Genomic DNA, 54,193 nt, shown 5'->3' with positions numbered 1-54,193 from the left:
GGTCCTGGGAGTTCACATCGCCGAGGTCGCTGCCGACGAGGCTGAATGCCGGAGACTGCTCGCCCTTGGCGGGCAGGTCGCCGACGGTCTTGACCGGAGATCCCTGAAATGCTGTGTTGGCCATGCTTGACTCTCTCCTTCTTCAAAGCTGACTGCTGTCACTCTCACTCTACGTGAGTTGCCGCCGAGGCGAACCCGATCAACATGGACCGGACGCTCGACCGACTTTCTGATCGTTGAGTCCCACCCGCTGCAGCCGGTCGCTCAACGGCGACGGCGGCGTGAGAAGTACACGAGAGCCGTACCGAGTGCGATGATCGCGGCGGCGATGCCGATGCTTGCGGCAAGCTCGAGACCGGTCCGTGGCAGGTCAGCGCCACCGCCTGCGCCGGCTGCCGAGTCGTCAGCTTCGCCGCCTTCAGCATTGCCGTCCGATGCACTGTTCGCCGAGTCGTCGTTCTCGGATGTTGCCTCTCCGGCGTTGTCCTCCCCGTCAGCGCTTCCGGAACTCCCGGAGCCCGAGCTGTCGGAGGTCGCACCGGCGTCGGACTCAGCACCATCGGATCCATTCGAATCCGCCTCGGCAGTGACTTCGCCGGAGCTGTCGGAATCCTCGCTGTCAGTGGAATCGTCATCATCTCCGCCGGGTGAACGGCTGCTGGTGACGACCTGCCAGTTCTCGTCGAAGAAGTCGGCAGGGTCGACGATCTGCTTTTCCTCGGCCCAGTCGATGAGGGCCTGGCGCACCTCGACCTGTTCGTTGTAGACCTCCTTGAGTCCGTCGACCGGATAGCCGCCTCCCCCGGACTGTCGGTAGTTGTTGATCGCGAGGATGAACCGGTCGGTGTCTCCGATTTCGCTGCCGTCGGCCTGTTTGAGGTTCTCGATCCTCTCCCCGATCGGTTTGGAGACATTGATGTCGTAGTCGATTCCGGCCAGAGCGTCATAGTTGTAGTCCGGGATCGGAGATTGAGAGACTTCGTCGATCGCGTTGGTGCCGTCGACCGGGTCGAATTCGGCGCCTTCTTCGGTCTGTTTGAAATAGCGTGCCGAGTATTCGAGGTAGTCGCGCAGCTGGGCACCGTTGATCTCGACTCCGGCAAGAGTGTTGTCGTAGACGTAGAGTCCGGCCACGTCTCGGATCGTGATGTCGCCGGCCGGGAACTCTGCGGTGCGGCTGAAGGGAGATGCCTGTGAGATCACGGGAAGATCGTCATAGTCCGTTCCTTTCAGTCCTTCTTCCACCGTCTCGGTCTGGACGTGAGAGATGAAGTCGAGGATCGCCGTATCCTCATAGTATGAGGTCTTCGCCGACAGCGTTTCGGTCACCGAGCCGATCTTCGTGTTCACGTAATCGATCGTGGTCCGGTGCTGCTCTTCGACGAGGTCTTTGATCTCCTGATCCTCAGCGACTTCGCCTTGGGTGGCGAGAGCGTCCGCGTGCGGCTCGGCCTCGCCCCAGTCGACGTGGTGGGTGTCGAGGTTGATCGGCAGTCCCACCTCTGAGACCGAACGGGCCCAGTAGTTCGGTTGGGTGATGAGCACCTGGCTGCCGTCGTCGCGGGTCACGACTTGGCTGGGTTCGTTCTGGTGAGTATGGCCGGCGACGAGGACATCGATTCCGGGAACCTGCGCCACTGAAGTGCTGACGTTCTCCTGCAGTCGGTCGGGATCCCAGTTCTGTCCTTTCGGATCTTTGCCGGAGTGGGAGAGCACGACGATGACGTCGGCGCCCTTCTGTTTCATCTCGGGGACATACTTCTGGGCTGTCTCGACGGGATCGTCGAAGTGCACCTTTCCGGACAAGTTGTTCTTGTCCCAGATTCGGCTGCCGGGAGTGGTCACGCCGAGGACGCCGACGGTGATCGTCTCACCATCGGCCTGTTTGTCGACCAGCGCGTACGGGTCCAGATGGGTTTGGCCGTCTGCGTCGTCGATGACATTGGCGCCGAGAAGCGGGAAGTCGACTTGGTCGCTGTAGGTGGCCAGCAGGTCGAGGCCGTAGTTGAATTCGTGGTTGCCGACGACCTGTGTGTCGTATCCCAGATGGTTGTAGGTCTTGGCCAGCGGGTGTGTTTGGCCGCTGGTCGTGATCGGCTCCTGTTTGGCGTAGTAGTAGGCCAACGGGTTGCCTTGGATGGTGTCGCCGTTGTCGACGAGGAGCACGGATTCTGCACCTTTGTCCTCCCGTACTCCCTTGATCAACGTCGAGGCTCGGGACATGCCCAGCTCCTCCCCTGCTGGGTAGGGCTTGTTCGCAAAGTAGTCCCAGTTGAGGACGTGGCCGTGAACATCCGTCGTCGCCAACAGAGTCAGCTCCCCGGTCTCGGCCACCTGCGAGTCGGTGGGCGCATGGGCACTGCCGAGGCCGGTCGCGGAGGCGGCCGCGGGTCCAGTGATGATCAGAGCGAGGGCGAGCGAGGACGAGGTCAGGGTGCGCAGGCGCATATGTCTCCAGAGAACTGGTCAACAAGGATGGCAGTGATTCAACTCTCTTACCCTAGTGGGCGCTGACCGGTTTCTGAATGGATCTTGAGAGAAGTTTGAACAAACTCTATTGCGCTCACGCCACAGAGGAATCAGCGCCGCCGGCCTCATCCTTCGATGATGCAGATTTCGCCTCGACGACGATGAGGATGACGACAACGGCCGCGCCGAGGACGGCGAGCAGAATCGGGCCGAGCACCGGGTCGACGGGAGCCAGCAGACCACCCGCCCCGTGCTCTTCGCCGTCGGCGCCCACCTCGGCAGATGACTGCCAGGGCCAGAGTGCGCGCAGGGACCCGAACATCAGTCCTGCCATGACGATGAGTGTCCACCACCGGTGATTGTGCAGGAAGTATTTGAGGAGATTGACGAAGACCGCCAGGCCGAGGACTGCGCCGAGAAGGAAGATTCCGAGATAACCGAAGTCACGTGAGTCCACGGCGCGAAGTGTGGTCGAGTACATGCCGACTGCCAGCAGGAAGAATGATCCGGACACTCCTGGCACCACAAGTGCGCAGATGGCGATCGAAGCGACGAAGAAGACAGCGATGAGTGGTGGGTTCTCCACGTCTGCCCCGCCGGCCAGACTCGTCATCAAGAATGCGAGAGCGGCAGCGACGATGAAGGCCAGAACGCCGAGGAGCGCCGGTTGCCGCGAGGAACGTGCCGGCAACATGCGCAACGGCACCGCAATGCTGGCGGCGACGAGGCCGAAGAACAGTCCGCGGGAGAGTTCGGGGTTGCCGGTGACGAAGGATTCCAGGACACCGGCGATGGTGAATACGGCCACGGCCATCCCCAACAGAACCGGGATGACGAGGAACCAGTCGGTGCGCCGCAGTTCTGCCAGTGCTCCGCTGACACGCTTGGGGCCGGTCACCAAGGTCTTCGCCGCGGCTACGACGTGCGCTGCGGAATCGATCAGTTGGTCGTAGACTCCGGTGACCAAGGCAATGGTTCCGCCGGAGACCCCGGGGACGAGTTCGGCGCTGCCGATGAGGAATCCGCGGATCAGGTCGAGCGGCAGGAGTGCTTTGGACCGTTTCGGCGCAGTGCCGGTTCCGGTCGATGGGATGTTCGTCATACCTCCCAGCCTATTTGATCCGCCCTCTGCACAGTGCCCACGACTCAGTCGCCGATCTCACCATCGATGTCCTCGCGCAAGATGTCCGCATGGCCCGCGTGCCGGGCATACTCCTCGATGAGATGGATGAGGATCCATCTGACGTTGAATTTCTCGCCGTCACGGTCTCCTCGTGCGGTCAGGGTGTCCAAGTCGGTCACCTCGGCGAGGATTTCGCGGGAGTTCCCACACGCCTGCTCGTGGGCGGCCAGGAGTTCATCTGCGGTCATCCCGGATGCGGACTCGAAGTCCCAATCGCGGTCGGTGTTCCAGTCGACACTCGACCAGCGCTCCCCCAGTTCTCTGCCCTGCAGCACTTCGACGAACCAGCTCTCTTCGACGAGGGTGAGGTGTCGCAGGATGCCTCCGATCGTCAGCGACGACGACGCCACGGTGTGGTTGAGCTGTTCCGGCGACAGTCCATCGACTTTGCGCCGGACCACCTGTCGGAAATAGTCGAGGAACTCTTCGAGCCCTCGTCGTTCGTTCGGGGAATTGCTCGGATCGGTCAACGGCAGGGTCATGCTGAGCCTCTCTGATCATGCAGACGGCCTGATGTTCGCACCAGGCGTGTGAAGCTCAGTCTAGTTTTCGCCGGCCGATGTCGAAGAGGTTTCCTTCGGGATCTTTCAGTGTCGTCCATTCGATCCCGTACTCGTCGAAGGACGCGAGCTTGTGCGCGCCCAAGGAGACTGCGCGGTCGACGTCCGCCGGATAATGCGGATCGTCGAGGTCGATGTGCAGCGGGTTCTTCCCCTCGGCGCGTTCGTCGACCTTGAGGAAGAGCATTCCCGGAGTCGGTGACTCGCTGTTGTGGACTCCCCCGATGCTCGCAACGAATTCGTTGGCACCGGGGTCGATATCGGCGCCGAGGAGGTCCGCCCAGAAGATCGATTGAGCTTCCACATCGAGGCAGTCGAAGGTGATGCTCAAAGATGCCAGCGACGCCATGAGCGCGGTCCTTTCGCAGTCGGATAGGTGTTGACCCGACTCTAGAGCACCCCACCGACATGGCACATCGAAGGCGTCATCATCGGTTATCCGCCGTCATCGACGCGTCAACCGCGGGGTTGGCGCGCCAACTGCCGCGACTGAGCGACGAGGCGACCGGCCGAGTCCCACAGTTCGCAGTCCTCTTCGAACATGCCGCCGGCAATGTTTCGAGTGGACAATCGTGCGCTGATCCATCCGGGAGCAGGCAGAGCGCGGACGTGTGCGGTCAGTTCCATCGTCGGCGCCCAGTTGAAGCGACCGAGGTCGAACATCACCGGCGGGAACGAGTCGAGGAACGTCAACAGGGACAGAGGATCCGGGTCACTCCCGTCGATGAACCGAATCCAGCCTTGCAGCACTCCGCGACCACTGGGTTTGCCGACTGCGAATCCGGCGGTGGCCGGATCCAGGCGCATATCGAACCGTTCGATCAGCGGTGCCGCTTTCTTGAATTCCTCGCTGGCTTCGGCAACACCGACGCATTCTTCCGGTGGGGGCAGGTGGGGCGGGGTGGCTGTCGTGCCGACATCGTCAGGAAGCTCGCCGAGGTTGCCCATCGTGGCCATCGCAGAGATCGTCGGTGCCCCGTTCTGGACGAGTTCGATGCCGTAGCTCGCTGTCGATCGGCCTTCGCGCAGCGTGCGCGTGGTGATGTCAACCGGCCCCTCTCTGCTGGGCCCGAGGTAGAAAGTCGAGATGACAAGAGGGTCCGGAGTGCTCGGGTTGACGGTGCGCAGGGCTTGTCCGGCGACTCCGAGGAGGTAGCCTCCGTTGACGGCACCGGCGACTTTCCAGCCGGCGTCGAGCTCGGCGGTGAAGTCGTGGTCACCGTGACGGGTGACTGCGATGGCGCGGGAGAATTCACTGACGGTCGATTGACTCATAACGCATACAGTACCAAGAGCTGAACGAACGTACAGCCAGATTCACTGCCGTCCGGGTTGCCGTTCATTGCCGTGCCGGTAGTTTCCTGTCGCCCGTGCCAATAGCTGCTGATCGCTCTCGTCGTCTCGGCCGAGCTTGGGGATGAGTGCGGCAGCCTTCTTCCCGCCGAGCTCCATGACGTTTCGGCCGCCTCGGCGGATGAGGAGAACTCCGGATTTGGTGACTTGGTAATCGAATGGATCACCTTCGAGGCTCATGACTGGACTCCTTCGTCTCGGGCGCACCTTGGCGCTTTCATCTCTGCGTTGAGTTGCCGTGAGCGCTCACCGATTAGTCTAAGCGCATGAGTGTGAAGCTGACCCGGGTCGATCCGCATGGCTGCGACGATGATCATCTTATTGATTTCTACACCACGGAAGAGTTCCCCTTTCACGCCAAGTTGTCCGTCTGGTCGACGGAAGAAGTGCGCGAACGGATCGCGGACGGCTACTTCATCAGTGAGGAGACCGAAACTTTCTGGCTCGTCCACAGCGAGCTGGGCCGGATCGGCATCGTCCGCCTCGAGGATCTTCACGACGAGACTCCGATGTTCGACCTCCGATTAGCTTCGCGATTTCGAGGTCGGGGCCTCGGCATTGAGGCGTTGACCGCCATTGCCGCTCATGTCTTCTCCACCACGCGAGCAGTTCGACTGGAGGGTCAGACACGCGAAGACAATCACGCCATGAGGTCGGTCTTCGACCGGGCAGGCTGGACGAAAGAAGCTCACTACCGCCGCTCGTGGCCAGTCACCGGTGGCGATCCGCTGGATTCGGTCGGCTATGCGATCCTGCGCGAGGAGTGGGAGACAGGCGTCGGGTTTGAATTGCACTGGCATGATCGCCGTCATTTCCGTGATCAGACTCGATCCGGGATCACGTACTCGTCGAATACCCTGCCTTCGCGCAGTGAGCTGCTCAAGCTCTATGACTCGGTCGGATGGTCTGCCTATACAAGCGATCCGGAACGGCTGGTCCGCAGCGTGCTCAACTCTGCGCACGTCGTCTGTGCTCGCCGGGCAGGAATGCTCGTGGGAATGGCCCGCGTGGTCAGTGACTTCGGAACACTTGTCTACCTCCAAGACGTCCTCGTCGATCCAGGAAAGCAGCGGCGCGGCATCGGGGGTGAACTCGTCGTTCGCGCCCTCGAACCTTTCGCCGATGTCCGGCAGACCGTCCTGCTCGCCGACGCCGATCCCGGACTGACTGTGTTCTACACGTCGCTCGGTTTCAGCGAGGCCGCCCCGTCGGCAGGAGCGACGGTCCGTGCTTTCGTCCGATGAGGTGAAAGTGCCCCTGGCCTTCCGGCCAGGGGCACTTTCTCTCAGTCAGTCAGCGAGTGACTGTCAGAGTGTGTTTCAGTTGTTCTTCTTGCGACGCATGGTCAGAACAACAGCGGCTCCACCGACGAGGAGCAGTCCGGCTCCGGCAGCCAGGCCGGTCAGCTCGGCACCGGTGCGAGGCAGATCAGAACCGCCGTCACCGTTTCCATCATCGTTGCCGTTGTCGTCACCATCGTCGCCGCCGCCGTTGCCGTCTTCGTCGGCAACGACCTGGAAGGAGCTGGTGAGGGCTTCTTCGTCTTCGGTGTCGTTGGCGCCGGTGACCTGGACGTCGTACTTACCGAGGTAGGCCTCGGGGTTCGAGGCGCTGGTGCCGTAGATCGAGAATCCGACGACTCCGTCAGCGTCAGCGGTCTCTTCGAGGGTGATGCCCTCGACGTTTTCAGGACCGCCAACAACTTCGAGGGTCACCTTCTCGCCCTCGTCGAAGCCTTCACCGGTGATCTGAACGCCCTTGTCTTCCTTCACGAAGTCCGAAGCTGCGATCTCCTTCGGCTCGACGGTCAGCTTGCGCTCGGCCTCAGCAGCCTGGACAGTCACCGTGAAGTTGGTGGCCTCCGAAGTCTGTCCGTTGGCGGTAACCGTGGCGGAGTACGCGTATTCGCCAGGCTCGGCAGGAGCCTCGGTGGAGAAGTTTCCGTCAGCATCGGTCTTGACCGTCACGCTGCCCTCAGCCGGTGCGGCCTGAGCCTGAGAGGAACCCGCCTGGGCATCGCCGGCGGCCTTCCAGGTCAGATTCACTTCAGCGTTCGGAGCGGCCTTGCCGGTGATCTTTCCGCCTTCGACGACCGTCTGGTCTCCAACCTTGGGAGCTTCAGGCTTCTCGTCACCGTCTGCGTCGGAATCGGCTTCGTCATCCTTGCCGTCGGCAGCGGCGGAGGTGTCTGCGTCGTCGCCGTCGGCAGAAGCGGAGGCGTCTGCATCCTTACCGTCAGCGTCAGCCCCGGCATTCGAATCGGCGCCGTCGGCGTCAGCACCGCCGTCGGAGTCATCCGATGCCTTGACAGTCACTGTGAAGGTGGCGGCTTCTGAAGTCTGACCGTCGACAGTAGCAACGGCCTTCGCATCGTAGTCACCTTCTGCTTCGGGACCCTCGAGAGTGAAGTTTCCGCTGTCATCGGCCTTCGCAGTGGCTTCGCCTTCCGCAGCACCGGTCCAAGTGACCTTCACGTCAGCACCGGCCGCAGCCTTGCCAGTGATCGCGCCCTTGGGCTCGATGGTCTGGTCCTCGACCGTCGGCGCGGCAGGAGCCTCAGGCTCTTCGTTCGGGTCGTCGAAGGAAATCGTCTGTCCGGACTTTTCGAGCGAGTAGTCGAGGTCGGCTACCCAACTGAAGTCGATCTCTTGGCCGTTCTCGTCCTCTGCAGGACCGCCACCGGAGATGACGCCGACTGCGGTGTCTCCCTGGAAGACGCCGCCACCGGAATCGCCGGGTGCGGAGAACGGCTTGCCGGACGGCGCCTTGACTCCGAAACCGTGGACGAAGCGTCCGCTGACGTTGACGAAGTCGAACTGCTCGTTGTAGGCAGTCCATGTCTCGTTCTCAGTCAGTCCGGTGGTTCGGCCGGCCTTCTGAACGGTACCTTCGCTGTGAGCGCCGACCTTGGTGATATCGGTAGCGAGCTTCGCAGCCAGATCGTCATCGCCCGCGGTCGACCAGTCAGTCACACCAGTCTTGACGTTGTACTTCGAAGCATCGACATTGATGACCGCGAAGTCGATATCGTCGTCCTTGGGCTGTGCGTCCGAGCCCGGAGGAACCAGTTCTCCGCCGAACTTGTGGTAACCCCAGGTGCCGATGACACCGAGTCCCGTCTGCTTGAATCCTTCTCCGCCGACCGCAGGGGCAGTGGAAGGCTGTTCAGTCTCGTCGACCGTTGTGTCGCCTTCGAACTCCATGGTCTGCTCGTTGATGATCTTCGCGCAGTGACCGGCGGTGAGGACGATCGGCTTTCCATCGGCATCCCAGCCGGAGAATCCGGTCGAGCAGGCTCCGCCACTTTCTCCTGCATTGACAAGGTAGCCCGCGCCGCCGACCAGGTCATTTCCAGCGTAGGCCTTGAGCTCTTTGATTCCCTCAACGACCTTGACGTTTGCGTAATCTTCTTCGAGCTGCTTGGTCTTGTCGTCGGCCTTCTCGACGCCGATGGTCAGCTTGCCGTTCTTGGCGCCGTATGCGTTGACGCCGGACGCTTTGTCCAGAGTCTTCTGCACAGCCGCTTGGCTCTGCACGTTCAGCTTCTGCGGACCGTTGTCTGCGACGGCCGGAGAGGCTGCGAATGCGCCGCCCAGGCCGAGTGCTGTCGCTGCTGCCAGCGCCAGCGAACTCTGCACGAGTTTCTTCTGCATAAGTTGTTGTCTCTCTGTTCTGAGGGATCAATGTCACAAGTTGATGACCTAAGTCACGATAAGGTTACGGGTCGCACTCAGGAACTACCAAAAAAGTACGCCCGAAACTGTGAACTTAATGACCGAAACTTCATCAGATGTACAAAGCGACTTGCCGGTATCATCCACCAGACCCCCACAATGAATACACGACGCCCCCGGTCAGAAGACCGGGGGCATCGTCTGTGAGTGTTCAGCAGACCGTCAGACGGTCAGTCTCACTGCACTCAGTTGTTGTTCTTGCGACGCATCGTCAGAACGACTGCGGCGCCACCCACGAGGAGCAGTCCGGCTCCGGCAGCGAGGCCGGTCAGCTCGGCACCGGTGCGCGGCAGGTCAGAACCGCCGTCACCGTTTCCGTCATCGTCGTTTCCGTCGCCGGCTCCGCCGTCGGCGTCGCCGTCGTCGTTGTTGCCATCATCGTCGCCGCCGGATCCGCCACCGGAGCCGTCTTCGTCAGCGAGAACCTCGAAGGAACCGGTCAGGGCCGACTCATCCTCGGTGTCGTTGGCACCGATGACCTCGACGTCGTACTTGCCGAGGTAGGCCTCGGGGTTCGACGCACTGGTGCCGTAGATGGAGAATGCGGCAGCACCGTTTTCGTTCGCGGTCTCATCGAGGGTGATGCCCTCGACGCCTTCGGGTCCGTTGGCAACCTCGAGCGTCACCTTCTCGCCCTCGTCGAAGCCCTGGACCGTGATCGTCACGCCCTCGTCTTCTTTCACGAAGTCGGAAGCGGCGATCTGCTTGGGGTCGACGTTGATCTCACGCTCGACGGGAGCGGGAGTCTCGGACTCGTCTTTTTCAACGGTCACGTCGAACTCGGTCGGCTCAGACTTCTCTCCATCGACGATCGCAGTCGCAGTGAAGTGGTAGTCGCCTTCTGCCTTCGGTCCTTCGACGGAGAAGTTTCCGTCCTTGTCAGCCTTGACGGTTTCGGATCCGTCCTCAGCAGCCTGCGCCTTGGCCTTCTGATCGTCAGCAGCGGAAGCGGCTTCCCACTTCACCTCGACCTCAGCGCCGGCCTCGGCCTTGCCCTTGACCTCGCCGTTGGGCTCGATGGTCTGGTCTTCGGCCTTCGGAGCAGCAGGAGCCTCAGGGGTCTCCTCGCCGGGCTTCTCGAGATTGAAGTCCGTGCCGGACTCCTCGAGCGAGTGATCCAGGTCGGCGACCCAAGTGAACGAGGTGTTCGCATCGAGGTCGCCGCCGCCGGAGATGACACCCACAGCGGTGTTGCCCTGGTAGACGCCGCCGCCGGAGTCACCCGGCTGCGAGAAGGGCTTGTCGATCGGAGCGGTCACGCCGAATCCGTGGACCCAGCGGCCACCGACATTCTGGTAATCGAAGTCGTACGACTCGCGAGGCAGAACCTTGCCCTCAGTCTTGCCGGTGGTACGACCGGACTTGCTGATGGCACCTTCCTTGTGTGCGCCCACCTCGGTGATCTCAGTGGTCGACTTGGCCAGGTCGTCCGAATCGGCAGTCGTCCAGTCGGTGATGCCGTTCTTGACGTTGTAGTTCGACTCGTCGACATTGATCACGGCGAAGTCGATGTCAGACTCGCTGGGCTCGGGCCACTGGTTCTCATCGGCGCCTTCGAGCAGGTCGCCTCCGAAGTTGTGGAAGCCCCACTTGCCGATCACGCCGCTGCCCGAGGCCTGGAAGCCTTCTCCGCCGTTGGCCTGAGCAATCGAGGGCTTCTCGGTCTGGTCGACGGTGGTGTCGCCGTCGAACTCGTTGGTCTGCTCGTTGATGATCTTCGAGCAGTGTCCGGCGGTGAGGACGACGGGCTTGCCGTCGCCGTCCCAGCCGGAGAAGCCGGTCGAGCAGGCTCCGCCGCTCTCGCCGGCCTTGACGAGGTAGCCGGCACCGCCGACGAGGTCGTTCTTCGCGTAGGGCTTCAGTTCCTTGACGCCCTCGGTGACCTTGATGTTCTGGTACTTCTTTTCGAGCTTCTTGATCTCGTCGGTCTTCTTGGCAACGCCGATGCTGAGCTCGCCGCCGTCGGTGCCGTAGGCGTTGACGCCTTCGATGCCGGACAGTGCCTTCTGGACGTGAGCTTCACTCTGGAGGTCCAGCTTCTGCGGTGCGTTGTCAGCCATCGCCGGCGAGGCGACGAGCGCGCCGCTCAGGCCCAGCGCCGCGGCGGCGCTGATGGCCAGCGAACTCTGCACGAGTTTCTTCTGCATAAGGTTGATTCCCTTGATCGTTGTCGATGCTTCGATTGCCCGACCCCGTCAACAGGCTTCGCCGCGACTCGACGGTTCATGTTTCCGGTGTCAGATTTCCAACCGTGTGAAAGGTTACGGTTTGATCACGACGCAGTGCAAGAACCATCAGAGTCGCAGGTGAACACAACTTACAGAAGTCGGACTACACAAGCTGTCCTGTGTTCTTCCAGGGGCTTCAAAACCGGTGCCGTTATGATCAGGGACATGCCGAACCACACAACCCTTCGCACTCCGGCCCCTGCACGACCCGCTTCGAGGCTCGCGCTCGGACTTGCCGCACTTGCTCTCACTTTGCCCCTGGCAGCGTGCGACACCGGCGTCGACCCACGAAATCCCGATCCCTCCTCCCCCACTGAATCCAGCGAAACTGCGTCGCCCGGCGAAGAAGCCTCTGACCTCGATCCCACCGGCAAGTGGACCTCACCGGAGAAGGGCGACCCGTTCCTCGAATTCGCCGAAGACGGCTCACTCGAAGGCTCGGACGGTTGCAATGCGATCGTCACGAGCTGGAAGGTCAAAGGAGATGAGATCGCCATCGATTCCTTCATGACCACTCAGAAGGCCTGCGCCGGTGTCGACACCTGGCTGAGCAAGGCGTCGACAGCGACCATCGAAGGCGATGTCATGAAGGTCAAAGACAGCAACGGCAAAGTCATCGGCGGACTGGAGAAGGACGACAAATGACACAGGAACTCATCGGCCGCTGGACGGCTGAGACGAACGACCGGGCCTTCCTCGAGTTCGCCGAGGACGGCTCACTGCGCGGCAGCGACGGCGCCAACAACCTCGTGACCACTTGGTCGGCCGAACCAGAGGGCCTCATGATCAAGTCCTCGATGATGACGCTCAAGGCCGCTCCCGGAATGCTCACCTGGGTGCCCAAAGCCAGGAGAGTCGAACCCGACGGCGACCGTCTGCGGCTTTTCGACGCTGCGGACAATCACCTCGGCGACCTTCATCGTCAGCCGCCAGAACCCACGCATGAGCTCGGCGGTCGTTAGATGGCCGGGGGTCTGATCGCGCTCCTCGACGACGTCGCCGCACTCGTCAGACTCTCGGCGGCCAGCCTCGACGATGTCGCAGCGGGCGCATCGCGAGCCGGCGCGAAAGCCGCGGGAGTCGTCATCGACGATGCGGCGGTGACCCCGAAGTTCGTCGAGGGGGTGGACCCGAAACGCGAGTTTCCGATCATCCAGCGCATCGCTTTGGGATCGCTGTTCAACAAGCTCGTCATCATTCTCCCGATCATTCTCCTGCTCAGCCAGTTTCTGCCTTGGCTCCTCACCCCGCTGCTCATGATCGGCGGCACCTACCTCTGCTATGAGGGTGCCGAGAAGGTCTTCGAGAAGTTCGGCTGGATCGCCCACCACGCGAAAGAGTCCCCGGCCGCCGAACAGTCGACCGATGGCAAGGCGGCAGAGAAGAAGGTCGTGCGATCGGCCATCACCACCGATTTCGTCCTCAGCTGCGAGATCATGGTCATCGCCCTCAACGAGGTGGCCGCCGAGTCCCTGACCAGCCGTGCCGTCATCCTCGCCGTCGTCGGCGTTGCGATCACCGTCGGCGTCTATGGTGTCGTCGCGCTCATCGTGAAGATGGATGACATCGGCCTGCACATGGCGAAGAAGGACTCACCCGGGCAGCAGAAGTTCGGTCGGTTCCTCGTCGGGGCGATGCCGAAGCTGCTCGCTCTGCTCTCCGTCGTCGGCACCTTCGCCATGCTGTGGGTCGGAGGCCACATCATCCTCGTCGGCACCGATGAACTCGGCTTCCACGCCCTCTACGGCTTCGTCCACCACCTCGAAGAGCCGGTCGCTGCGATCGCAATCATCGGCGCCTTCCTGGGGTGGCTGGTCAACACGTTCTTCTCCCTCATCCTCGGTGCGATCTGGGGAGGGATCGTCGTCGCAGTGATCTTCGGCGCCAAGGCCGTGTTCACGGGGAAGAAGAACACGCAGAATCAGCGCTGAGCGAATGTCTTCTTCGGTGCTCCCGCCACGATCATCGGCGCACCGGTGACCGGATCGTCGATGACTGTGCAGTCGATGCCGAAGACCTCGTTGACGAGCTCCGAGGTGATGATCGTCTCCGGCGGCCCCTGAGCGACGATGGCACCGTTCTTCATCGCGATGATCTCGTCGGCGTACCGGCAGGCCTGGTTGAGGTCGTGGAGGACGGCGACCAGCGTATGTCCGTATTCGTGATTGAGCTGCGAGAACAGGTCGAGCAGCTCGATCTGGTAGGCGACGTCGAGGAAGGTCGTCGGTTCGTCGAGCAGCAGGAGGGATGTCTCCTGGGCGAGCACCATGGCCACCCAGACGCGCTGGCGCTGACCGCCGGAGAGCTCGTCGACGAGCCGTGAGGACAGCTCTTCGGTGTTCGTCGCCCGCAGTGCCAACAGCACAGCTGCTTCATCGGCGTCGGTCCACTGGCGCAGGAATGACTGATGCGGATGGCGCCCGCGGGAGACGAGATCGGCGACCGTGATCCCGTCCGGAGCGATGGACGACTGCGGGAGAAGACCCAACCGCTGGGCGATCTTCTTCGTCTTCATCTTCTCGATGTTGTTCCCGTCGAGAAGCACAGTGCCCTTCGCCGGCGGCAGCAGTCGCGCGAGGGCCCGCAGCAGGGTCGATTTGCCGCAGGCATTGGGGCCGACGATGATCGAGAACTTTCCGTCGGGAATGCTCACATCGAGATCGCTGACGATCTGGCGCTGATCATAGGCCAGATCGAGGCTCTCGGCGATCAGCGGGGAGGCTGCGCCTGCAGGGTTGGGAATGCTCATGATGCCTTCCGAGCTTCGTGGATGAGGAGCCAGATGAGGTAGATGCCGCCGATGCTCACGGTGATCACGCCGACGGGCAGCTGGATGTCGCCGAACGCATGCTGGGCGACGAGATCGGCGGCGATGAGGAGCAGCGCTCCGACAGCCGCCGACGTCAGCAGGCTGGTGCCTTGTGCCCGCGCGATTCGCCGTCCGATCTGCGGGGCGGCCAGTGCCACGAAGGCGATCGGGCCGGCGGCGGCGGTGACAACTGCGACGAGGGCGACGGCGATGACGATGAGCACGGCACGGATGGGCTCATTGCGCACACCCAATGCTTTCGCCGTATCATCGCCGAGTTCCAAGGTTCCGAGATCTCTGGAGAAGAGTCCGCAGGCCAGTCCGAGGACGATCACGGCCACAGCCGCAGGGGCGATCGTCGACCAGCTCATTCCGTTGAGGGTGCCGGCGCCCCAGGTGGCCGCGGCCATCGCGAGCTCGAGATCGGCACGCATGATCAGCCAGGTGTTGAAGGCGTTGAGCATCGCTGTCAGCGCGATTCCGACGATGATGAGCCTGAACCCCTGCACCCCGCCTTTCCAGGTGAGCAGGTAGACGACCACTGCGGTGAGCAGCCCGCCGATGATCGCACCTGCCGCAGTGGAGACGAAGCTCGTGCCGAAGACGATGATCGTGACGATGCCACCGGTGTAGGCCCCTGTGGAGAAGCCGATGATGTCCGGAGAGCCGAGTGGGTTGCGCGTCAGCGATTGGAACACGGCTCCGGAGACTCCGAGTCCGGCGCCCAGGACGATTCCGGCGATGATGCGCGGCGCCCGCCATTCTCCGACGACGGTGTTGACGATGCGCTTGTCTGCTGCGCCGAACAGCCCTTGGAAGACTTCGGACGGAGTCACCGAGAACTTGCCGAGCATGAGACCGGCGAAACCGCAGGCCAGAGCGAGAAGAGTGATGATTCCGGCGGTGATGACGACCCTCATGTCGATGCGGAATCCGAAGACGCGCAGCATGGGACGACCGAAATCGACCCTCTCCCCCGGCAGGGCGTTCGGATGCGCGGTGAGGGTGCGTTCGGGAACCGCGAGGTTGGTGGATCTCACAGACCGCTCGCTTTCTTCCGTCGGACAAGGGCGATGAGCACCGGAGCACCGACGAACGCGGTGACGACTCCGACTTGGAGTTCGCCGGGCTTCATCACGACTCTGCCGATGACGTCCGAGGCCAGGAGCAGAATGGGTGCCAGGACGAGTGAGTAGCCGAGGATCCAGCGCTGGTCGGGACCGACGATCCACCGCGCGATGTGCGGAATCATCAGACCGATGAATCCGATCGGCCCGGCCGCGGCCGTGGCCGCACCGGCCAGGAGGGTCACGGCGATGATGGAGAGCACTCGGGTGCGGTTGACCGAGGTGCCGAGACTAGCGGCCAAGTCATCACCGAGGGCCACGGCGTTGAGTGAGTGGGACAGCGCCAGAGCCAGCACGGTGCCGATGACGATGAACGGCAGGATCGCGGTGATCGTATCGAAATCACGGCCGGCGATCGCACCGACGTCCCAGGATCGGAACGCATCGAAGGCGCGGTCGTTGGTCAGCAGGATCGCTTTGGTCAGTCCGGTGAGGACCGCGGCGACGGCGACTCCGGCCAGGGTCAGGCGGATCGGATCGACCGTGCGGCTGCGGCCCGCGGACCCGATGACATAGACCCCGACGGTGGCGACGAGGGCACCGGCGAAGGCGAACCAGATGTATCCGGTGATCGAGGAGATCCCGAAGAACGCGACCCCGATCGTGATCGCCAGGGACGCTCCCGCATTGACGCCGAGGATGCCAGGATCGGCCAGCGGGTTGCGCGTGAGAGCTTGGATGAGTCCACCGGCCAGACCCAGCCCCATGCCGACGAGGATGCCGAGCACTGTGCGCGGTAGGCGCAGTTCGAGGACGACGAGCTGATCGTCGCTGCCGGTGGGGGCGAAGAAGGCTCCGAGGACCTCCGAGATCGGCATGTCCCTGGCGCCGATGGTCAGAGACGCTGCGATCACGAGAATCAGCGCGATGATCGCTGCGACCAGCCCCAGCACTCGCCTGATCCGCAGGCTGCCACCGGCCGGATGACTGGTGTCGGTATGCGGTTTCGCCTCGGCAGAGGTGGCGGAACCGGTCATCGAGGTGGTCCTTTGTGAGAAATGGCGGTCAGGTGACTAAGGGCAGGCTAACCACACTGTAACTCACCGGACCACCTCAGCCAAGCGAGAGAGGTCTCACTCGGCTGTGATCTTGCCGATCCTCTCGGACACCTGTCGCTGGATCCGGGAGAGCATTCCGCTCATTCCGCGCAGCCTCAGCGGGCTGACGACCTCCGACATCGACAGCCGCAGGGGCAGGTCGGCGGGAACCGACAGGATCGCCTCGGCGCTGGCTCCGTCGAGCCCTTCGTGCAGGATCCCGGCGAAGCCTCGTGTCGTCGGTGCTTCCGGAGGAGCGGAGAAGTGCAGGCGCACTTCAGCCTGCTCCCCCGCCTCGGGGTCGGCCACCTCGGTGACGAGGAAGATCGGAGACTGGCACTCGGGCACGGGCTCGAGCAGCTCCGGGTGGTCGGTGTACTTCTCCGGCAGGTCGGGCAGGTCCGTCGCGAACTCCAGCAGCACCTGGAGGCGGTCGTCGGCCGGGGTTTCGGCGAAGTCTGTGACGATCTCTGCCAGCGCCTCCGGCAGGTCGTCGGTCTTGGGTGTGTTCGTCTCCGCCATCAGCGTCCGGGCACCTCTCCGGGTTCGGTTCCGGTGACGATCGGCACGCCGACGACATTGCCCCATTCGGTCCAGGAGCCGTCGTAGTTGCGCACGTTGCCGTATCCGAGGAGGTGCTTGAGGACGAACCAGGTGTGGCTGGAGCGTTCGCCGATCCGGCAGTAGGCGATGACCTCATCGCTGGTGCCCAGTCCCGCCTGTTCGGTGTAGAGCTCCTTGAGTTCGGCTGCGGACTTGAAGGTGCCGTCTTCGTTGGCTGCCCTGCCCCACGGCATCGACTTCGCGCCGGGGATATGGCCGCCGCGCAGTGCGCCTTCCTCCGGGTAGGCGGGCATATGGGTGCGTTCGCCGGTGTATTCCTCCGGGCTGCGCACATCGATGAGCGGCACATCGCCGAGGCTGTTGCGAACCTCGGGCAGGAAGGCCCGGATGACGGAATCGTCGCGGTCGACGACAGGGTATTCGGTGGGTGCGGGCTGCGGCTTCTCCGTGGTCATCTCACGGCCTTCGGCCTGCCATTTCGCACGACCGCCGTCCATGAGCCGGACGTCTTCGTGACCGAAGAGAGTGAAGACCCACAGCGCGTAGGCCGCCCACCAGTTGGACTTGTCGCCGTAGACGACGATGGTGTCATCGCGGGAAATGCCTTTGGCGGACATGAGCGCGGCGAATCCCTCGCCGTCGACGTAGTCACGGGTGACGGGATCGTTGAGTTCCGTGTGCCAATCGACCTTGACCGCTCCCGGAATGTGTCCGGTTTCGTAGAGCAGCACGTCTTCATCGCTTTCGACGATGACGAGTCCGGGATCGCCTGCATGCTCGGCCACCCAGTCGGTGCTGACCAGTCGGGTTCCGTCCGCGTATTCGGCGAACTTTTGTGCGGGATCGGCCGGGATCGCAGTGCTCACGCATTCCTCCTGAGAATTTGAGTCCAATTGTGCTCGATGTGGCAACGTCGAGCGCGTTCAGCATATTCCTTTTCAAGGTCGGCTGAGGAATGCCGTCAGCGCTGAGACGAACTCCCGCGGTTTCTCCGAATGCACCCAGTGTCCCGAGCCTTTGACCGTGAGGAGTGTGGTGCGTGGGAACAGACTGCGCATCTGCGGCAGGTCGTCACGGTCGACGTAGTCCGATTTCTCACCGGCGACCCAGAGGACGCGATGGTCGAACACGGCGTCGCCCATGTCCGGGAAGTCCCCGATGACATCGAGGCTCGAGTGCAGCAGCGCCAGGTTGGGCTGCCAGGAATACCCCGTCGAGGTGGGGCGCAGGTTCTGCAGCAGGAATCCCCTGATCGCAGCCTCGGGGATCGGGTCCCGAAGTTCCTCATCAGCCTCGGTGCGTGATTCGATCCGGTCGAGATCGAGGGCGGCGAGGCTGGAGAGCAGGTGGTCGAAGACTCCGGTGGACCCGCCGGCGTTGGGGCCGATGTCGACGACGACGAGCCGGTCGACGAGATCCGGGTGTCGCAGGGCGAGCACCATCGCGACCTTTCCGCCCAGGGAATGTCCGACCAGGTGCACGGGCTGATCATCGGGGGCGACCGCCTCGGCGATATGGGCCGCCACGGCATCGGCGAGCTCGACGTAGTCGAAGGTCTCGGTCCATTCGGACTCGCCGTGGTTGGGCAGGTCGACCAGCAGGCTGGAGAAATCGGGCTCGATGTCCTTGGCGATGCGGGTGAAGTTCTTGCCTCGGCCGAACAGCCCGTGGAGGAAGACGACCAGGCGCCCGGATTCGCCGACGCGAGTGCTGTTGATGGTGGTCACGATCCCAGCCTAGCCCGTGACGGCACGTTCGAGGCTCTCCAGTGAGGCGTCGAGGAATTCGGCAGGGAACGAAGGGAAGCCGCCGAACTCCTCCCGGGTGGCGTCCGTCGTTGCGGACCAATCATAGGTCAGAGCCACCTCGGTGCCGGAATCGGTCTCGGTGAGGTCGTAGCGCCACCGCCACCCGCCGGGGACGACCCGTCCGGATTCGTCGGCTTGGCCTAGATCCCAGGCGATGGCGTGCGGAGGATCGAAGGCGGTGACGGTGTTGTCGATGCGGTAGGCCCCGCCCACGACGTCGAGATACATGTCCATGGAGAACACCTGACCGATTTCCGTGATGGGGGCGCCGTCGATGGCGCCGCGGACCCAGTCGCCGGGTTCGGTCTCATGGTGGCGTCGCGGATCGGACAGCAGTGTGAAGATCTGGTCGACGGAGGCGGGGATCGTGCGGGTACGGACGAGCCTGTCATTCGGCGTCTGCGGCTGTTCGCTCATATCTTCACACTAAGTATCCGACGTCGGCCGAACAAGACTTCAGTGAGTTCAGCCGACTTCGGCGACCGGCACACGCGGGTAGGGTGAGGTCATGCACTTCTCCGAATACGACACCCGACTTGCCGGTTACGCGGTCATCGTCAATGACGACGACGAAATCCTCCTCAGCTGGTTCAACGGCGGAAAGGACCGCCTGCACGCGATCTGGACGCTGCCCGGAGGCGGAATCGAGTTCGACGAAAGCATCGAAGCGGGCACACTCCGGGAGATCAAAGAGGAGACCGGGTTCGACGCCGAACTGGTCCGCCCCTTGACCACTCATTCCTTCACAGAGCCTCGCCGCAATCCGGCCTTCAGCGATTCGACGGATCGTCCCTTCAAAGGCGTACGGGTCGTCTACGAGGCGCGGATCATCGGCGGCACCTTGGGCACCCTCGAAGTCGATGGGACGACGGATCGGGCGGAATGGCTGCCGATCACTTCGCTGCCGAACGTCCGGCACGCCCGCATCATCGACATCGGCCTCGATGCGTGGCGTGCCGCCGTGTGAGTTCTGCGCAACGGCGCAGCGGCGTACTGTCGCCGGTCACTTCACCTTGTCGGCGATGAGATCCGGGAGCTTCTCCGCCGTGTACTGTGCCGAGAGGATCGAGTTGAGCGAGAATGCCTTGCGGATGTCGTCGTTCTCGTTGGTCAGAACGAGGTCGTGCCCGTCCTTGACGGCCGGGATCCGCTTGTAGGCGGCATCGCCGGTGACATCGGCGTCCTCGATGTAGATCGGGAATGTCAGAAGCAGGTCCGCGTCGAGCTGATCGAGGTTCTCCTCGGAGATCGGCACGGAGAAGCCCTCGGCCTTCATTCCGGCGATCGTCTCGGACTGCTTGAAGCCGAGCTGCTTCATGACCTGCACGCGACCTGATTCCTCGACGTAGGCGCCCCATCCCTCAGCGGTCTTCGCCGCCACGGTCACGGACTTGTCCTGGAACTCGGGATGAGCTTCGCGCGCATCCGCGTAGGACTTCTCGAGGTCGTCGAGCAGCTTCTTCCCGTCGTCGTCCTTGCCCAGCGCCTGGGAGACGAGTTCGACCTGCTGGTCCATCGTCGTCAGGTAGTTGTCGCCGCCTTCGGGAACTCCGACCGTCGGGGCGATCTCGGAGAGACGGTCGTAGCGCTCCTTCTCACCGGAGCTGTTCGTATCGAGGATGACGTCGGGCTCGAGCGCGGCGATGGCCTCGTAGTCGGGTTCCATCGTCGCGATGATCTCCGGCGCCTCATCATAGAGGTCCTCGGCCCACGGACCGACTCCCTTGCCGCCGAATTCGACCCAGTCGGAGGCACCGATGGGCTGGACTCCGAGTGCCAGGGCGGTCTCGGCATCGCCCCACCCGAGAGCCACGACTTTCTGCGGGTCGGCGGGCACCTCGACGGCACCGAACTTCGTGTCAACGGTGGGCCCGGAGGCCTCCTCGGCGGCACCTCCTCCGCCGCAGCCGGCGAGGACGAGGACGGAGGCGATCACGGGGGCGAGAATACGGCGCATGGAATCCTTCTTGAGTAGTTAGGCGAGCCTAGCTTAACTCATTTTCCGGATGTCGTGATCGTCCCCGCGCGGCCGCCTCGGCGAGGGACCGACCATCGAATCAGGAAGCCTTGATCTCGAGCCCCTCGACATCCATCTCATCGAGGGCGACCATGCGTGAGCGCCGACCGGTGACGATGCGGTGGATGAGCCACAGAAGCAGGAACGCCGGAAGCCCGGCATAGGCGCTGGCGACCTGGAGCAGCTGCCCGCCCACGACGGCCTGCACATTCTGGCCGATGATGACGACGATGAGCATGATCAGCGCGACGATCGGGCCGATCGGGAACAGCGGCGCCCGGTACGGCAGGTCCGCGACGGCATGGCCCTGTCGCACATAGGCCCTGCGGAACCGGAAGTGGCACCAGGCGATGCCGACCCAGACGATGAAGCCGGAGAGCCCGGAGACGTTGATCAGCCAGGTATAGGCCCCACCGTCACCCATGATCTCGGTGAGGAATCCGAAGAGTCCGATCATGGCGGTGGCCAGCAGTGCCATGACGGGCACTCCGCGTTCGTTGAGGCGGGCGAACAGCCTCGGCGCGGTCCCCTCTTTCGCCATGGCGTAGAGCATGCGGGTGGAGGCATAGAGGCCGGAGTTGCCGGCGGAGAGGATCGCGGTGAGGATGACGGCATTCATCATTCCGGCGGCCACGGCGATGCCGGCGCGTTCGAAGACGAGAGTGAACGGTGAGGCCGTGATGTCCTCATTGTTCGCCGAGGCCAGCAGGGAGGGGTCGGTATAGGGCAGGAGGAAGCCGATGACGGCGATGGCGCCGATGTAGAAGAGCATGATGCGCCAGAACACGGTGCGGATGGCGCGCGGCATGTCCTTGCGCGGGTTCTCCGACTCCCCCGCGGTGACGCCGACGAGTTCCGTGCCCTGGAAGGAGAACCCGGCGATCATGAAGACGCTGATGACCGACATCCACCCGCCGACGAACGGAGCCTCACCCCTCGTCCAGTTGCTCATCCCGGGTGCGGTTCCGCCGAGGATGCCGGCGATCATGAGCACACCGAGGACGAGGAAGGCGAGCACGGCGGTGACCTTGATGGCCGCGAACCAGAATTCGCCTTCGCCGAAGGCCTTCGCGGACAGGAAGTTCAGTCCGGCCAGCAGGACGAGGAAGACCGCCGCCCAGATCCACGACGGCACGTCGGGGAACCAGAAGGACATGATGACGCCGGCGGCGACGAGTTCGGCGGCCAGGGTGATCGCCCAGTTGAACCAGTAGTTCCAGCCCATGGCGAAGCCGAATGAGGGACTGACGTATTTGGTGCCGTAGGTGTGGAACGATCCGGCCACGGGCAGGTGGGTCGACATCTCACCGAGGGACTGCATGACGAAGAGGACCATGATGCCGATCGCGGCGTAGGCCAGCAGGGCACCGCCGGGGCCGGCCTGTGAGATCGTGCCGCCGGAGCCGAGGAAGAGCCCGGTGCCGATGGCACCGCCGATGGCGATCATCTGCAGGTGGCGAGACTTCAGTCCCCGTCGGAGTCGGCGTTCGTCATTCGCCGAGGCGGCTGGCATTCCCATGGTCATCCTCGTTCGTGGTTCGGCAGGTCCGCGCACGAGGACCCTGGCCATTCCTACCACAACCGGGGTCGCCCCCGGCCGCTGCAGGCGCCGGGTGGGAGGAGGGTCACATCCGCCGAGGCGGGGATTCGAGCAGCTGCAGTATCGGCTTGAGCGCCGACCGGATGCTGATGACGCGGAACGCCTGGTCGCGGACGAACGCGAAGAGTCGGGACCGGCCGAACATCAGCCGGGCCAGAGACCGCGAGTTATCATGAGCGGCCTCGACACGTGGCCGCTGGCGAGTCTCGAAGCGTTCGAGTGCGGCGGCTGCACTCGTCCCAGTCGCCAGGGAGGAGAGTTCGTCAGCGAGCACCCCGGCCGATTCCATCGCCATTCCGGCACCGATCCCGGCAGTCGGAAGGAACCCTGCGGCCGCATCGCCGAGCAGAACCGTGCGACCATGCCTCCACTTCTGCGCCCGGGAATCCCGCAGCGGCCAGTAGAACGGTGCTTCAGCTTCCTCGACCGCGGTGAGGCAGGCGTCGATCCGCGGAGTCAGTACCGACAGCCGCCTGCGAACCTCCGCTGCGAATCGCCGGGGGCCGAGCGGCTGCCGGGCATCGGGACAACCGAGGAAGACTCCGACAGCTCCCTTGACCGGGTACATGCCGAGGAAGAATCCATCACTCCAGATCTCATCGACGGCACTCTGATCGCCATCGGCCGCGGCCCAGCAGACCCATCCGCCCCAGGTCGTGTCCACTGACGACACCGGGGAGGTCTCACCGGAGACGGCAGCGGCAGTCGTGCCTGATTCACTCGCGGCGGTTGCGACGGGCCCACCGGTCACGAGCCGGCGGGAGCGGGAATTCATTCCGTCGGCGATGACGACGGCATCGAATTCGAGTACTTCCTCCTGACCCAGGCTCCGCGTCCGTCCTCCATGGTGCTGTCCGGATTGGCCCACCTGGGCGAGAGCCACAGTGGCGCCGTCGTCGGACAGTCCGGTCACCGTGGTGCCGAAGGCGATCGGACAGTCGCCGTCGGTGAGCACGTCGAGCAGTGCGGAGCGGGAGATTCCGCGATAGTCGCCGTAGTCGGCCAGAAGATCACCGAGGTGGTCCTGTCGGAGGACTTTCCCGGTACGCGCGTGGGCGATATAGCGATCGATGCCGACGCTGGCTTCGAGGTAGGCCTCCCGACACTCGAGTTCGTCGATGACGGGATCGACCATGGGCATGAGGGCGAGCATGTATCCGGCCCGGTTGTCACCGATCATCCGACCGGAATCGGGCGACCGGTCGATGAGGATCGGGTGCATCCCGCGGCCCCGAAGGAGCTGAGCCAGGGCAATTCCGGCGATTCCGGCTCCGACGATGAGAATACGCGGCTCTTCCAGGCTCACGTGCTTCAGCTGGTCGTCGACCGTTGCCGCGATGATCATGCGTGGACTCCTTCGTCGGGCCGATTCGCCGACCCCCTTGTGGACCAACTGGTCCATAAACAGTAACACCGGGTGGACCGCATGGTCCACAAGCGTGTCGAGCATTGCTACACTGACGTCGTGTCCGAGACTGCGTTGGCGCGTATGCGCCCCGAGAAGCGCGCCGCGCTCATCGATGCCGCCGCGCGAGAATTCGCTTCGCGGACGTTCGAGGAGGCGTCGCTCAATCGCATCATCTCCACCTGCGGGATGAGCAAGAGTTCCATCTACCATGTCGTCGACTCGAAGGACGACCTCTTCGCCCTCGTCGTCACCGAGCTCGCTGCAACCGCACGGGGGTTCTGGACGCCGCCTGATCCGGGAAGCTTTTCAGACGGGTTCTGGGACCGTGCACGCTCGGTCTGGGACGACATTGCGCGAACATGGCCGGACTGTCCGGAGCTCATGCTCCTGTGGCACATCGTCTACGCGAATTCGGACAGTCCAGCTGTGCGACGCCTCGCCGACAGCGTCGAAGAATGGGTGGGCGCCGTGCTCATCGTCGGGCGTGAGGCCGCGGCGATCGATGTCGATTGTCCGCTCGAGCTCCAGACTCTGGCGGTGTTCTCACTGCTGCGGACTTTCGACGAATGGGCTCTGCACCTGACGGAAAGCGAGAACGCAGCCGTCGGCCCGGAGGAGAGCTCAGACCATCAGTTCAGGCTGCTCACGCGTCTGCTGCATGCCTGAGACGGGCTCACACGGAGTCGGCCGGCAGATGCCGGTCCGGGGCCGGTGCCTGGGGCAGGCCGCGGACGAGTTCGGGGCCCAGATCGGAGATGCTCCGGGCGCCCATGAGCCCCATGGCGGTGAGGATCTCCTGCTGGATGAGCTCGATTGCCCTCTCGACTCCGCGTTGGCCTCCGGCCATGAGCCCGTACAGGTACGCCCGGCCGATGAGCACGAAGTCGGCTCCGGCGCACAGCGCGGCGACGACATCGGTGCCGGACATGACGCCGGAGTCGAAGATGAGCTCCATCTCCGGTCCGACCTCCGCACGGACTTCGGCCAGTGAGGTCAGCGAATCGGGGGCCCGATCGAGCTGGCGGCCGCCGTGGTTGGATACGACGAGTCCATCGGCTCCGACGGATCGGGCGCGCCGGGCATCCTCGGCGGTGAGGATCCCCTTGACGAACAGGCGTCCGTTCCACTGTTCGCGGATCCACCGCAGGTCTTCGAGGTCGAGGGTCGGGTCGAACATCGTCTTCGTCATCTCCGCCAGGGACTGGGAGGTGTTCGACAGCGACGCGTATTTCGGCGGTTCGGTGGTGAGGAAGTTGAACCACCAGCCGGGACGATAGGAGGCGTCGAGGATCGTTCCCAGTGTCAGACGGGGCGGGATCGTCAGCCCGTTGCGGTGATCGCGCAGACGCTGACCGGTGATCGGGGTGTCGACGGTGACCAGCAGGGTCTCGTATCCGCTGGCGGCGGCCCGCTGGATCAGGTCGAGGCTGCGCTGCCGGTCCTTCCACAGGTAGAGCTGGAACCATCGGGTGGAATCCGGCGCCGCCTGTGCGACGTCTTCGACCGAAGTCGTGCCCATCGTCGACAGTGAGAACGGGATTCCGGCCTTCGCTGCCGCGCGGACTCCGGCGACCTCGCCGGCGGAGTGCATCATGCGCGTGTAGCCGGTCGGGGCGATGCCGAAGGGCAGCCGGGCTCGGGCGCCGGCGATCGTCGTCGACGTATCCGGCGCATCGACTCCGTGGAGGATGCGGGGAAGGAGCTCGACGTTGCCGAGCGCCTCACGGTTCTTCGCCAAGGTCCGTTCGTCCAGAGCGGCACCGTCGACATAGTCGAACGGCGCGGTCGGTGTCACGCGCTTGGCGATGCGGCGGAGGTCCCAGATGTCTGCGGCCGACTCCAATCGGGCTGCGACCCGGTCGAGTCGGGGCAGGTCGAACTGCAGCAAGGGGGCGAGTTCTCTCACATCGGGCAGTCGGCGCTTCATTTCTCTCCTCGTTCTCGGTTGAGGTAGGCGAGCACGGCCGCGACACGGCGGCTCGTGGTCTCCCCTGCCTGGAGGCCGAGTTTATCGAAGATGGAGCTGATCGCCTTTTCGACGGAGCTGACCGAGACGAAGAGGCGTTCGCCGATGCCTCGATTCGACAGTCCTTCGGCCATCGCCTCGAGCACTTCGCTTTCCCGCGGAGTCAGGGTCGACAGCGTGTTATGCCTCTCCGAGGTGGTCAGCAGCTGCCGGACGACGTCGGGGTCGATGACCGTCCCTCCCTCTGCGATCCGCTGCACTGACTCGAGGAACCGGTCGATGTCAGTCACCCGGTTCTTCAGGAGGTAGCCGACGCCCACTGATTCGGTGCTCAGCAGTTCGGTCGCATATTCGCGCAGCACGTATTGGCTGAGCACGAGCACTCCGATGTCAGGGAAGCGGCGTTTGATCGCCAATGCCGCTTCGAGGCCTTCGGTGGTGTGAGTCGGCGGCATCCGCACGTCGACGATGGCCAGGGTCGGCCGCAGCTCGGCGACCGCCCGCAGCAGCTCCCCTCCGTCGCCGACGGACGCGACGACGCTGATCCCTTCGTCTTCGAGCAGACTGCGCACACCTTCGCGCAGCAGCACCGCGTCGTCGGCGAGGACGACGCGCATCCGTTTCTCGGCCTGGATCTCACTCGTGCTCACTTCTTCTCCTTCGTCGTGCTGCCGTCCTGTGCTTCGGTCCCGAGCGGGATCCGAGCGCTGACTGTGGTGCCTGCGCCCTCACGGGAGTCGATGTCGAGACTCCCGTCGAGAGCTCCGACCCGCCGCGCGAGCCCTTGGAGTCCTCCCCCGCGCGGATCGGCTCCGCCGACACCGTCGTCGGAGACGGTCACGGTCAACGCGGTCCGGGCCTCGGTGACGATGCTCACCGTGATCGCGGCCGCCTCGGCGTGCTTGACGACGTTCGTCACGGCCTCTCGGACGACGAAATATGCTGCAGACTCCGCTGCCGGCGGAAATCTGCCCTCCGGCACGGTCACGAGGGTCAGCGGAATAGGACTGCGACCGGCGATTCTTTCGAGCACGGGTCGCAGTCCATGGTCGTCCAGCGCTGTCGGATAGACCCGCCACGCGACTTCGCGCATCTCGTCGATGAGGTCCTGGGACTGGCCCAGAGCATCGTCGAGCAGCGCTTGGGACTTCACCGGGTCGGACGCGCGTCTGGCTCGGGCGATGAGCACGGACAGGGAGACGACGTTCTGCTGCACGCCGTCGTGCAGGTCGCGCTCGATCCGGCGTCGTTCCTCGTCGATGGCGAGAACGACTCCACGGCGGGTGGTCAGCAGTTCGCTGATGCGGGTGTAGACGGCGAAGGGGCGCTTCACCTCGACGAAACGCGCATCGATGCGACCGTGCGCCCAGCTTGCCGCCTCGGACAGGGCGATGGCGCCGATGAGGTTCGCCGCCCCGTAGAGGACTCCGACGAAGAGTGTGGGCTGGGAGATCGACCACATGTCGAATCCGATGTTCACGGCTCCCCCGATGAAGAATCCTTGGAAGAGCGAGCCGAGAGTCACGACGACGAATCCGCCGAGGAGGTTTGCAGTGGGGATGATTGCCACTGCTGCGATGAGGCCGTTGCCGAGCAGGAACCGGCGGTGGGTCGGTGCGGAAGCGAGAACGAGTCCGAACCCGTGAGAATGCCGGGCGAGCTCCCAGTCTCGCACCTTGGCGGCCACTCGTGATGAGGGTGAGAGCACGGAGGCGGCGAGGAGCGGAAGACACAGCAGACCGCCCCAGACCACCGCGAGGACGGAACGTGCCCAGCGCGCGGCGAACATCCGGGCTTCGGGAGGACGACGGGTGGACAGCGCGCTCGGCCAGGGCATGAATCGATCGTAGCAACGCCCAACACCGGCTCACAGGGGTTCGACCGCAGTCTCGGATTCCGGTTTCCCGCAATGGCGGCTGCCGGTCGACCGCACCGACTGTGTGCCCGACCGCGTACCGTCCCTGCCACCCGGTGCCTAGCGTGGATGACTATGGATCTCGCACTCGAGCTGCTCACCGCCACACTCACCTCACCGTGGGTGTACCTGCTCATCGCCGTGGCTGCGGCGCTGGACTCGCTCGTGCCGATCGTGCCGTCGGAGACTCTGCTCATCACCGCTGCGACCTTCGCCGCTGCGGGTCAGCCTCACCCGGCAGGACTCGTCATCGCCGCAGCCGGCGGCGCCCTCCTCGGCGATCTGGCCGCTCACATCGTCGGCCGCTTGGCCGCTTCAGGTGTCGGCCGGTGGCGGCGGTGGACTCGAATTGCGGAGCTCCTCGACTCCGCCCGCACGGTCTTCTCACGCCGAGGCGGGACCGTGCTCATCGCCGGTCGGTTCGTTCCCGGGGGCCGCAGCTTGGCGACGATCGGATCCGGCCTGCTCGGATTTCCGACCCGCACCTTTCTGCTCTGGGACGGAATCGGAGCTCTGGCCTGGGCGCTCTATTCGACGGGTATCGGACTCATCGGAGGCACGATATTCGATGACCGGCCGCTGCTCGGAGTCGCTTTCGGCATCGGCATCGCCTTGGCCATCACCGGTGCGGCCGACTTCGTCCGACGTCTTCGCCGCCGCAGACGCGGACGTAGCGGACGCGGCGAACGCAGCCGACGCCGATTCGACGAACTCCGAGCCCGAGATGTCATGATGGAGGGGATGTCCCAAACACATGTGTGGTACGTCAGCTACGGATCGAACATGGCTCGCGATCGGCTCGCCTGCTATCTGCAGGGCGGGCGACCGCCCGGCGCTAAGGTGACTTATCCGGGTGCCAGAGACGCAGCACTGCCCCGTGCCGAAGCTGGGATCGAACTGCCCGGAACGATCTACTTCGCCGGCGAATCGAAGGTCTGGGGCGGCGGAATGGCCTTCTACGATCATTCTGTCCCCGGACCGACCCCGGCCAAGGCCTACCTCATCACCGCCGAACAGTTCGCCGATGTGGCCGCCCAGGAGATGCACCGCCCACCCGAGCCCGACAGTCCGCTGGAACGCCTCGTCTTCGACCTGCCGGCCGGCAGCTCCCATTCTCTGGGTCCGGGCGGCTACGAAACGCTGCTCGTCCTCGATGACGCCGATGGCGTCCCCATGGTCACATTCACCGCTGCCCACAGTTCGTCCGACATCGAACACACTCAGCCGCAGGAGCCGTATCTGGCGATGCTGCGCACGGGCACGGCCGAGGTCAGAGCCGCTTCTGGGCTTCCCCTGCCCGCAGCTGCACAAGCGTGAGGTCGAGCAGCGGAGTCGCGACTCCCAGCTCCTCTGCCTTGGCCGACAGATCGCCGAGGATGTGCTCCGTTTCGCTCGGCAGCCCTGCCGTCACATCCCTGTAGAGGGATGAGGTGAAGGCCGAGCCGTCCTCGGTGAGCATCTGCAGCGTCATGTCGTGGGAGGCCTCCGACACCGGGTGTCCGGCCGCGGCCGCCACGGCTTCGAGTTCGTCGATGATGGCGTGCACGTGCGATCTGCCGCCTGCTGCCATGATCGCCCCGACCGGGGCGCGGAACAGACAGGTGACGACTCCCGCGGCGGCGATGAAGGTCCACTTCTCCCACAGCCCGTCGATGACTCCATCGACGATCTGGAGTTTGAATCCGGGGACGTCGAGGGCCTCGGAGATTCGCGTGGGTACGGCCGCGCCGTGAAGATCGCCGATGGTCATCACCGCAAGGTCGGTGAGCTGGACGACGGCTCCGTCTCTGATCGTGCCGACGATCTTGACGAACCCGCCGAGCACCTGCCCGGGGTACCTGTTCTGCAGCTTCTCGATCTGGGCCATGCCGTTGAGGAACGGGATGATCGTCGTCTGTTCTCCCACCGCCGGTCCGATATCGTCGATGACCGAGTCGAGTCCACCCGCTTTGACCGCGACGATGACGAGGTCGAAGATCCGCGGTGAGGCGCTGAGCTCCTCGGCGGTGATGACATCGACCTGGTTCGTCCGATCGGCACCGGGAGCGGTGAAGCGCAGTCCGTCCGCGCGGACCGTCGCCGCCCGCGCCTGCCGGAGCAGGAACGTGACATCGCGTCCGGCTTCCTGCAGATAGGTGCCGAACGCTCCGCCGGTGGCGCCTGCCCCGGCGATGAGAATCGACAGGTCGGCACCTGCACCGATTCCGGCGGTTGTGCTGTCAGCTGCTGAGGTCATTCCAACTCCTCCTTGAGCACCCGTGCGGCCGCAGCGGGGTCGTCTGCCGAGGTTATCGCACGGACGACGACGGCACGGTTCGCGCCCGCCTGCCGGATCGCGTCCAGTCTCTCCCCTGCCGCGATGCCGCCGATCGCGAACCACGGTTTGCTCGCCTTCGCGGCGGCAGAGGTCAGCAGTGCCGTCCCCACAGCGGCACGGCCGGGTTTCGTCGGGGTCTCCCAGACCGGCCCGACGCAGAAGTAGTCGGTCTCCGGGTCCGCCTCGGCGGCGAGCGCCTGCTCGAGGGAATGGGTGGAGCGTCCGAGGATGACATCGGGGCCGAGCACGGCACGGGCCTGAGCACTGGTGAGGTCGCCTTGACCGACGTGGAAGACATCGGCGCCGGTCAGTAGTGCGACGTCGGCGCGGTCGTTGACGGAGAAGAGCTTGTCGTGACGGGCGGCAATATCTTTGAGGACCTCCAATGCCGCGATCTCGGCGCGGGCTTCGAGGCTCTTGTCCCTCAGTTGGATGATGTCGACTCCCCCGCGGTAGGCGGCATCGAGGAACTCGGCGAGGTCGCCTTGAGCGGTCCGGGCATCGGTGCACAGGTAGAGCTTCGCCTCTGCCAGTCGTGCCTCTCTCCAGGCTCTCTTCGTCTGCCGCGCTGCGGTGCGCGGTGGCATCTGTGTGGTCATGGTCATAGAGTAGAGGAGTTCGCGGGAGCCTCCCAACGAGGCTGAGAGGGCGTAAGAGCCGACCGTCAGACCTGATGCGGATCATGCCGCCGGAGGGAGAAGCTGTGAGAGTCATCGTCGTCGGCGCCGGGATCATCGGCCTGTCCACGGCCTGGTATCTGCGCCGTTTCGGTGCCGAAGTCACCATCGTCGATCCTGCCCCCGCCCAGGGTGCCAGCCATGCCGCCGCGGGGATGATCGCTCCCGCCGCCGAGGTGGTCTGGGGGCAGACTCCCCTGTATCCGCTGATGCGGACCTCGGCTCAGATGTATCCGGAATTCGCCGCCGAGGTGGCGAGCGCCGCCGACACCGATCTCGGTTACACAGATGCCGGGACCTTGGTGTGTGCGGGTGACCGGGCTGATCTGCAGGCTCTGCGGGAGCTGCGCGAAGCACAATCACGATCGGGTTTCGCCACCGAGCTCATCACCGGCAGTGCCGCCCGCCGTATCGAACCGTCGCTGTCGCCTGCCGTGGCCGGGGCTGTGCACATTCCCGGTGATCACTCGATCGATCCGCGTCGTGTATCGGCGGGACTCCTGTCTGCTCTTACAGCTGGCTCAGAGTCGCTCCTCATCCGGCAGCGGGTGACCGAGCTGCTGGGAGATGGTGCGGCGACAACCGGCGTCACACTGGGAGACGGCCGCCGGTTGGAAGCCGACCAGGTGGTCGTCTGCGCCGGCAGCGCCACCACCGAGATCGCCGGTGCCCCGCCGCTGCCGATCCGGGAAGTCTGGGGTGATGTGCTGCGCTTGCGTGCCCCCGCCGAGGCGACTCCCCTGCTGACTCGGACCCTCCGCGGGTTGGTCAACGGTCGTCCTGTCTACCTGGTTCCTCGCCCCGACGGTGAGATCGTGCTCGGTGCCAGTTCCCGTGAGGACGGGCTCTCCGGCACCCCTGCCGGGGCGATCCACCGGCTGCTCTCTGACGGGCAGCGGTTGGTCCCGGGCATCCTCGACGCGGAGATCACCGACATCACCACCCGTGCTCGCCCTGGTTCTCCCGACGACCTGCCGATGATCGGGCGCATCGATCCCGGCTGCGTTGTGAGCACCGGCTACTTCCGACATGGCATCCTCTTGGCCCCGTTCGGCGGGCGGCTCGGCGCCGAGCTCGCCCTGGGTGCTGCCTCCGACTGGCCTCCTGACGGGACGCTCGAGTCCGTGTCCCCACACCGCTTCACCACAGACCACACCACCGCCTACCCGATGAGGAGCAACTCATGACCGATCGCGACCACTCACCGACCATCGTCCTCAACGGTGACCATCATGAGCTGCCGGGTGCCACCTCGGCGCTCGACCTCATCTCCGAGGTCACCGGACGGGAACTGAACCCGGATGGGACACCGGCCGACGGCGGACGCTTAGGGCTGGCCCTGGCCGTCGACGGCGAGGTCATCCGTCGCGGTGCCTGGTCCGGGTTCGCCCTGGCTGACGGTCACACCGTCGACATCGTCACCGCAGTGCAGGGAGGCTGAGATGAGCTGGAGGGTCGATGACGTGGAGATGTCGTCTCGCCTCGTGATGGGCACGGGCGGGGCGAGTTCCCTGAGCATCCTCGAAGACGCCCTCGTGGCCTCGGGAACCGAGCTGACCACAGTGGCGATGCGGCGCTTCGACGCCGAGTCCCGGGACTCGGTGTTCACCATGCTGCAGCGTCTGGGAATCCGGGCGCTGCCGAACACCGCCGGCTGCTATACGGCCCGGGATGCCGTGCTCACCGCCCGACTGGCCAGGGAGGCCCTGGAGACGAACTGGGTGAAGCTCGAGGTCATCGCCGATGAGGACACCCTGCTCCCGGACTCCGTCGAGCTCTTCGCCGCCGCCGAGGAGCTCGTCCTCGACGGGTTCACGGTCTTCGCCTACACGAACGACGATCCGGCTCTGGCGAAACGTCTGGAGGATGCCGGGGTGGCCGTGGTGATGCCGGCAGGTGCTCCGATCGGCAGTGGGCTGGGCATCCTCAACCCTCACAACATCGAGACCATCGTCTCCCGTGCACAGGTGCCCGTCATCCTCGACGCCGGTGTCGGCACCGCCTCCGATGCGGCTCTGGCGATGGAGCTCGGGTGCACCGCGGTTCTCCTGGCCTCTGCCGTCACTCGCGCTCACGACGCCCACGCCATGGCTCGGGCGATGGCTCTGGCCGTCGAGGCCGGGCATCTGGCGGCCGGAGCCGGGAGGATCCCCAAACGACCGTTGGCATTGGCATCATCGCCGTTCGATGGAATGGTCGCAGCACAATGACCACCGCTGCCTCCACTCCTCCGTCGCTGCCGCCGCTCGTCGACCCCGTGGACTCCCTGTCCCGGACGGAGCTGGAACGCTACTCCCGGCACCTGAGCCTGCCGGGATTCGGACTTCAGGGACAACGGCGTCTGCGGGCCGCCTCGGTGCTGGTCATCGGCGCCGGAGGACTCGGTTCACCGGTGCTCAGCTATCTCGCCGCTGCCGGCGTCGGACAGCTGACCATCATCGATGACGATGTGGTCGAGTCGTCGAACCTGCAGCGCCAGATCATCCACCGGGATGACGATGTGGGTCGACCGAAGGTCACCTCTGCCGCCGATGCCGTGCACCGGCTCGATCCGAACTTCGAGGTGCGCACGATCGAGGAACGGCTGAGCCCGGAGAATGCGCTCGACCTCTTCGCTGAACACGACGTCGTCATCGACGGAGCGGACAACTTCGCGACCAGGTACCTGTCCAATGATGCCGCCGAACTCACCGGCACCCCGCTGGTGTGGGGCACGATCTTCCGCTTCGCCGGTCAGGTGAGCACGTTCGTCCCCGGTCACGGGCCGATGCTGCGCGACCTGTTCCCGGATATCCCGGAACCCGGTTCGGTGCCCAACTGCGCCGAGGGCGGGGTCCTCGGAGTGCTGTGCGGAACCGTGGGCTCGGCGATGGCGACCGAGGCGATCAAACTCATCTGCGGCATCGGCGCCCCTTTCATCGGTCGGCTGCTGGGTTATGAGGCGTTGACCGGGGAGTACTCAACCCTGCGGTTCTCCCCCGATCCCGACCGTCCCACGGTCACCGACCTCGCCGAGGTGACTGCCGCCTGCGCCGCGCACCCCGACGGCGGCGTCATGGCAGAGCCTTCGGCGGATGAGATCGGCGTCGCCGAATTCCTGTCCGTCGAAGACGATGTGCGTATCGTCGACGTGCGGGAGGACTGGGAACGTGAGCTGGCGGTCATCCCCGGCTCAGTGCATCTGCCTCTCGGCGTCCTCCGAGACGGCGGGTGGAAAGCCCTGGAGTCGGCGCTCGGTGACTTCGGTCGAGCGGGGTCACCGGTCGATATCGTCATCCACTGCAAGTCCGGGGCCCGATCGGCCGAGGCCGTCGAAATGCTGTCCGGTTCGGTACCGGTCGGAGGCCGTCTGCGCTCCCTTGCCGGCGGCATCGATGCGTGGCAGGACGTCACTCGGGCCTCGGCAGACCAAAGGGACCAGTGACCGGCAGATTCGGTGGCCGGGGCACTTGTTCGCTCAGGAGCCGGACCGGGCGGCCAGTCGTGATCGCAGTCCCCGTTCACCGGCTCTCATCACTGCCCCGTGCATGAGCCCAGCCAGCGGTCGCATCGCTCTGATGATCGTTCTGCTCATCGTCACACACCACAGAGAATCGATGGTCGTCACGCCTGCCGAGGCGGTCAGAGTCCATCGGCCTTCGCCCCGCAGATCACCATTCGCCCGGAAACGGATGAGATGAGGTGCATCGACCTCGTCGACTTCGATGGAGAAGCGCAGAGACCACCCGATCGGTGCGTGGACCAGAAGGCGGGCTCGGCTGCCTGGGGTCACCGGCAGATCGGCGGCGTCAACGTCAGTCTGTGCGGCCCCGACCTTTTCGGCTGCCGTCAGTCCCGGCCACCACCCCGGCCACTCGTCGACCCGTTCCAGAACCGCCCACACCGATTCGATTCCGGCGTCGACGATCCACCGGTCGTCGAAATGGAAGGGTGCGGACTCTCCGGGCTGTGGGGTCACATGTTCGTGGCTCATGGTACGACGGTAGTGTGAAAGATGTGAGTGAGGACAACTTCGTCAGCAATCGTCGGCCATCGCCTCTGGGCGGCCGCAAACCGACCAAGGACGATCTTGCGGGTTTCGCGACGGATGATCCGAATGCGATCGACGATATCCTGCCGACCGATTCCTCCGGGCTGAAGCTGCTCATCGTCGGTATCAACCCGGGGCTGTGGACGGCCGCGGTGAATGCGCCGTTCGCACGTCCCGGAAATCGGTTCTGGCCGTCTCTGCATCAGGCCGGCCTGACCGATCACCAAGTCGATGCCTCTCGTGGGCTCGAGCCTGCGGATGAACAGCAGCTGCTGCGTCGCGGCATCGGCCTGACCAACCTCATCGGGCGAGCCACTGTCCGGGCCGACGAACTCTCCCGGCAGGAGCTGCGTGAGGGGGCGGCCCACCTCATCGGACGTCTTTCCGATGTCCGCCCCCGTGCCGTGGCGATCGCCGGGATCACCGCGTTCAGGACTGGTTTCGCACAGCCGAAGGCTCAGCTCGGTCAGCAGGATACGACGCTGATCGAAGGGTGGCCCGATGAGGTGGCTCTGCATGTGGTGCCGCAGCCCAGCGGGCTCAACGCCCACTACCAGGTCGCCGACCTCGCCCGGATCTGGCGCGAGGTGTGGGAGAGCATCGACGACTGACACGGAAACCCGTTGTCGAGGATGGAGGGCACGTTCATTCGCCTTTGGACTTCCGCCCAGCAGAATTGTGGAAAGAATAGCTGAATGCAGGTTGGCTGCCACCATGGCCTCCAGCCGCTGCCTCGGCTCGCCGGAACCCGACATGCTCCCGGATGCCGGTGAGCAGCAGCTCCTCGACCGGGCTCAGCGGCTCGAAGTCCGCGTCGTAGACATCAACGCTGACGGTGGTGCTCCCGATTCTCAGCGGTGGCGGCTGCTCGGCCCGGCGAATGAACCGCCATGGCAGGAAGATCCGCCGCTGCTGGTCGTCGGGACCTTCGTCAGCACCCTCGACCTCTCCTGATACGGGCGCTTCGCCCGACGCAGGCGCTTCGCCCGATGCAGACGCACCAGACCCGGGTGCGGTGTCTGCAGCTACAGGGCCTGCAGCTGTGCTGTCTTCGGCCGTGGCGGCCGGTGGTGTTGGTCCGCCCTCAACAGTTGGTGGGTCGGAACCGACGGCCGGGTTCGGCGGACCGGTTCCCGCGAGAATACCCGACGGAGCAGTCGTCTCGGCGACGCTCTCGCCGCCGACCAGGCCCGGGTCGGGCTCGCTGATCGGTTTGGTGCGCGAGCGGTAGCGGTGGCCCGTGGGCGTGACCACTTCGAGCGCATCCGGCGTTGCCCTATGCCGCCACCCCGCGAGTTCCTTCGCATAATTGCAGGCCGCGCACAGGCCGGAGGAGTTCTCCCATTCGGTGTCTCCGCCGGCGGCGAAGGAGACCGCGTGATCGGCCTGCTTGATCGGCGCGTCGCACCAGGGCGAGCGGCACACATCATCACGCATAACAATCATGCGCCGGAGCAGTCCGGCAAACTCCCTGCGGCGAGAATCCATCCGCACAAGCTGTCCGTCCTCCGGCCGCGTGTACAGGCGACGTAGGAACACCGCAGCATCATTCTCGGCCACGAAATCCCTGGCAACCTCGGCCGGGATCGGTCCGACTCCGGGGAACCATGCCGATTCCTCCCCCGGTGCGAACAGACTGCTCGCCTGCATGATCAGGTGCACCTCCGTCGGCACGGCCTTGGCCGATTCCTGCCCGGTCAGGCGTTCGACCAGCAGGTCTGCCGCGATCTGACTCTGCGAGCGACCGTCGGCTTCACCCGTGGCGATGACAGACTGTGCCGATTTCGTCAGGTTCGCAAAGGCGGCAACCGCCTGCGGCATCGGCAGCAGCGCGGTCAGGTAGGCCATGTTCCCCGGAGCCGGACGCACACTCACCGAACGCTCTTCGATGCAGCGTTCCAAGTGGTCGACCGCGGCCTGCTGGTCGAGCTTCTGCGCAAGCGCTCGCACCTCGTTGCCGAGTCGCCTGACACCCACCTCGGAAAGGCGTTCGGCCATGCACTCATCGAGCTCATGCTTCTTCTCCCTCGGCAGCCAGTCGGACTCCTTGGCAACAACCCGCGCTTTCTCTTCCGAGATGTCACCGCCCTTCATCGCCGCAAACGTCCTCGGCAGGTCCATGAGCAGAGTCCGGGAGAACTTCAACAGTGCGTCTCCGCGGGAGCGCGAGACCTTCCTCGCCAGGGCCACCTCGGCTCCGAGGCCACGTCCCTGCTTCTTGCTGGCGACACCGTCTTCGGCTTCGCGATTGCGGCGGAGCATGTCGAACGTCAGGGTCTCACGGGCCTGCGCGGCCGCACTCGCCGACGCGAGTTCCTCGAGTGCAGTGATGCGATCGATGGCTTCTTCCTCGGTCTTCGCCGGGGGCAGTTCGGACAGACTGACACGCCACCGACGGATCTCGGTGAGAACGTCTGGAACCTGCTCTGCTTCCATGCCCAAAACACTATCGGTCGCCACTGACATAAGAATCCTGACCGACGTTCTCCCATGTCAGAAGCAACACCCCACCGGCAAAGGCGAGAGTCCTGTCACCGGCTATGTCTGAGAACTGCTGACGGCTGACGTTGTGGCACGCCTCCGATTGAAGTGTTCGCGACAGCGGGCGACATAGGCGTCGAGGCCCCCGACGTGGCTGGCATCGATGGCGGTGGCGACAGGACTCGGTGGGTCCTCATCCGAGGCCGCCTCCGATGCCTCTGCAGCACTCGATCCGCGCTGCGAGTCTTTGAGCCGTTGATGGAAGACGGCATCGCGGCCGCAGATCGTGCAGACCGCGGTGAGCCTGAGCACTTCTTCGGCCACGGCCATGAGACTCGGCAGCGGTTCGAACGGCTCTCCGTCGAAGGTCACGCACAGCCCCTCGACGATGACGTCGAACCCGTCGCGAAGGAGCCCCTCGACTATGGGAATGAGCTCGGGTCCGAAGAACTGAGCCTCATCGATGGCGACGAGATCATAGTCGGCAGAGCGGGCCGCCTCGGCGAGGGAGTCCACGTCCGACAGCGGCACCGCGGGGATGTGTGCTCCGATATGTGAGGTGATCGTCGAGATCGGCGAGCGGGTGTCGAGCGAATGGGACACCACGAGGACAGCCACGCCGGCGATGGTCGCCCTCCTCACCCGGCGCATGAGCTCCTCGGACTTGCCGGAGAACATGGGCCCGGCGATGACGATGAGGCGACCGGTGTCAGTCATCGTCGACGGTGACGCGTTTGGTGTCGGTGTCGACGGTGACTTCCGTCTCCTCCCCGCCATCGGAGAAGTCGAATTGGTATTCCTGCATGCTGTCGTCGTATTCGAGCTTCCAGCCGACGAGCTTGCCGGACGCCTTCTCCTGCGCGAGTTTGAGTGCGTCGTCGAAGGTCATCGGGTCGTTGAGGTCGATGGGCTCTTCCTTGTCGTCGGTCGAATCCTGCTCGTGTTCGACGATATTTCCGGAGTCGGCGTCGATCTCGACGTCGTGGTCGGTGGTGCCGTCGAGGATCGAGACGTCGTACTGCCAGGCCCCGTCCTTCTCGTCCCAGTCGAGTTCGATGCCGTGGACGATTCCGTCTCCGACTTCCTTCTTCGCCGTCTCGATCGCGTCGCCGGCACTGACCGCCGGCGCATCCTTGCTCAGATCTGCATCGGCGGGGAGCCCTTGTCCGGACGAGTCCTGCGTCGAGTCCTGCTCGCTGTCGTCGCCGGCGTTCTCATCCTTGTCGTCCGTGGCCTCATCGGCGTTGTCCGACGACGAGTCGCTGGCAGCGGGACTGTATTGCGTGTCATCACCGCCGTCCCCGGAGCCGCTTCCGGTACACCCGGCCAAACCGAGAGAAAGAGCCGCGAGTCCTGCCGCTGTGCTCAATGCCATGCGTTTCGTCTTCATGGGGCTCACGCTAGCAGCGAACGCGTCGGGCCACAGAGCTTCTGAGAAAAGTCTCATCTGCGCGAACGCCGATTCTCCATCGAGCTCGGAGCACGCCTCGTCCAGGCGCCGGCGTTCGATGAGTTCGGATCCTCAGTCAAGGCAGAACTCGTTGCCCTCAGGGTCGGCCATGATGATGAAGCCCTGCTCCATCGGCGGATCGGGATCGACACGTCTGAGCCGATGTCCTCCGAGCTCTGACAGGCGCACGCATTCGGCTTCCAGTGCCTCCATCCGTTCCTCGCCTTCGAGGCCCGGTGCCGATCGGACGTCGAGGTGGATGCGGTTCTTCACCGTTTTGTCTTCGGGGACGGTCTGGAAGAACAGGCGGGGTCCGATGCCCTCGGGGTCTTCGATGGCCGCGCGCATGTTCTCCGGCCCGAGCTCGATCCCGAGTTCGGCGATGAAGGCTTTCCAAGCGTCGAACGGATCGTCGTCGCCGAGTTCGACGCCCGGCGGGCCAGGAATGATGTAGCCGAGTGCCGATGCCCAGAACCTCGCCGTCTTCACCGGGTCATGGCAGTCGAAAGTGACTTGGACTCTTCTGCTCATCTCAGTCTCTCCTCTCTGAGTAAGGGTCGCGCGCCGACCAGCGGTGTCATCACCGACCAGTCACCGGTTTCCGGACCGCACAGGTCCCATCATCCTCCCTGTTCGTCAGAACGACCAGCACCGGATCAGACAGCCAACGGCTCGTCGAGGGAGAACAGACTCGGGATCTCGTGCCTGATCGTCTCCCCGAAGGTGGGCGCCCCGCCGAAGAGTCCTTCGACCGCATCGACGGTGTGCAGCACTCGATCGCGTGAGATCGGGGGCATGAGGTCGCCGTCCTTGAGGTAGCGCTTGAGTGAGCCGGTCGCAGCTGCCCTCAGCCCGAGGCGACCGGCGATGGACCATGTGATGCATTCGGTTTCGAAACGCACCTGGGCCCTGTCGATCCCGGGCTCACTGCCGATGACGCCGAACTTCGGCCGGTCGCCACGGTGACCTGCGAAGACGAGGGCCAACTCCTCGATCAGGTGCACGAGCATCACTGTTGGGCTGCGGGTCGTCGGCAGCGTCTCGGGCAGCAGATCCTTTCCGCGCAGGGCGGCGATGACCGTGTTGAGGCCGTCCCAGGTCGGGGCACGGTTCGCGGTGTCGGGGCCGGCCGCCTCGGTGGACGCCGTCGATCCCGCAGCGGGAGGGACTGACGGTTCCGCAGCGGGAGGGACTGACGCTTCCAGGCAGGATCGGGAGACTATCGCCGCATCGAATGCTGTGAGCTGGGGAGACCGGCGGACAACACAGAGCAGCTCGTCCCACGACAGGAGTGAGCTGCGCTCGCGTGGCTCACTGTAGAGGGCGTCGATTGAGTGCGGGTTTACGTCCATACGCTCAATCTAGGACTCGACACTGACATGAGATTCGGCGAGCCCCGGACCTGCACGACATGCCGGTCTGCCAGTAGGCTCGCACTGCAAGGACAGTAGCAGGGCTCCGCCGAGATCCCAGGAATGAGGAACTGAGGAACTGAGCAGGGCGGCGTCCCGGCGACGGAAGAGGAGAGTCACATGGCTGAGAACAACGGCGACATTCATCTGCATATCGGGCCCGAAGAGCTTGTCATCCGCCAGCGCTACCAGGTCATCAGCATCGCCAATGATGTGCTCATCGGCGTGTGGTTCCTCATCGGCAGCTTCATGTTCTTCTCCGACGCTCTGATGACCACCGGCACCTGGCTGTTCGTCATCGGCAGCATCGAGATGCTCATCCGCCCGGTCATCCGACTCATCCGGCACCTGCATCTGCAGAGGTTCCGCGGATCCAGCGGCGTCACCGCCGACTCGGGATACGACTTCTGAACAGGGACGACCAGTCGAACTAGACGAGGACGTGGGCAGCCACCGCCACCGCGCCCATCGTCGGTGCACCGCGGGCCCAGTCGCCGGCGGTCAGCGGTCTGCCGAGTACGGCGAGTTCCCGTCGGGCATAAGCGGCGCCCGGCCACATGATCGGCAGAGCCGTGATCACTCCCGCGGTGTATCGTCGAGCTGCGACTGCCGAGAGCAGGTGGGTGAACACGTGAGCTTCGAGGCCTGCGACCGACGCCCGATAGAAGCGTGAGGCTCCCCCTGTCCGAACCCCTCGGATGCCGGCAGCTGCGAGCCCGGCCCCGACCACTCCGATCGCGGCCACGCTCTGCTTCGTCGACATCCGCACAGCGTCGATTCCAGTGAGATCGGCGATGTAGTCGGTCGTCGCGGGGAACGTCAATGCCTCCTCCGCGTCGTGGAGAGCCCAAGCGGCGAACAGCATGATCGGTCCGCGCATTGCGTTCCCTTCAGACGACAGAACTCACAGACTCATTGCACCACACAATCGGTTCGGAGGTCCGTTGTCGCAGGGGCCGTGCCGCTTCAGGACAGGTTCACTCGTCCATCAGCGAGGTGGAATCGACGGTGAGAGGATTCATGGGCCCACCGGTGGTCATGGGTTGTTGCGAGGACGGCGCCGCCTCGGGCCAGGAAGCCATCGATGATCGCGCTCAACCGGTCCATTCCCGCTCGGTCGCGACCGATCGTGGGTTCGTCGAGAAGCAGGACTTCTGCGCCTGTGACAAGGGCCGAGGCGATGACGAGGTCTTTGCGCCGGGGTGTGTCGAGGTCGAATGGATGCTCCTCACACACGGCAGCCAGATCGGCCTCGTCCAACGCCGTGTCGACGACGCGGCGACGCTGTTCGATCATTTCCGGCCGATCGCGCCGCCGGTGGCGCGGCAGCGGAGCCGCACGCATGAGTTCGGATCGCACGGTCGCCGCCGAGAGCTGAACGCCGGGATCCTGTCCGACCCATCCCAGATGAGCGCTGCGGACGTGGGCGGGCAGGTCCAGCAGATTCGTCCTTTCGCCGAGGCGGCTCGCCGTGACCGTGCCCGCGCAGTCAGCCGACCGATCGAGGAGTCCGATGAGCCCGCGCAGCAGAGTCGACTTCCCCGCTCCGTTGGCGCCGGTGAGGGTGATCAGCTCACCGGGGTGAAGTTCGAAGTCGACGCACTTGAGCACAACTGTGCCTGCGCGGTCCACGCCGAAGTCCCTCACCTTAAGCACGGGTTCCGTTCTCACGGGTGCGGTCGGAATGACCGGTCCGGGCGGGTCAACGGGACGGGTGTCCCAGACTCCCTGCCGCAGTGCGGAACGGCCCAGTTCGTCACCTGTACCTGCGTCGGCATCGGTGTCCGTGCCAGCGTCGGTGTCGGCGCCAGCGTCGGCATCGGTGTCGGCGTCGGTGTCGGATTCAGTGTCGACCCCGGAATCCCCGGGCGCGACGTGCGCTGGCCTCAGCCTGCCCGCGTCGAGGAAACGCACCTCGTGGCAGGAGAGAGCGAGCTCGTCGATCTGGTGTCCGGTGATGAGCACCGACCGCCCACGATCACAGGTCTGCCGCAGGGCCGCCGCCAGACCTCGACGCATATCGGGGTCGAGTGACTGCGAGGGCTGGTCCAGAATGAGCAGATCGGGGTCGAGTGCGGTGATCCTCGACAACGCCACCAATTGGCGCTGACCGCCGGAGAGCGTATCGAGACGGCGGGCCCACAGGTCGTCGATCCCCAACCGTGCCAGCGCAGCCCGCGCCCGCTCCTCTGACTCGACTCCCGCAATGCCGCGCAATCTGCACGCCAACTGGACCTCATCCTCGACGTGGCTGGTCATTCCGCTCAATTGGGCTTCCGGATCATCGCCGAGGAGGCCGACAGTCCCAGCGACATCGACGTGCCCAGTCGATGTTCCTCTGGCTCCGAGCAGACCGGCCAACGCCCGAGCAAGGGTCGAAGTTCCCGATCCGACGGGACCGAGAACCGCGGTCATCGATCCTGCCGGCAGCGACAGGGTGACATCGGTCAGAGCCTGGGTCTCTTCACCGGCGTAGGTCAATCCGAAACCTGTCATCGCCGTCACCTCAGCGGACACCGATCAGTTGAGAGGAGTCCGGCAGCGGCAGCACACCGGCCACCGAGGCGGCGACGAGACCGACCGCGAGGACAGCGATGGTGAGACGCAGCAGTCCCTGTCCGCGACCGGTGTGGTAGTAGTGCAGTTCAACACGGCGACTGTTCGCTCCGAGGCCGCTCTGTTCGAGCACCTCGTGGCGCTGTTCGACCTCGATTAGCACCGAGGTGAACAGGCCCGTGACGATGCCCGGCAGCAGCCGCATTCGCACGCGCCAGTGCTGCGTCGCCCAGCCTCGGGCCTTGCGGGCTTCGATGACGTGGCGGGTTCGGGCGCCGATGAGAGGGATGAGTCCGATTGCGGAGGCGCACACATAGGCGATGCTGTCGGGCAGTCGGAGCATGCGCAGACCATCGAAGAGTCGAGCCGAATCGGTGCCGAGGCCGAAGAGGGCACACAGGCCGATGAGTGCGGTCACGCGCAGCCAGATCTGGATTGCGATGCTCAGTCCTTCGACGCTGAGATGCGCCGGTGCTGCCTCCCAGAGGACATGCACCTCGGCGCCCGGGTAGAAGAATCCCTGCACAATGACGAGCACGAACAGCGTCGGCAGGCACAGCACGGCGACACCGAGGGCCCACGACCGCAGACGCAGCGCCGGTGAGACGACGACTGTGAGCCCGGTGGCGACGATGACGGCCATGGGCACCACGGGTGAGGGCACCCCGAAGACGAGCAGGAGGCTGCTGAAGAGGATGACGATCTCGGTCGCCGGATGCAGCCGGCGACCGAGGTCAGTGCGACCGTCTTCTGGAGATACGGCGGCGCATCCTGTGCCGGGGGTCTCAGGACCGGAGGCGATCATTCCGCCGCGGGCGCCGACTCGACTGTCGCTCCGGCAGACGCTGTGCTCTCATTCGACGCAGACTTCTGGCGGCTGTGCAGGGCGAAGGGGTAGCGACCGATGATGCGTTTGGGCAGCGACCGGATGACGACATAGGCGAGGGCGAAGATGAGCGCCTTATCGACGATGTCGGAGACCATGCTCTGAGCGAAGGTGGCGTTGAACATCTCGAGGCCCGCGGCTTGGAGGATGGCCACGACTCCCCCGGTTCCGGCTCCGAGTCCGCCGCCGAAGACGTAGGCGGCTACGGGTGCTCCGATGGCACCGGCGGGAACCCCGGCGACGGCGCCGACGATGACCGCCGTCCAGGGTGTGCGGAAGACCCCGAGTCGTGCTGCCCAGCCGGCGGCAGCTCCGATGAAGGCGGCCCCGGAGCTGAAGGCGATGACGCTGGGGCTCAGGGTCACGCCCCAGACGAGGTTCGAGATGATTCCCGTGAAGGCACCTGCGGCGGGCCCTGCCAGGACGCCGATGAGCACCGTTCCGATGGAGTCGAGGTAGAGGGGTACGGGGGTGTAGTTGCCGATGACCTGCCCGATGACGATGTTGAGAGCGATGGCGACCGGAATGAGGGCGAGAACGCTGCGGGGAATCAGCGGGAGAGTACCGGCGGCGAGAAGAATGCCTCCGACCAGATAGCCGAGCATGACCCACAGAGTGGTATGGCCGAGGTCGACACCGAGGTTGGCCGGTTGGGTCAGCAGCACGGCGACGTAGGTGCCGATGACGATGAGGGTGCCGAGCAGAATGAGGGCGAGAGCTAGGGTGCGGCTGCGGTTTTGTCCGGGACCGACCGTGGTGGTCGGCCCCTGCCCAGACTGTCTGGAGTGTGCGGTCATGCTGGTGGTCCTTTCATCAGGGTGGAACTGAGGTGGTCGAGGAAGGCAGGAGCGTCGATGGTGCGGATGATCTCTGCATTCACGGGGCGGCTCCACCGTCCCAGCCAATCGGCGACGGTTTCGCCTCGTGTGAGTGTACCCGTGAGTTCGACATCGACTGGTGCCCACAGCGTCGACGCCCACGGCAGCTCCCCCGCAGATCCTCGTTCGGGCACCGAGGCGGCCGCCTCCGAGACGTTGGTGTTCGGATCTTTGGGCGCTGTCCCGAGCGACTCAGCGGTGTTCTGTCGTGCCCAGGACAGGGCGCAGGCGAGGACGAAAGGGTCGTGGATGTGAGCGACATAACCGAGTCCGTCGGATTCGTGGAACTCGAAGTAGAAGCGCAGAGCTTCGGAAAGCTGTTCGAGGACCGACTGCCAGTGGTCGTCGGCACCGTCGGCAGGGGCTCCGTCGAGGATCGCGGTGAGGCGCTCAGGTGTCATCTCAACGGCTTCGGTCGCTTCGATGGGGGCGATGATCGGCAGGTGACTGAGGTGACCGCTCGCATGCGCTGTGCCGAATGCCTCGAGCACTCGGGCCGTGGACTCGGGGTCGAAGGTGACGTTCCATTCCGACGTCGGGTGGGTGTTGCCGCGGTAGTTGAATGCTCCGCCCATGATGAAGAGGCGCTTGAACAGACTCGGCAGATCCGGGTCGATCTCGAGGGCCGAGGCGAGATTCGTGGCCGGACCGATGACGACCCCGAGGAGCTGTCCGGGATGGGCGTGGGCAGCATCGACCCACGCTTGAGCAGCCGATACCGAACTCGCCGGGGCGCTCGGGTCCGGCAGCCGCGCATATCCGCGTCCGGTCTCGCCATGGGTGAGGTCGGCGTATTCCAGGACTTCGCCCGATGCCGTCTCCGACGTCTGCGGATCAAGCTGCAGGGCCTGCCGTGCCAGTGGAAGACTGTGGCCGGCGTGGACGGGAACGTCGCTGCGCCCGGCCAGCGTCAGCCAACCGCGGGTGTTCTCGACGACCTGTGAGGTAGCCACGTTGCCTCCGGAGGCCGCGATGCCGACGACGTCGACGTCGTCTTGGCAGCACAGGTAGGCCAGTGCAATGGCATCGTCGATTCCGGGGTCGCAGTCGAGGAAGAGCGGCAGAGTGGCAGGCATGGTTCTATTCTGCCGGACGCGTGCACTCACCATCGTCGGATGCGGGCCCAGTTTCCGCAGGCTTGCGTCGACCCCCTTCTCACCAATCGACAGCAGAGATAGAGCTTCGTCGAGGAAGGTTCGTCGATTCCGAACCTCTCTCTCATGTCGATGGCTTCCTCACTGCAGAAGGGAGTGCCGATGAGCTCACCGAACGGCATGCTGGTGATCCACGGTTTTGCGGCGAAAGTGAAGGCGTTGAGGAACATCTCACAGTCGCAGCAGCAGGCACCCATGCTGCTCAGCCGCGCGAGCAGCGCCGTGGCACGTGGAGCCGTACGGTCGCGGAAGCCTTCTGCGAACCGGTGTGTGCCGTTGCAGCCGAATTCCCCGAGCTGGCGGAACACATAGCAGGCCAGGCATTCGCCGGGGCGCGGTGCGAAGACGAGGGCGGTTTCCTCATCGATGATCGTTCTGACGTCGTTGTCAATGGTGTTCTTGTCCATGACCACACAGTTGCAGACGGCACTGACATGAAATGCGGTCGGTTCCTACCATTTACCGATTTTTGTCCTATTTCTGCTGGTCACGCCCGTGGAAAGATTTTCAGCTTAGAATCGTGTCCATGAGCATTCTCGTCATCGGTGAAGCCCTCATCGACATCGTCAGTTCGCCCGGTGTTCCCGACCGCTATGCACCGGGTGGAGCGCCGGCCAATGTCGCTCTCGGTTTGGGCCGCCTCGGCGACGAGGTCCAGTTCCTCACCGATGTCGGTGATGACTTCCACGGCGGATTCCTTCTCGCTCACCTGCGGGAGTCCCAGGTTGACGTGCTCGCCACCCCTCGAGGCGGCACCTCCACAGCGCTGGCCCACCTGGCCGATGACGGTTCGGCCGAGTACGAGTTCCGGCTGCGGTGGGATCCCGATTCGTCGCTGCTCGGAAGCAGCGCCCATTCGGCCCTGCATTTCGCGTCGATCGCAGCTTTCCTCGAGCCGGGCTCCGTCGTGATCGACCGACTCCTCGACGCTGTCCCGGAACAGCCAGATCCGCAGACGGCAGGCCTGCAGAGAGCAGGGACGCTCATCTCCTTCGACCCGAACATCCGACCGTCGATCGTCGGTCCCCACGAGGATGTGCTGCCACGATTCGAGGAGTTGGCGCGTCGGGTCGACGTCCTCAAACTCAGCGATGTCGATGCCGATTGGCTCTATCCCGATCTTTCTGAGGAAGCACAGGTCGATCGTCTGCTCGATTTTGGTCCGGGTCTGGTGACGATGACTCGCGGCGGTGACGGAGCGATCTTGGCGACCGCCTCGGCGCGGGTGACGGTGGATTCGGCTCGGGTCGACGTGACGGATACGATCGGAGCCGGGGACACGTTCATGGTCTCCCTCATCCACGATCTGCACGCCTCGACATCACCGGTGGCCTCCCTCGGTGCGGCAGAGCTCATGGCCCTGGGAGATCGTGCATCTGCGCTGGCCGGGATCACCGTCGGCCGCAGCGGCGCAGATCTTCCGTGGGCCGCGGATCTCACGAACTGAGGAACTCGCCGAGCTGTCGCAGGCAGATGTCGTGGCCGTTGCGGTGTCCGTCGACCATTCCCTCACCGACGAAGGACACGACTTGGTCGACGAGCCCGACCCGGGTGCCCGTCGGGATGGCGGTCAGGGTCCAGGTGATGATGGCCGTCGAGAGGATCTCATCGTCTTTGGTGAGAGTCTCGGTGGTCACGATATGACGCTCCGGTTCCAATGAGCAGTACTGACCGGTGGAGACGAACTCGAGTTCTCCCGGTGATCCGCAGCGGGCACGGATCGCTCCCCCGGGACGGAAATCGTCGATATCGCAGACCATCTCCTCGCCTTCGGGAACTCCCCACTGCACACGCTGGCCGGTATCGGCGAAGGCGTTCCACACCGCCGAGATCGGGTGCTCGAAATCAGCGCCGAGGCGGATCGTCGCGGTCACCGGCGCACTCTGGTCAGACGCGGTTTCACTCACTGAAGAACACCTCCTCGTGTCCGCGCGAGGCGGCGATCTCCGCCTCATACGCCGCCTGCAGACTCTGCGAGGCGCGCGGAGCTTCCGGGTCGGGACGCGGCACGCCGAGGTGGATCTCCCGGAGTTCATCCATGAGTCCGTCCACGAGCTGTGGATCTTCGGCCATGAGGCGGGACCGGATCGTCAACTCCGGGGAGGTCTCCCGGTGCGTCATCCCCCAGGTACCGAGGGCCACCATGACCGGCAGGGTCTGGATACCCGCCTCGGTGAGGGAGTATTCGGCTCGCTGCCCGCGCGTGGCTTCCGCCCTTGTCAGCAGCCCTTCATCGACGAGTTTCTTCAGCCGGCTGGAGAGCATGTTCGACGCGATGCCCTCGTCATTGCGGGTGAGCAGCTCACGGAAGTGGCGGCGATCGCCGAAGACGATGTCGCGCAGGACGATGAGCGACCAGCTGTCCCCGAGCACCTCGACCGCGGCATTGATAGCACATCCCGAGCGCGGTTGTGCAGACATCATTCCACCTCCAGTGATTGCATTCTGAAACTACTTAATCTTACACTGGGTCCACTTCCCCGGAACCCACGCAATCCGTCGGACTGACGACATCAGCCGAACCATCACATTGGAGTGCACATGGCCAAAGTGTGTGTCAACAACCTCTTCGTCTCCCTCGACGGATTCGCTGCCGGCGAGTTCGTCACCTTCGATCAGCCGATCGGCGAAGCCCAAGCACTGTTCTCTTTCTTCGACGGCCGCGGCATCGAGGGAGTGGACAAGGTCGACGCCCCGGTGACCGCAGACCGCGCTCTGTTCGCCATGTGGGGTCAGGGCATCGGAGCCGAGATCATGGGCCGGAAGAAGTTCGGTCCCCAGACTGGGCCGTGGCCTGACGACGGCTGGCGTGGCTGGTGGGGTGAGGAGCCGCCGTTCAAGACCCCGTGCTTCGTTCTCACTCATCATCAGCGGGAGCCGATGGAGTTCGGCAACGGCACGAGTTTCCACTTCATCGACGCCTCGCCCGCGGAGGCACTGGCCGAGGCGAGCGCTGCCGCTGACGGCGGCAATGTCCGCATCGGCGGCGGTCCTTCGATGGTCAGACAGTTCCTTGCGGACGGCCTCGTCGACTTCATGCACCTCGTCATCGTCCCGGTCACCCTCGGCCGCGGGGTCTGGCTCTGGGAGGGCCTCGAGGGACTTGAGAAGGATTTCACGATCGAGAGCCTCACCACGGCCAGCGGCCTGACCCATCAATTGTGGAATCACCGAGGCTGATCTGCCCGAGGACTCAGGGGTCCGGTCCCTGCGGGTGCGACAATGCCGATGGCCCGCCGTTCCCTAACGGAACGGCGGGCCATCGGGTCAGTGGGCCGCTCGGACCCGGGTGACGGCTCGGAGCGGTCGGACTCAGGTCAGCGGATCGCCTCGGCGATGGGGGTCTGCCCGTCATAGAAGTTCACGGTCTCGCGCACCGCAGCGGACTCGGCGATGACGTGGGTGATGACGTCGGCGACGAGGTCGCGTGAGGTCACCCGCACATCGTCGGCCGGCGTCTGCCCATCGAGGTCGCCGGCCGCATCGGCGATGAGAACCTTGCCGCTGGAGGGCTCGAGGGTCAGACCGCCGGGTCCGAGGATCGTGAAGTCCAACGAGCTGGCTCGCAGGTGCTCATCGGCGCCGCTCTTGGCCTGCACGTAGGGGTAGAAGGAGCTCTCCGGGTCGACGCGGTCCGAGTCGACGGAGGCGCTGGCGTAAGAGACCATGACGAAGCGCTTGACCCCGGCCTGTTCGGCGGCGTCGATGGATCGCTTGGCTGCTTCGAGGTCGACGGCCCTAGTCCGCTCCGGGCTGCCGCCGCCGGCTCCGGCGGAGAACACGACAGCCTGGGCTCCTGCGAACAGGTCGGCGAGCGCCTGGGTGTCGGCGGTTTCGATGTCGAGGACGACTGGGTTGGCCCCAGCGGTTTTGACATCGGATGACTGGTCGGGGTTGCGGATCACCGAGTCGACGGCGAAGCCTGCGGCCTTGAGCTTGGGCGCGGCCAGAAGTGCGATCTTTCCATGGCCGCCGAGAACGACGACACGAGCTGAATCAGACATATCTTCCTCTGCTGTTGGTGATGGTCGTACCTCGCACAGCGATCAAGCTGCTGCGATTATTCCCGCCGGTCTCCAACCGAGATCGCAGGCTCAGCGGTCACCGCGCGAGAAGTGTTGGACTCAGCGCCTGACCACCGTCGAGGACGGGGATTGGCTGAAGCCTGCCCGTGGGGTTTGTGTCCGAATGCTCAGGTCGGTCACGGCGGCCGGTACGCTGAAGCCTATGCCCGAGGACTATTCGCCTGCCGCCGTCGTGCACCGGTTGGAGCGCGGACGACCCGTATCAATCCCCTCGTCGACGCGACACATCGTCCTCACCTTGGTCCTCGCTCTCATCATCGGATTCGGGCTGCTCGCCGCCTTCGTGTGGATCGTCACCGCCACGATCAGGGACGGCCGCAGCTGGTGGCTCATCATCGCCAATCTGCGCATGTGGGCCGTCGTCGTCGGCATCATCGGCTGCCTCGTCGTCGCTCCGATCGGTGTGTTCCTGCGACTGCACCGACGAGAATCCCTCGTCCTCTCTCCTGCAGGAGTCTCCCTGGCCCGAAACGGCCGGATCCTGCCCGCGACGTTCTTGCCGTTGAATGACATCAAGATGGTCGTGTTCGAACGTACCGTCTCCCGCGGCCCGAAGATGCTCGCCTACATCCTCACCGAGGAAGCGACCCGCCGGTTGCGCGGACGGAAGCTCAATCCCCGCATCGTTGTCCGCAGCGGATTCGTCCTCAGCCACCGCCGACTGCATCCGGTGCTGGCGGCCGCGCATTCCCGGTTTTCGACACAGTCCCAGGGACGCTGGTAGGTTCACCCCCTCGCGTGCTCTACCGTTGAGATCATGATCCGACGCCTCCTCGCCCGCGCCTTCTGGACCTTCAGCAGGTGGAACCTCGTCACCGAGCCCGCTCCGAACCGTCCGACCATCCTCGTCGGAGCTCCGCACACCTCGAACTGGGACTTTGTCGTGATGCTCGCAATCGCGTGGCGCATGCGCGTCGACGTCCATTGGCTGGGCAAGCATTCCCTGTTCACCGGATGGCGTGGACCGATCATGCGCGGGCTCGGCGGGATTCCCGTTGACCGCTCGGATCCGAGCAAGATCGTCGACGAGGTGGTCGGCCGCATGCGTAAAGGGGAGGTCTTCGCTCTCGTCATCACTCCAGACGGAACCCGCGGCGGGCACACTCACTGGAAATCCGGGTTCCATCGCATCGCGATGGCAACGGGAATGCCCGTAACGTTGGGCTACCTGGATACCGCGACCCAGACGACGGGGCTGGGCCCGACTCTGGAGATGACCGGCGACATCGCCGCGGACATGGATCGGATCCGCGAATTCTACGCCGACAAGCGTGGAATCCGCCCGCACCTGCAGATCACGCCGAGGCTGCGCGAAGAAGACCCCGCCGGTGACGATCGCGAAGGCGAAGCGAAGCCGAACTGAGATGGACGGTGATCTGCGCGTCCCCGCCGGGCCGGGTATCCCCGCCGGGCTGGTCATCCCCGCGTCCGACCTGTCCGAACAGTTCTCCCGGTCATCCGGCCCGGGCGGCCAGCACGTCAATACCTCCGATTCACGGGTGCAACTGAGCCTCGACCTGGCCTCAGCGAGATTCCTCACCGAGGTTCAACGCGAGCGAGTGCTCAGTCGGTTGGCACCACGACTGTCGGGCACCGTGGTGACCGTGACTTCGGAGAAGCAGCGGTCACAGCTGAAGAACCGTCAGGACGCACGCATGCGTCTGGCGCAGCTGCTGCGTGAAGCGTTGGCTCCGCCGGTGCAGAGGCGAGCAACGAAGCCGTCACGCAATTCCCGCCGCCGGCGAGTGCAGTCCGAACAGCGGCGGTCGGAGATCAAACGCAACCGTCGCAGGCCGCGCCTCGACTGAGGTGCCGTGACAGCGATGGTCGCAAAGAGCAGAATGGGCGACATGAACAGCATCGACATTCTCACCGACCTGTCCCAGCGCCCCCTCCAAGCGGCACAGGCGCTGCCCGACCTCTCCCCCGAAGAACTCAACCGCCACCTCGGCGGGCATCCGAATTCCCTCGCCTGGCTGCTGTGGCACAGCGGCCGTGAGATCGACGTGCAGCTCTCAGCCCTCACGGGCAAGCGCGAGCAGTGGGAGGACTTCCGGAACCGGTTCGATCTCGGCGAGATCGGCGAGACCTTCGGCTACGGACACAGTCCCGAACAGGCGGCAGAGATCAAGGTCGACGATCAACAGCTGCTCGTCGACTACCTCGCCGCTACTCTGAACGCGTTCACCGACTATGCAAAGACGCTCTCCGAGGATGACTTCGACGAAGTCATCGACAGGAACTGGACTCCGGCAGTCACTCGCGGCGTCCGCATGGTCTCGATCATCGACGATGCGATTCAGCACGTCGCGCAGGCGGCGTTCATCGCCGGCGCTCCGGCCTGACCTCCGACGTCGGCTGTCCTGATCTCCAACGCCGCTCCGGTCTGTTCTCCAACGCCGGTCAAGGGCGGCGGAAGTCCCTGACCTCGCCGAGGCCGTCCATCCCGGCCGCTCGATAGGTGGCGACGGCGGCGGTGTTCGATGACGGAGTAGCCACGTTGACACTCGACGCTCCCATCGACCGCAGTGCGCTTGCAGCACCGAGCGCCATTTCCGTGCCATACCCGAGGCCGCGGTGGTCACCATGAACTCCGAGAGGTTCGATGATGCCGGGGCGACCGTGTCCAGCTGACCAGACGGTGGTGGCGCCGACGGCAGCACCGTCCGTGGAATAGCCGACGAGACACCGAGCCTGTTGGTAGGCGTGTCCTGCAGCCATCAGCTGCCATCGCTCAGCGGTCAGTGATGCGCCGGGGAATGCGGCGGATTCGACGCTGACCCGGTCAGCGATGTCGTCCGCTTCGACAGTCTCGAACCTCAACGCGGTCGGTCGGACAGAATCTGACAGTGCGCGGTGCAGGACGGTCCAGGGTTCTTCGGGTGTCCATCCCGCCTCGTTGAGGGTGTGCTGCAGCGCGGGTCCGAACCGGGATTCGACGATTCCCGTCCCTGGTGGGAGGAGATCGGACAGAGTGGTCTCGATAGCAGTCACGACCGCCTCGGCGAGGGTTTCATCCGCGGCATGGTCGGGCGAGATCGCCATGCGAATGAGTTCGGTTTCGTCGAGGAATCCGACGGCTGCGATCTCGCCGTACCGCGTCCACACCCGCAGTCCCGAGGCAAGCGCTTGCGGGCCGAAGCGCTGATACCAGCCGAAGTCGCCAGGATGGACTTGGACGGGCAGCCCCTCGCACTGCCAGGACGCGACAGCATCGATGATGTTCGAAAGGTCCTCGGCGGACGGAATCATCATGGTGGGCCAGCCTCGATCTTTAACCTGCGATGACGCGGGTTGCGAATTCGACGATCTCCGCTTCCGCCTCGGCGCGAGTCGTCGGTTCATTGTGGACTTCGTGCCGGACTCCTGAAAAGACTCGTGTGCGCACGTCTGCGTGACCGGTCTCTCGCAGCCTGTTGGCCACGTGGTAAGCGCCTTCGCCGTAGTTCGCGACCGGATCCTGGTCACCCGCGAGGATGAGCACCGGCAGATCGCTTGAGATCGTCTCATACCAGGAATCGGCATTGGCTTCGTCATAGATGTCGACGAACCCCTGCAGGAACCGCGCACTCATCGGGGCACCGAAATTATTGAACGGGTCACGGCCGTGATCGGTGACGACCGCCTCGTCGAGGGCAACCCATGCAGTGGGTCCTGCATCGGTCCCGCAGCGGTCGAGGAACCCGTCGAAGAGCTGTCCCACCAGATGGTCTGCAGCAGGTTCCGCACGATGGTCGCCAGCGGCCGCCTCGGCGAGTTCAGCGCGGTCAATGGTCTGTTCGATTCCCTTCATCTGCGCGGCGATTCCGCACAGCGCCAGCCCGGTGAGTTCGGCTTCAGGGCGGGATGCCATGGAGCGGGCGATCATCGACCCCCAGCTGTGGCCGAAGACGATATAGGGCAGTCCGGGCAGGATCTCACGCGCCTTCGCCTGCAGAGTCACCTCGTCGTCGACGACGACGCGCGCGGCCTCGTCTCCGGCGTCGGCCCAGACACCCGACTCCATGGCAGTGCGCCCGTGCCCTGCGTGGTCACTGGCGACGACGGCGAAGCCGGCATCGAGCAAGGTGCTGATGAGGTGGAGGTAGCGGCGGGAATGTTCGCCGAGGCCGTGGATGATCTGCACGATGCCGTTCGGCGCCGTCGTGGGAGTGTGGAGCCACGCGTTGATCGTGTCGCGATCGTTGCTCGAGGGGAACGTGATTTCATGCAGGGCCAAGGCCGGACTCCTTTGTCAGTTTCGCTACCGGCCCCGTGATTTCGGTGCGGGCAGAACAATCGCTGAGATGCAGATGATGCAGATACTGTACCGCGGATCTCAGGCATCGACTCCGTGCAGACGGGCGTGCAGATTCCGCACCCGGGTGCTCAATTCCGGATCGGGTCCGGCGACTTCGATTCCCGGGGCGACGTCCTGAACGGGCAGCGGCAGTACGGGACCGGGGGCCAGACCCCAGTCCTTGTGCCAGGCGCTCAGCTGCTGGCTGCT

The 54,193-nt window shown here is 64.6% G+C and carries 61 protein-coding genes and 1 riboswitch (2 of these 62 only partly in view); of the genes, 19 read left to right on the top strand and 42 right to left on the bottom strand.

Annotated elements, in window-relative coordinates; genetic code table 11:
* From tpx to QYM46_RS07790, 7 genes are all read right to left on the bottom strand, one after another.
* Nucleotides 1-124, bottom strand: the start of a protein-coding gene (gene tpx / locus QYM46_RS07820) for a thiol peroxidase (protein WP_101553863.1). The gene continues 377 nt to the left of window position 1, outside the view; only the first 124 of its 501 coding nucleotides appear in the window; its start codon is at nt 122-124; the stop codon falls past the left edge of the window.
* A 140-nt stretch (nt 125-264) separates the two neighbouring features.
* The gene (locus tag QYM46_RS07815) at nt 265-2,448 is read right to left on the bottom strand and encodes a bifunctional metallophosphatase/5'-nucleotidase (RefSeq protein ID WP_432791480.1); all 2,184 of its coding nucleotides are present in this window, start codon (nt 2,446-2,448) and stop codon (nt 265-267) included.
* A gap of 115 nt (nt 2,449-2,563) precedes the next feature.
* Nucleotides 2,564-3,571 (bottom strand): DUF368 domain-containing protein, encoded by a 1,008-nt coding sequence (locus tag QYM46_RS07810; RefSeq protein ID WP_432791479.1) that lies wholly within the window; start codon nt 3,569-3,571, stop codon nt 2,564-2,566.
* A 44-nt stretch (nt 3,572-3,615) separates the two neighbouring features.
* Entirely contained in the window at nt 3,616-4,134 is a 519-nt protein-coding gene (locus QYM46_RS07805; protein WP_432791478.1) for a DinB family protein, read from the bottom strand.
* Between the two features lie 55 nt (nt 4,135-4,189).
* On the bottom strand, nt 4,190-4,561 hold the full coding sequence (locus QYM46_RS07800) for a VOC family protein (protein WP_101544850.1): 372 nt from the start codon (nt 4,559-4,561) through the stop codon (nt 4,190-4,192).
* 107 nt (nt 4,562-4,668) lie between these two features.
* The gene (locus tag QYM46_RS07795) at nt 4,669-5,487 is read right to left on the bottom strand and encodes a thioesterase family protein (protein ID WP_432791477.1); all 819 of its coding nucleotides are present in this window, start codon (nt 5,485-5,487) and stop codon (nt 4,669-4,671) included.
* Nucleotides 5,488-5,529: 42 nt separating this feature from the next.
* On the bottom strand, nt 5,530-5,745 hold the full coding sequence (locus tag QYM46_RS07790; RefSeq protein ID WP_169252025.1) for a hypothetical protein: 216 nt from the start codon (nt 5,743-5,745) through the stop codon (nt 5,530-5,532).
* An 86-nt stretch (nt 5,746-5,831) separates the two neighbouring features.
* On the opposite strand from QYM46_RS07790, the gene QYM46_RS07785 reads away from it, so the two are divergent.
* A complete protein-coding gene (locus tag QYM46_RS07785) occupies nt 5,832-6,809 on the top strand; it encodes a GNAT family N-acetyltransferase (RefSeq protein WP_432791476.1) in 978 nt (325 codons plus the stop codon).
* 75 nt (nt 6,810-6,884) lie between these two features.
* Here QYM46_RS07785 and QYM46_RS07780 read toward each other — a convergent pair whose 3' ends face one another.
* Nucleotides 6,885-9,218, bottom strand: a complete 2,334-nt coding sequence (locus tag QYM46_RS07780; protein WP_432791475.1) for a trypsin-like serine protease — start codon at nt 9,216-9,218, stop codon at nt 6,885-6,887.
* 266 nt (nt 9,219-9,484) lie between these two features.
* Entirely contained in the window at nt 9,485-11,446 is a 1,962-nt protein-coding gene (locus QYM46_RS07775) for an LPXTG cell wall anchor domain-containing protein (RefSeq protein WP_432791474.1), read from the bottom strand.
* A 246-nt stretch (nt 11,447-11,692) separates the two neighbouring features.
* On the opposite strand from QYM46_RS07775, the gene QYM46_RS07770 reads away from it, so the two are divergent.
* From QYM46_RS07770 to QYM46_RS07760, 3 genes are read left to right on the top strand one after another with little or no spacing between them, the layout of a single operon-like run.
* A complete protein-coding gene (locus QYM46_RS07770; RefSeq protein ID WP_432791473.1) occupies nt 11,693-12,172 on the top strand; it encodes an META domain-containing protein in 480 nt (159 codons plus the stop codon).
* Complete coding sequence (locus QYM46_RS07765; RefSeq protein WP_432791472.1) at nt 12,169-12,489, top strand: META domain-containing protein; 321 nt, start codon at nt 12,169-12,171, stop codon at nt 12,487-12,489. The genes QYM46_RS07770 and QYM46_RS07765 overlap by 4 nt, the downstream gene beginning before the upstream one ends.
* Nucleotides 12,490-13,458 (top strand): DUF808 domain-containing protein, encoded by a 969-nt coding sequence (locus QYM46_RS07760; RefSeq protein WP_432791471.1) that lies wholly within the window; start codon nt 12,490-12,492, stop codon nt 13,456-13,458. It abuts the gene before it with no gap.
* Here the strand turns inward: QYM46_RS07760 and QYM46_RS07755 are convergent.
* The 7 genes from QYM46_RS07755 to QYM46_RS07725 all read right to left on the bottom strand — a co-directional run bounded on the left by QYM46_RS07755 (nt 13,449) and on the right by QYM46_RS07725 (nt 19,289).
* A complete protein-coding gene (locus QYM46_RS07755) occupies nt 13,449-14,276 on the bottom strand; it encodes an ABC transporter ATP-binding protein (RefSeq protein ID WP_432791470.1) in 828 nt (275 codons plus the stop codon). The two genes, QYM46_RS07760 and QYM46_RS07755, sit on opposite strands and share 10 nt — an antisense overlap.
* A complete protein-coding gene (locus QYM46_RS07750) occupies nt 14,273-15,286 on the bottom strand; it encodes a FecCD family ABC transporter permease (RefSeq protein ID WP_432791723.1) in 1,014 nt (337 codons plus the stop codon). Before QYM46_RS07750 ends, QYM46_RS07755 begins: the two co-directional genes overlap by 4 nt.
* Before the next feature lie 86 nt (nt 15,287-15,372).
* Nucleotides 15,373-16,440, bottom strand: a complete 1,068-nt coding sequence (locus QYM46_RS07745; protein ID WP_432791469.1) for an iron chelate uptake ABC transporter family permease subunit — start codon at nt 16,438-16,440, stop codon at nt 15,373-15,375.
* Between the two features lie 96 nt (nt 16,441-16,536).
* Nucleotides 16,537-17,022 carry a SufE family protein gene (locus tag QYM46_RS07740; protein WP_432791468.1) on the bottom strand — a complete coding sequence of 162 codons (486 nt, stop codon included), beginning with the start codon at nt 17,020-17,022 and terminating at the stop codon, nt 16,537-16,539.
* Nucleotides 17,022-17,930, bottom strand: a complete 909-nt coding sequence (locus QYM46_RS07735; RefSeq protein ID WP_432791467.1) for a sulfurtransferase — start codon at nt 17,928-17,930, stop codon at nt 17,022-17,024. The genes QYM46_RS07740 and QYM46_RS07735 overlap by 1 nt, the downstream gene beginning before the upstream one ends.
* A 72-nt stretch (nt 17,931-18,002) precedes the next feature.
* Nucleotides 18,003-18,791, bottom strand: coding sequence for an alpha/beta fold hydrolase (locus QYM46_RS07730; protein ID WP_432791466.1), 789 nt, complete (start codon nt 18,789-18,791; stop codon nt 18,003-18,005).
* A 9-nt stretch (nt 18,792-18,800) separates the two neighbouring features.
* Nucleotides 18,801-19,289 (bottom strand): SRPBCC family protein, encoded by a 489-nt coding sequence (locus QYM46_RS07725; protein WP_432791465.1) that lies wholly within the window; start codon nt 19,287-19,289, stop codon nt 18,801-18,803.
* A gap of 91 nt (nt 19,290-19,380) precedes the next feature.
* Between QYM46_RS07725 and QYM46_RS07720 the strand changes: the two genes are divergently transcribed.
* Nucleotides 19,381-19,839, top strand: a complete 459-nt coding sequence (locus QYM46_RS07720; RefSeq protein WP_169252015.1) for an NUDIX hydrolase — start codon at nt 19,381-19,383, stop codon at nt 19,837-19,839.
* Between the two features lie 36 nt (nt 19,840-19,875).
* Here the strand turns inward: QYM46_RS07720 and QYM46_RS07715 are convergent, their stop codons facing one another.
* The 3 genes from QYM46_RS07715 to QYM46_RS07705 form a co-directional block, all read right to left on the bottom strand.
* Entirely contained in the window at nt 19,876-20,829 is a 954-nt protein-coding gene (locus QYM46_RS07715) for an ABC transporter substrate-binding protein (RefSeq protein WP_432791464.1), read from the bottom strand.
* A gap of 100 nt (nt 20,830-20,929) precedes the next feature.
* Nucleotides 20,930-22,408: an amino acid permease gene (locus tag QYM46_RS07710; protein ID WP_432791463.1), complete on the bottom strand. Its 1,479-nt coding sequence runs from the start codon at nt 22,406-22,408 to the stop codon at nt 20,930-20,932.
* Between the two features lie 106 nt (nt 22,409-22,514).
* Nucleotides 22,515-23,834 carry an FAD-dependent oxidoreductase gene (locus QYM46_RS07705; RefSeq protein WP_432791461.1) on the bottom strand — a complete coding sequence of 440 codons (1,320 nt, stop codon included), beginning with the start codon at nt 23,832-23,834 and terminating at the stop codon, nt 22,515-22,517.
* 120 nt (nt 23,835-23,954) lie between these two features.
* On the opposite strand from QYM46_RS07705, the gene QYM46_RS07700 reads away from it, so the two are divergent.
* A complete protein-coding gene (locus QYM46_RS07700; protein WP_432791460.1) occupies nt 23,955-24,563 on the top strand; it encodes a TetR/AcrR family transcriptional regulator in 609 nt (202 codons plus the stop codon).
* A 7-nt stretch (nt 24,564-24,570) separates the two neighbouring features.
* Here QYM46_RS07700 and QYM46_RS07695 read toward each other — a convergent pair whose 3' ends face one another.
* The 3 genes from QYM46_RS07695 to QYM46_RS07685 are packed head-to-tail and all read right to left on the bottom strand — an operon-like array spanning nt 24,571 to nt 27,700.
* A complete protein-coding gene (locus QYM46_RS07695; RefSeq protein WP_432791459.1) occupies nt 24,571-25,824 on the bottom strand; it encodes an alpha-hydroxy acid oxidase in 1,254 nt (417 codons plus the stop codon).
* Nucleotides 25,821-26,480: a response regulator transcription factor gene (locus QYM46_RS07690; protein ID WP_169253816.1), complete on the bottom strand. Its 660-nt coding sequence runs from the start codon at nt 26,478-26,480 to the stop codon at nt 25,821-25,823. Before QYM46_RS07690 ends, QYM46_RS07695 begins: the two co-directional genes overlap by 4 nt.
* A gap of 29 nt (nt 26,481-26,509) precedes the next feature.
* Nucleotides 26,510-27,700, bottom strand: coding sequence for a sensor histidine kinase (locus QYM46_RS07685; protein ID WP_432791458.1), 1,191 nt, complete (start codon nt 27,698-27,700; stop codon nt 26,510-26,512).
* Nucleotides 27,701-27,853: 153 nt separating this feature from the next.
* On the opposite strand from QYM46_RS07685, the gene QYM46_RS07680 reads away from it, so the two are divergent.
* Nucleotides 27,854-29,095, top strand: a complete 1,242-nt coding sequence (locus QYM46_RS07680; protein ID WP_432791457.1) for a DedA family protein — start codon at nt 27,854-27,856, stop codon at nt 29,093-29,095.
* Here QYM46_RS07680 and QYM46_RS07675 read toward each other — a convergent pair.
* A complete protein-coding gene (locus QYM46_RS07675; protein WP_432791456.1) occupies nt 29,049-30,014 on the bottom strand; it encodes a ketopantoate reductase family protein in 966 nt (321 codons plus the stop codon). The genes QYM46_RS07680 and QYM46_RS07675 overlap by 47 nt on opposite strands.
* Nucleotides 30,011-30,694: a thiamine phosphate synthase gene (gene thiE / locus QYM46_RS07670; protein WP_432791455.1), complete on the bottom strand. Its 684-nt coding sequence runs from the start codon at nt 30,692-30,694 to the stop codon at nt 30,011-30,013. The genes QYM46_RS07675 and thiE overlap by 4 nt, the downstream gene beginning before the upstream one ends.
* 11 nt (nt 30,695-30,705) lie before the next feature.
* Nucleotides 30,706-30,809, top strand: a riboswitch (TPP riboswitch).
* Between thiE and thiO the strand changes: the two genes are divergently transcribed.
* From thiO to moeB, 4 genes are all read left to right on the top strand, one after another.
* A complete protein-coding gene (gene thiO / locus QYM46_RS07665; protein WP_432791454.1) occupies nt 30,799-31,959 on the top strand; it encodes a glycine oxidase ThiO in 1,161 nt (386 codons plus the stop codon). It overlaps the preceding riboswitch by 11 nt.
* Nucleotides 31,956-32,213: a sulfur carrier protein ThiS gene (thiS, locus tag QYM46_RS07660; RefSeq protein ID WP_432791453.1), complete on the top strand. Its 258-nt coding sequence runs from the start codon at nt 31,956-31,958 to the stop codon at nt 32,211-32,213. The genes thiO and thiS overlap by 4 nt, the downstream gene beginning before the upstream one ends.
* Before the next feature lies 1 nt (nt 32,214).
* Nucleotides 32,215-32,982 (top strand): thiazole synthase, encoded by a 768-nt coding sequence (locus QYM46_RS07655; protein WP_432791452.1) that lies wholly within the window; start codon nt 32,215-32,217, stop codon nt 32,980-32,982.
* Nucleotides 32,979-34,196: a molybdopterin-synthase adenylyltransferase MoeB gene (gene moeB / locus QYM46_RS07650; protein ID WP_432791451.1), complete on the top strand. Its 1,218-nt coding sequence runs from the start codon at nt 32,979-32,981 to the stop codon at nt 34,194-34,196. The genes QYM46_RS07655 and moeB overlap by 4 nt, the downstream gene beginning before the upstream one ends.
* A gap of 33 nt (nt 34,197-34,229) precedes the next feature.
* Here the strand turns inward: moeB and QYM46_RS07645 are convergent, their stop codons facing one another.
* Nucleotides 34,230-34,745, bottom strand: coding sequence for an SRPBCC family protein (locus tag QYM46_RS07645; RefSeq protein WP_432791450.1), 516 nt, complete (start codon nt 34,743-34,745; stop codon nt 34,230-34,232).
* A gap of 23 nt (nt 34,746-34,768) precedes the next feature.
* Between QYM46_RS07645 and QYM46_RS07640 the strand changes: the two genes are divergently transcribed.
* On the top strand, nt 34,769-35,413 hold the full coding sequence (locus QYM46_RS07640) for a mismatch-specific DNA-glycosylase (RefSeq protein ID WP_432791449.1): 645 nt from the start codon (nt 34,769-34,771) through the stop codon (nt 35,411-35,413).
* A gap of 34 nt (nt 35,414-35,447) precedes the next feature.
* On the opposite strand, the gene QYM46_RS07635 is transcribed toward QYM46_RS07640, so the two are convergent.
* From QYM46_RS07635 to QYM46_RS07615, 5 genes are all read right to left on the bottom strand, one after another.
* Nucleotides 35,448-37,238, bottom strand: coding sequence for a DUF222 domain-containing protein (locus QYM46_RS07635; RefSeq protein ID WP_432791448.1), 1,791 nt, complete (start codon nt 37,236-37,238; stop codon nt 35,448-35,450).
* 102 nt (nt 37,239-37,340) lie between these two features.
* Nucleotides 37,341-38,000: a thymidine kinase gene (locus tag QYM46_RS07630; protein WP_169252001.1), complete on the bottom strand. Its 660-nt coding sequence runs from the start codon at nt 37,998-38,000 to the stop codon at nt 37,341-37,343.
* Nucleotides 37,993-38,673 (bottom strand): PepSY domain-containing protein, encoded by a 681-nt coding sequence (locus QYM46_RS07625; RefSeq protein ID WP_432791447.1) that lies wholly within the window; start codon nt 38,671-38,673, stop codon nt 37,993-37,995. Before QYM46_RS07625 ends, QYM46_RS07630 begins: the two co-directional genes overlap by 8 nt.
* A gap of 132 nt (nt 38,674-38,805) precedes the next feature.
* Nucleotides 38,806-39,264, bottom strand: a complete 459-nt coding sequence (locus tag QYM46_RS07620; RefSeq protein ID WP_432791446.1) for a VOC family protein — start codon at nt 39,262-39,264, stop codon at nt 38,806-38,808.
* A 125-nt stretch (nt 39,265-39,389) separates the two neighbouring features.
* Nucleotides 39,390-40,085: a hypothetical protein gene (locus QYM46_RS07615; protein ID WP_432791445.1), complete on the bottom strand. Its 696-nt coding sequence runs from the start codon at nt 40,083-40,085 to the stop codon at nt 39,390-39,392.
* Nucleotides 40,086-40,265: 180 nt separating this feature from the next.
* Between QYM46_RS07615 and QYM46_RS07610 the strand changes: the two genes are divergently transcribed.
* On the top strand, nt 40,266-40,556 hold the full coding sequence (locus QYM46_RS07610; RefSeq protein WP_025778133.1) for a YrhK family protein: 291 nt from the start codon (nt 40,266-40,268) through the stop codon (nt 40,554-40,556).
* 19 nt (nt 40,557-40,575) lie between these two features.
* On the opposite strand, the gene QYM46_RS07605 is transcribed toward QYM46_RS07610, so the two are convergent.
* From QYM46_RS07605 to QYM46_RS07580, 6 genes are all read right to left on the bottom strand, one after another.
* Entirely contained in the window at nt 40,576-41,025 is a 450-nt protein-coding gene (locus QYM46_RS07605; protein ID WP_432791444.1) for an HXXEE domain-containing protein, read from the bottom strand.
* An 86-nt stretch (nt 41,026-41,111) separates the two neighbouring features.
* On the bottom strand, nt 41,112-42,641 hold the full coding sequence (locus tag QYM46_RS07600) for an ATP-binding cassette domain-containing protein (protein ID WP_432791443.1): 1,530 nt from the start codon (nt 42,639-42,641) through the stop codon (nt 41,112-41,114).
* 10 nt (nt 42,642-42,651) lie between these two features.
* On the bottom strand, nt 42,652-43,506 hold the full coding sequence (locus QYM46_RS07595) for an energy-coupling factor transporter transmembrane component T family protein (protein ID WP_432791442.1): 855 nt from the start codon (nt 43,504-43,506) through the stop codon (nt 42,652-42,654).
* Nucleotides 43,503-44,384 carry a histidine kinase gene (locus QYM46_RS07590; protein ID WP_432791441.1) on the bottom strand — a complete coding sequence of 294 codons (882 nt, stop codon included), beginning with the start codon at nt 44,382-44,384 and terminating at the stop codon, nt 43,503-43,505. The genes QYM46_RS07595 and QYM46_RS07590 overlap by 4 nt, the downstream gene beginning before the upstream one ends.
* Nucleotides 44,381-45,541 (bottom strand): nucleoside hydrolase, encoded by a 1,161-nt coding sequence (locus QYM46_RS07585; protein ID WP_432791440.1) that lies wholly within the window; start codon nt 45,539-45,541, stop codon nt 44,381-44,383. Before QYM46_RS07585 ends, QYM46_RS07590 begins: the two co-directional genes overlap by 4 nt.
* Nucleotides 45,542-45,567: 26 nt before the next feature.
* On the bottom strand, nt 45,568-46,026 hold the full coding sequence (locus QYM46_RS07580) for a DUF2695 domain-containing protein (RefSeq protein WP_432791439.1): 459 nt from the start codon (nt 46,024-46,026) through the stop codon (nt 45,568-45,570).
* 119 nt (nt 46,027-46,145) lie between these two features.
* On the opposite strand from QYM46_RS07580, the gene QYM46_RS07575 reads away from it, so the two are divergent.
* The gene (locus QYM46_RS07575; protein WP_432791438.1) at nt 46,146-47,066 is read left to right on the top strand and encodes a carbohydrate kinase family protein; all 921 of its coding nucleotides are present in this window, start codon (nt 46,146-46,148) and stop codon (nt 47,064-47,066) included.
* Here QYM46_RS07575 and QYM46_RS07570 read toward each other — a convergent pair.
* Together QYM46_RS07570 and QYM46_RS07565 are read right to left on the bottom strand one after the other, a co-directional pair.
* On the bottom strand, nt 47,056-47,526 hold the full coding sequence (locus QYM46_RS07570) for an SRPBCC domain-containing protein (RefSeq protein ID WP_432791437.1): 471 nt from the start codon (nt 47,524-47,526) through the stop codon (nt 47,056-47,058). The two genes, QYM46_RS07575 and QYM46_RS07570, sit on opposite strands and share 11 nt — an antisense overlap.
* Nucleotides 47,519-48,040, bottom strand: coding sequence for a winged helix-turn-helix transcriptional regulator (locus QYM46_RS07565; protein ID WP_432791436.1), 522 nt, complete (start codon nt 48,038-48,040; stop codon nt 47,519-47,521). The genes QYM46_RS07570 and QYM46_RS07565 overlap by 8 nt, the downstream gene beginning before the upstream one ends.
* 120 nt (nt 48,041-48,160) lie before the next feature.
* Between QYM46_RS07565 and QYM46_RS07560 the strand changes: the two genes are divergently transcribed.
* Nucleotides 48,161-48,799 carry a dihydrofolate reductase family protein gene (locus QYM46_RS07560; protein ID WP_432791435.1) on the top strand — a complete coding sequence of 213 codons (639 nt, stop codon included), beginning with the start codon at nt 48,161-48,163 and terminating at the stop codon, nt 48,797-48,799.
* Between the two features lie 137 nt (nt 48,800-48,936).
* Here QYM46_RS07560 and QYM46_RS07555 read toward each other — a convergent pair whose 3' ends face one another.
* Nucleotides 48,937-49,623 (bottom strand): SDR family oxidoreductase, encoded by a 687-nt coding sequence (locus QYM46_RS07555; protein WP_025778122.1) that lies wholly within the window; start codon nt 49,621-49,623, stop codon nt 48,937-48,939.
* A gap of 223 nt (nt 49,624-49,846) precedes the next feature.
* On the opposite strand from QYM46_RS07555, the gene QYM46_RS07550 reads away from it, so the two are divergent.
* The 4 genes from QYM46_RS07550 to QYM46_RS07535 are packed head-to-tail and all read left to right on the top strand — an operon-like array spanning nt 49,847 to nt 52,049.
* Nucleotides 49,847-50,428: a hypothetical protein gene (locus QYM46_RS07550; RefSeq protein ID WP_432791434.1), complete on the top strand. Its 582-nt coding sequence runs from the start codon at nt 49,847-49,849 to the stop codon at nt 50,426-50,428.
* Nucleotides 50,429-50,461: 33 nt separating this feature from the next.
* Nucleotides 50,462-51,067: a 1-acyl-sn-glycerol-3-phosphate acyltransferase gene (locus QYM46_RS07545; RefSeq protein ID WP_432791433.1), complete on the top strand. Its 606-nt coding sequence runs from the start codon at nt 50,462-50,464 to the stop codon at nt 51,065-51,067.
* Nucleotide 51,068: 1 nt separating this feature from the next.
* Nucleotides 51,069-51,512, top strand: coding sequence for an alternative ribosome rescue aminoacyl-tRNA hydrolase ArfB (gene arfB / locus QYM46_RS07540; protein WP_432791722.1), 444 nt, complete (start codon nt 51,069-51,071; stop codon nt 51,510-51,512).
* Between the two features lie 42 nt (nt 51,513-51,554).
* Nucleotides 51,555-52,049, top strand: a complete 495-nt coding sequence (locus tag QYM46_RS07535) for a mycothiol transferase (RefSeq protein ID WP_432791432.1) — start codon at nt 51,555-51,557, stop codon at nt 52,047-52,049.
* Between the two features lie 58 nt (nt 52,050-52,107).
* On the opposite strand, the gene QYM46_RS07530 is transcribed toward QYM46_RS07535, so the two are convergent.
* From QYM46_RS07530 to QYM46_RS07520, 3 genes are all read right to left on the bottom strand, one after another.
* Nucleotides 52,108-52,959 carry a GNAT family N-acetyltransferase gene (locus QYM46_RS07530; protein ID WP_432791431.1) on the bottom strand — a complete coding sequence of 284 codons (852 nt, stop codon included), beginning with the start codon at nt 52,957-52,959 and terminating at the stop codon, nt 52,108-52,110.
* 19 nt (nt 52,960-52,978) lie between these two features.
* A complete protein-coding gene (locus QYM46_RS07525) occupies nt 52,979-53,923 on the bottom strand; it encodes an alpha/beta fold hydrolase (protein WP_432791430.1) in 945 nt (314 codons plus the stop codon).
* A 99-nt stretch (nt 53,924-54,022) separates the two neighbouring features.
* Nucleotides 54,023-54,193 carry the final stretch of a nucleoside deaminase gene (locus tag QYM46_RS07520; RefSeq protein ID WP_432791429.1) on the bottom strand. Its footprint extends 327 nt past the window's final position, so only the last 171 of its 498 coding nucleotides appear in the window; the start codon falls outside the window, past its right edge; the stop codon is at nt 54,023-54,025.

It is taken from the genome of Brevibacterium sp. K11IcPPYGO002 (genome assembly GCF_050920635.1).
Lineage (GTDB): Bacteria > Actinomycetota > Actinomycetes > Actinomycetales > Brevibacteriaceae > Brevibacterium.
This window is presented reverse-complemented; position numbering and strand designations above follow the sequence as displayed.

Coding starts and splice junctions, on each gene's coding strand:
- QYM46_RS07815 (WP_432791480.1), bottom strand. CDS start 2,448: ATGCGCCTGCGCACCCTGACCTCGTCCTCGCTCGCCCTCGCTCTGATC.
- QYM46_RS07810 (WP_432791479.1), bottom strand. CDS start 3,571: ATGACGAACATCCCATCGACCGGAACCGGCACTGCGCCGAAACGGTCC.
- QYM46_RS07805 (WP_432791478.1), bottom strand. CDS start 4,134: ATGACCCTGCCGTTGACCGATCCGAGCAATTCCCCGAACGAACGACGA.
- QYM46_RS07800 (WP_101544850.1), bottom strand. CDS start 4,561: ATGGCGTCGCTGGCATCTTTGAGCATCACCTTCGACTGCCTCGATGTG.
- QYM46_RS07795 (WP_432791477.1), bottom strand. CDS start 5,487: ATGAGTCAATCGACCGTCAGTGAATTCTCCCGCGCCATCGCAGTCACC.
- QYM46_RS07790 (WP_169252025.1), bottom strand. CDS start 5,745: ATGAGCCTCGAAGGTGATCCATTCGATTACCAAGTCACCAAATCCGGA.
- QYM46_RS07785 (WP_432791476.1), top strand. CDS start 5,832: ATGAGTGTGAAGCTGACCCGGGTCGATCCGCATGGCTGCGACGATGAT.
- QYM46_RS07780 (WP_432791475.1), bottom strand. CDS start 9,218: ATGCAGAAGAAACTCGTGCAGAGTTCGCTGGCGCTGGCAGCAGCGACA.
- QYM46_RS07775 (WP_432791474.1), bottom strand. CDS start 11,446: ATGCAGAAGAAACTCGTGCAGAGTTCGCTGGCCATCAGCGCCGCCGCG.
- QYM46_RS07770 (WP_432791473.1), top strand. CDS start 11,693: ATGCCGAACCACACAACCCTTCGCACTCCGGCCCCTGCACGACCCGCT.
- QYM46_RS07765 (WP_432791472.1), top strand. CDS start 12,169: ATGACACAGGAACTCATCGGCCGCTGGACGGCTGAGACGAACGACCGG.
- QYM46_RS07760 (WP_432791471.1), top strand. CDS start 12,490: ATGGCCGGGGGTCTGATCGCGCTCCTCGACGACGTCGCCGCACTCGTC.
- QYM46_RS07755 (WP_432791470.1), bottom strand. CDS start 14,276: ATGAGCATTCCCAACCCTGCAGGCGCAGCCTCCCCGCTGATCGCCGAG.
- QYM46_RS07750 (WP_432791723.1), bottom strand. CDS start 15,286: ATGCTGCGCGTCTTCGGATTCCGCATCGACATGAGGGTCGTCATCACC.
- QYM46_RS07745 (WP_432791469.1), bottom strand. CDS start 16,440: ATGACCGGTTCCGCCACCTCTGCCGAGGCGAAACCGCATACCGACACC.
- QYM46_RS07740 (WP_432791468.1), bottom strand. CDS start 17,022: ATGGCGGAGACGAACACACCCAAGACCGACGACCTGCCGGAGGCGCTG.
- QYM46_RS07725 (WP_432791465.1), bottom strand. CDS start 19,289: ATGAGCGAACAGCCGCAGACGCCGAATGACAGGCTCGTCCGTACCCGC.
- QYM46_RS07720 (WP_169252015.1), top strand. CDS start 19,381: ATGCACTTCTCCGAATACGACACCCGACTTGCCGGTTACGCGGTCATC.
- QYM46_RS07715 (WP_432791464.1), bottom strand. CDS start 20,829: ATGCGCCGTATTCTCGCCCCCGTGATCGCCTCCGTCCTCGTCCTCGCC.
- QYM46_RS07710 (WP_432791463.1), bottom strand. CDS start 22,408: ATGGGAATGCCAGCCGCCTCGGCGAATGACGAACGCCGACTCCGACGG.
- QYM46_RS07705 (WP_432791461.1), bottom strand. CDS start 23,834: ATGATCATCGCGGCAACGGTCGACGACCAGCTGAAGCACGTGAGCCTG.
- QYM46_RS07695 (WP_432791459.1), bottom strand. CDS start 25,824: ATGAAGCGCCGACTGCCCGATGTGAGAGAACTCGCCCCCTTGCTGCAG.
- QYM46_RS07690 (WP_169253816.1), bottom strand. CDS start 26,480: ATGCGCGTCGTCCTCGCCGACGACGCGGTGCTGCTGCGCGAAGGTGTG.
- QYM46_RS07685 (WP_432791458.1), bottom strand. CDS start 27,700: ATGCCCTGGCCGAGCGCGCTGTCCACCCGTCGTCCTCCCGAAGCCCGG.
- QYM46_RS07680 (WP_432791457.1), top strand. CDS start 27,854: ATGGATCTCGCACTCGAGCTGCTCACCGCCACACTCACCTCACCGTGG.
- QYM46_RS07675 (WP_432791456.1), bottom strand. CDS start 30,014: ATGACCTCAGCAGCTGACAGCACAACCGCCGGAATCGGTGCAGGTGCC.
- thiE (WP_432791455.1), bottom strand. CDS start 30,694: ATGACCACACAGATGCCACCGCGCACCGCAGCGCGGCAGACGAAGAGA.
- thiS (WP_432791453.1), top strand. CDS start 31,956: ATGACCGATCGCGACCACTCACCGACCATCGTCCTCAACGGTGACCAT.
- QYM46_RS07655 (WP_432791452.1), top strand. CDS start 32,215: ATGAGCTGGAGGGTCGATGACGTGGAGATGTCGTCTCGCCTCGTGATG.
- moeB (WP_432791451.1), top strand. CDS start 32,979: ATGACCACCGCTGCCTCCACTCCTCCGTCGCTGCCGCCGCTCGTCGAC.
- QYM46_RS07645 (WP_432791450.1), bottom strand. CDS start 34,745: ATGAGCCACGAACATGTGACCCCACAGCCCGGAGAGTCCGCACCCTTC.
- QYM46_RS07635 (WP_432791448.1), bottom strand. CDS start 37,238: ATGGAAGCAGAGCAGGTTCCAGACGTTCTCACCGAGATCCGTCGGTGG.
- QYM46_RS07630 (WP_169252001.1), bottom strand. CDS start 38,000: ATGACTGACACCGGTCGCCTCATCGTCATCGCCGGGCCCATGTTCTCC.
- QYM46_RS07625 (WP_432791447.1), bottom strand. CDS start 38,673: ATGAAGACGAAACGCATGGCATTGAGCACAGCGGCAGGACTCGCGGCT.
- QYM46_RS07620 (WP_432791446.1), bottom strand. CDS start 39,264: ATGAGCAGAAGAGTCCAAGTCACTTTCGACTGCCATGACCCGGTGAAG.
- QYM46_RS07615 (WP_432791445.1), bottom strand. CDS start 40,085: ATGGACGTAAACCCGCACTCAATCGACGCCCTCTACAGTGAGCCACGC.
- QYM46_RS07610 (WP_025778133.1), top strand. CDS start 40,266: ATGGCTGAGAACAACGGCGACATTCATCTGCATATCGGGCCCGAAGAG.
- QYM46_RS07605 (WP_432791444.1), bottom strand. CDS start 41,025: ATGCGCGGACCGATCATGCTGTTCGCCGCTTGGGCTCTCCACGACGCG.
- QYM46_RS07600 (WP_432791443.1), bottom strand. CDS start 42,641: ATGACAGGTTTCGGATTGACCTACGCCGGTGAAGAGACCCAGGCTCTG.
- QYM46_RS07595 (WP_432791442.1), bottom strand. CDS start 43,506: ATGATCGCCTCCGGTCCTGAGACCCCCGGCACAGGATGCGCCGCCGTA.
- QYM46_RS07590 (WP_432791441.1), bottom strand. CDS start 44,384: ATGACCGCACACTCCAGACAGTCTGGGCAGGGGCCGACCACCACGGTC.
- QYM46_RS07585 (WP_432791440.1), bottom strand. CDS start 45,541: ATGCCTGCCACTCTGCCGCTCTTCCTCGACTGCGACCCCGGAATCGAC.
- QYM46_RS07580 (WP_432791439.1), bottom strand. CDS start 46,026: ATGGACAAGAACACCATTGACAACGACGTCAGAACGATCATCGATGAG.
- QYM46_RS07575 (WP_432791438.1), top strand. CDS start 46,146: ATGAGCATTCTCGTCATCGGTGAAGCCCTCATCGACATCGTCAGTTCG.
- QYM46_RS07565 (WP_432791436.1), bottom strand. CDS start 48,040: ATGTCTGCACAACCGCGCTCGGGATGTGCTATCAATGCCGCGGTCGAG.
- QYM46_RS07560 (WP_432791435.1), top strand. CDS start 48,161: ATGGCCAAAGTGTGTGTCAACAACCTCTTCGTCTCCCTCGACGGATTC.
- QYM46_RS07555 (WP_025778122.1), bottom strand. CDS start 49,623: ATGTCTGATTCAGCTCGTGTCGTCGTTCTCGGCGGCCATGGAAAGATC.
- QYM46_RS07550 (WP_432791434.1), top strand. CDS start 49,847: ATGCCCGAGGACTATTCGCCTGCCGCCGTCGTGCACCGGTTGGAGCGC.
- QYM46_RS07545 (WP_432791433.1), top strand. CDS start 50,462: ATGATCCGACGCCTCCTCGCCCGCGCCTTCTGGACCTTCAGCAGGTGG.
- arfB (WP_432791722.1), top strand. CDS start 51,069: ATGGACGGTGATCTGCGCGTCCCCGCCGGGCCGGGTATCCCCGCCGGG.
- QYM46_RS07535 (WP_432791432.1), top strand. CDS start 51,555: ATGAACAGCATCGACATTCTCACCGACCTGTCCCAGCGCCCCCTCCAA.
- QYM46_RS07530 (WP_432791431.1), bottom strand. CDS start 52,959: ATGATGATTCCGTCCGCCGAGGACCTTTCGAACATCATCGATGCTGTC.